The 57671-nt window shown below is 64.5% G+C and carries 44 protein-coding genes, 1 tRNA gene and 3 pseudogenes (2 of these 48 only partly in view); 19 read left to right on the top strand and 29 right to left on the bottom strand.

Annotated elements, in window-relative coordinates; all coding sequences use genetic code 11:
• From ASF43_RS08020 to tnpB, 4 genes are all read left to right on the top strand, one after another.
• Window positions 1-48, top strand: partial view of a 2,4,5-trihydroxytoluene oxygenase gene (locus tag ASF43_RS08020; RefSeq protein WP_056178706.1) — the final stretch only. 918 nt of this gene lie to the left of the window's left edge; the window shows 48 of its 966 coding nt (coding positions 919-966); its start codon lies off the left edge, out of view; the stop codon is at window positions 46-48.
• A gap of 31 nt (window positions 49-79) precedes the next feature.
• On the top strand, window positions 80-928 hold the full coding sequence (locus ASF43_RS08015) for a fumarylacetoacetate hydrolase family protein (RefSeq protein ID WP_056178705.1): 849 nt from the start codon (window positions 80-82) through the stop codon (window positions 926-928).
• Between the two features lie 68 nt (window positions 929-996).
• Window positions 997-1866, top strand: coding sequence for an NAD(P)-dependent oxidoreductase (locus ASF43_RS08010; RefSeq protein WP_156373210.1), 870 nt, complete (start codon window positions 997-999; stop codon window positions 1864-1866).
• A gap of 502 nt (window positions 1867-2368) precedes the next feature.
• Window positions 2369-2614, top strand: coding sequence for an IS66 family insertion sequence element accessory protein TnpB (gene tnpB, locus ASF43_RS08005; RefSeq protein ID WP_056178698.1), 246 nt, complete (start codon window positions 2369-2371; stop codon window positions 2612-2614).
• 285 nt (window positions 2615-2899) lie between these two features.
• Here tnpB and ASF43_RS08000 read toward each other — a convergent pair whose 3' ends face one another.
• The 5 genes from ASF43_RS08000 to ASF43_RS07980 all read right to left on the bottom strand — a co-directional run bounded on the left by ASF43_RS08000 (window position 2900) and on the right by ASF43_RS07980 (window position 9886).
• A complete protein-coding gene (locus tag ASF43_RS08000; RefSeq protein WP_056178695.1) occupies window positions 2900-6307 on the bottom strand; it encodes a CHAT domain-containing protein in 3408 nt (1135 codons plus the stop codon).
• Between the two features lie 33 nt (window positions 6308-6340).
• On the bottom strand, window positions 6341-7111 hold the full coding sequence (locus ASF43_RS07995; RefSeq protein ID WP_156373208.1) for a hypothetical protein: 771 nt from the start codon (window positions 7109-7111) through the stop codon (window positions 6341-6343).
• 94 nt (window positions 7112-7205) lie between these two features.
• Window positions 7206-8603 carry a CHASE2 domain-containing protein gene (locus tag ASF43_RS07990; RefSeq protein WP_056178690.1) on the bottom strand — a complete coding sequence of 466 codons (1398 nt, stop codon included), beginning with the start codon at window positions 8601-8603 and terminating at the stop codon, window positions 7206-7208.
• Window positions 8604-8661: 58 nt separating this feature from the next.
• Entirely contained in the window at window positions 8662-9276 is a 615-nt protein-coding gene (locus ASF43_RS07985) for a hypothetical protein (RefSeq protein ID WP_156373207.1), read from the bottom strand.
• 4 nt (window positions 9277-9280) lie between these two features.
• A complete protein-coding gene (locus ASF43_RS07980) occupies window positions 9281-9886 on the bottom strand; it encodes an RNA polymerase sigma factor (RefSeq protein WP_156373206.1) in 606 nt (201 codons plus the stop codon).
• 344 nt (window positions 9887-10230) lie between these two features.
• On the opposite strand from ASF43_RS07980, the gene ASF43_RS07975 reads away from it, so the two are divergent.
• The 6 genes and pseudogenes from ASF43_RS07975 to ASF43_RS30500 all read left to right on the top strand — a co-directional run bounded on the left by ASF43_RS07975 (window position 10231) and on the right by ASF43_RS30500 (window position 19333).
• The gene (locus tag ASF43_RS07975; RefSeq protein WP_156373205.1) at window positions 10231-13581 is read left to right on the top strand and encodes a ligand-binding sensor domain-containing diguanylate cyclase; all 3351 of its coding nucleotides are present in this window, start codon (window positions 10231-10233) and stop codon (window positions 13579-13581) included.
• A gap of 202 nt (window positions 13582-13783) precedes the next feature.
• A pseudogene (locus ASF43_RS07965) lies at window positions 13784-14965 on the top strand (IS3 family transposase).
• A gap of 113 nt (window positions 14966-15078) precedes the next feature.
• Window positions 15079-15495 (top strand): annotated as a pseudogene (locus ASF43_RS07960) (phage integrase N-terminal SAM-like domain-containing protein); the annotation flags it as partial.
• 71 nt (window positions 15496-15566) lie between these two features.
• A complete protein-coding gene (locus ASF43_RS32015) occupies window positions 15567-15692 on the top strand; it encodes a hypothetical protein (RefSeq protein ID WP_255358099.1) in 126 nt (41 codons plus the stop codon).
• A 423-nt stretch (window positions 15693-16115) separates the two neighbouring features.
• On the top strand, window positions 16116-17936 hold the full coding sequence (locus ASF43_RS30505) for a hypothetical protein (RefSeq protein WP_156373204.1): 1821 nt from the start codon (window positions 16116-16118) through the stop codon (window positions 17934-17936).
• The gene (locus ASF43_RS30500; RefSeq protein WP_156373203.1) at window positions 17933-19333 is read left to right on the top strand and encodes a hypothetical protein; all 1401 of its coding nucleotides are present in this window, start codon (window positions 17933-17935) and stop codon (window positions 19331-19333) included. Before ASF43_RS30505 ends, ASF43_RS30500 begins: the two co-directional genes overlap by 4 nt.
• A gap of 294 nt (window positions 19334-19627) precedes the next feature.
• On the opposite strand, the gene ASF43_RS07955 is transcribed toward ASF43_RS30500, so the two are convergent.
• Window positions 19628-20110 (bottom strand): site-specific integrase, encoded by a 483-nt coding sequence (locus ASF43_RS07955; RefSeq protein WP_082497695.1) that lies wholly within the window; start codon window positions 20108-20110, stop codon window positions 19628-19630.
• 142 nt (window positions 20111-20252) lie between these two features.
• On the opposite strand from ASF43_RS07955, the pseudogene ASF43_RS07950 reads away from it, so the two are divergent.
• Window positions 20253-20519: pseudogene (locus ASF43_RS07950) on the top strand (transposase domain-containing protein); the annotation flags it as partial.
• Window positions 20520-20743: 224 nt separating this feature from the next.
• On the opposite strand, the gene ASF43_RS07945 reads toward ASF43_RS07950, so the two are convergent.
• The 3 genes from ASF43_RS07945 to ASF43_RS07935 all read right to left on the bottom strand — a co-directional run bounded on the left by ASF43_RS07945 (window position 20744) and on the right by ASF43_RS07935 (window position 27273).
• Window positions 20744-22189 (bottom strand): hypothetical protein, encoded by a 1446-nt coding sequence (locus ASF43_RS07945; protein WP_156373201.1) that lies wholly within the window; start codon window positions 22187-22189, stop codon window positions 20744-20746.
• Window positions 22186-25068 carry an N-6 DNA methylase gene (locus ASF43_RS29750; protein ID WP_162241779.1) on the bottom strand — a complete coding sequence of 961 codons (2883 nt, stop codon included), beginning with the start codon at window positions 25066-25068 and terminating at the stop codon, window positions 22186-22188. Before ASF43_RS29750 ends, ASF43_RS07945 begins: the two co-directional genes overlap by 4 nt.
• Before the next feature lie 1077 nt (window positions 25069-26145).
• A complete protein-coding gene (locus ASF43_RS07935) occupies window positions 26146-27273 on the bottom strand; it encodes an IS110 family transposase (protein ID WP_056178669.1) in 1128 nt (375 codons plus the stop codon).
• Window positions 27274-27464: 191 nt separating this feature from the next.
• Here ASF43_RS07935 and ASF43_RS07930 point away from each other — a divergent pair, with 191 nt between their 5' ends.
• Both ASF43_RS07930 and ASF43_RS07925 read left to right on the top strand, forming a co-directional pair.
• Window positions 27465-28340, top strand: coding sequence for a site-specific integrase (locus tag ASF43_RS07930; protein ID WP_056178666.1), 876 nt, complete (start codon window positions 27465-27467; stop codon window positions 28338-28340).
• Window positions 28341-28349: 9 nt separating this feature from the next.
• The gene (locus tag ASF43_RS07925; RefSeq protein ID WP_056178663.1) at window positions 28350-29531 is read left to right on the top strand and encodes an IS91 family transposase; all 1182 of its coding nucleotides are present in this window, start codon (window positions 28350-28352) and stop codon (window positions 29529-29531) included.
• A 443-nt stretch (window positions 29532-29974) separates the two neighbouring features.
• On the opposite strand, the gene ASF43_RS07920 is transcribed toward ASF43_RS07925, so the two are convergent.
• Window positions 29975-30991, bottom strand: coding sequence for an SOS response-associated peptidase family protein (locus tag ASF43_RS07920; RefSeq protein ID WP_082497693.1), 1017 nt, complete (start codon window positions 30989-30991; stop codon window positions 29975-29977).
• 409 nt (window positions 30992-31400) lie between these two features.
• Here ASF43_RS07920 and imuA point away from each other — a divergent pair, with 409 nt between their 5' ends.
• Genes imuA through ASF43_RS07905 form a run of 3 tightly spaced genes read left to right on the top strand, consistent with a single transcriptional unit; the run spans window position 31401 to window position 36554 of the window.
• Window positions 31401-32189, top strand: coding sequence for a translesion DNA synthesis-associated protein ImuA (gene imuA, locus ASF43_RS07915; RefSeq protein ID WP_056178661.1), 789 nt, complete (start codon window positions 31401-31403; stop codon window positions 32187-32189).
• Window positions 32134-33444, top strand: coding sequence for a DNA polymerase Y family protein (locus tag ASF43_RS07910; protein ID WP_056178660.1), 1311 nt, complete (start codon window positions 32134-32136; stop codon window positions 33442-33444). Before imuA ends, ASF43_RS07910 begins: the two co-directional genes overlap by 56 nt.
• A complete protein-coding gene (locus ASF43_RS07905) occupies window positions 33441-36554 on the top strand; it encodes an error-prone DNA polymerase (protein ID WP_056178654.1) in 3114 nt (1037 codons plus the stop codon). The genes ASF43_RS07910 and ASF43_RS07905 overlap by 4 nt, the downstream gene beginning before the upstream one ends.
• 81 nt (window positions 36555-36635) lie before the next feature.
• On the opposite strand, the gene ASF43_RS07900 is transcribed toward ASF43_RS07905, so the two are convergent.
• The 17 genes from ASF43_RS07900 to uvrB form a co-directional block, all read right to left on the bottom strand.
• Window positions 36636-37250 carry a hypothetical protein gene (locus tag ASF43_RS07900; protein ID WP_056178652.1) on the bottom strand — a complete coding sequence of 205 codons (615 nt, stop codon included), beginning with the start codon at window positions 37248-37250 and terminating at the stop codon, window positions 36636-36638.
• 59 nt (window positions 37251-37309) lie between these two features.
• Window positions 37310-37684 (bottom strand): hypothetical protein, encoded by a 375-nt coding sequence (locus ASF43_RS07895; RefSeq protein WP_056178651.1) that lies wholly within the window; start codon window positions 37682-37684, stop codon window positions 37310-37312.
• Complete coding sequence (locus ASF43_RS30495; RefSeq protein WP_156373199.1) at window positions 37681-38001, bottom strand: hypothetical protein; 321 nt, start codon at window positions 37999-38001, stop codon at window positions 37681-37683. The genes ASF43_RS07895 and ASF43_RS30495 overlap by 4 nt, the downstream gene beginning before the upstream one ends.
• A gap of 351 nt (window positions 38002-38352) precedes the next feature.
• Window positions 38353-40485, bottom strand: a complete 2133-nt coding sequence (locus ASF43_RS07890) for an AAA family ATPase (protein WP_056178646.1) — start codon at window positions 40483-40485, stop codon at window positions 38353-38355.
• Window positions 40486-40825: 340 nt separating this feature from the next.
• The gene (locus ASF43_RS29745; protein WP_082497692.1) at window positions 40826-41122 is read right to left on the bottom strand and encodes an AlpA family transcriptional regulator; all 297 of its coding nucleotides are present in this window, start codon (window positions 41120-41122) and stop codon (window positions 40826-40828) included.
• 900 nt (window positions 41123-42022) lie between these two features.
• Window positions 42023-42658, bottom strand: coding sequence for a hypothetical protein (locus ASF43_RS07885; RefSeq protein WP_056178645.1), 636 nt, complete (start codon window positions 42656-42658; stop codon window positions 42023-42025).
• Window positions 42643-43545 (bottom strand): site-specific integrase, encoded by a 903-nt coding sequence (locus ASF43_RS07880; RefSeq protein ID WP_156373198.1) that lies wholly within the window; start codon window positions 43543-43545, stop codon window positions 42643-42645. Before ASF43_RS07880 ends, ASF43_RS07885 begins: the two co-directional genes overlap by 16 nt.
• Window positions 43546-43630: 85 nt before the next feature.
• A tRNA-Val gene (locus tag ASF43_RS07875) sits at window positions 43631-43705 on the bottom strand.
• A 26-nt stretch (window positions 43706-43731) separates the two neighbouring features.
• Window positions 43732-44445 carry a DNA polymerase III subunit epsilon gene (gene dnaQ, locus ASF43_RS07870; protein ID WP_056178639.1) on the bottom strand — a complete coding sequence of 238 codons (714 nt, stop codon included), beginning with the start codon at window positions 44443-44445 and terminating at the stop codon, window positions 43732-43734.
• A 2-nt stretch (window positions 44446-44447) separates the two neighbouring features.
• The gene (fdx, locus tag ASF43_RS07865; RefSeq protein WP_056178638.1) at window positions 44448-44786 is read right to left on the bottom strand and encodes an ISC system 2Fe-2S type ferredoxin; all 339 of its coding nucleotides are present in this window, start codon (window positions 44784-44786) and stop codon (window positions 44448-44450) included.
• On the bottom strand, window positions 44787-46661 hold the full coding sequence (gene hscA / locus ASF43_RS07860; RefSeq protein ID WP_056178635.1) for a Fe-S protein assembly chaperone HscA: 1875 nt from the start codon (window positions 46659-46661) through the stop codon (window positions 44787-44789).
• 4 nt (window positions 46662-46665) lie between these two features.
• The gene (hscB, locus tag ASF43_RS07855; RefSeq protein WP_056178632.1) at window positions 46666-47211 is read right to left on the bottom strand and encodes a Fe-S protein assembly co-chaperone HscB; all 546 of its coding nucleotides are present in this window, start codon (window positions 47209-47211) and stop codon (window positions 46666-46668) included.
• Between the two features lie 91 nt (window positions 47212-47302).
• Window positions 47303-47626, bottom strand: coding sequence for an iron-sulfur cluster assembly protein IscA (iscA, locus tag ASF43_RS07850; protein WP_056178629.1), 324 nt, complete (start codon window positions 47624-47626; stop codon window positions 47303-47305).
• A gap of 1 nt (window position 47627) precedes the next feature.
• Window positions 47628-48041: a Fe-S cluster assembly scaffold IscU gene (gene iscU / locus ASF43_RS07845; protein ID WP_056178802.1), complete on the bottom strand. Its 414-nt coding sequence runs from the start codon at window positions 48039-48041 to the stop codon at window positions 47628-47630.
• A 30-nt stretch (window positions 48042-48071) separates the two neighbouring features.
• On the bottom strand, window positions 48072-49292 hold the full coding sequence (locus ASF43_RS07840) for an IscS subfamily cysteine desulfurase (RefSeq protein ID WP_056178626.1): 1221 nt from the start codon (window positions 49290-49292) through the stop codon (window positions 48072-48074).
• A 40-nt stretch (window positions 49293-49332) separates the two neighbouring features.
• The gene (iscR, locus tag ASF43_RS07835; protein ID WP_056178624.1) at window positions 49333-49869 is read right to left on the bottom strand and encodes a Fe-S cluster assembly transcriptional regulator IscR; all 537 of its coding nucleotides are present in this window, start codon (window positions 49867-49869) and stop codon (window positions 49333-49335) included.
• Between the two features lie 214 nt (window positions 49870-50083).
• Window positions 50084-52177: an excinuclease ABC subunit UvrB gene (gene uvrB, locus ASF43_RS07830; protein ID WP_056178622.1), complete on the bottom strand. Its 2094-nt coding sequence runs from the start codon at window positions 52175-52177 to the stop codon at window positions 50084-50086.
• Window positions 52178-52317: 140 nt separating this feature from the next.
• Here uvrB and ASF43_RS07825 point away from each other — a divergent pair, with 140 nt between their 5' ends.
• Window positions 52318-53514 carry an amino acid aminotransferase gene (locus ASF43_RS07825; protein ID WP_056178619.1) on the top strand — a complete coding sequence of 399 codons (1197 nt, stop codon included), beginning with the start codon at window positions 52318-52320 and terminating at the stop codon, window positions 53512-53514.
• A 16-nt stretch (window positions 53515-53530) separates the two neighbouring features.
• On the opposite strand, the gene ASF43_RS07820 is transcribed toward ASF43_RS07825, so the two are convergent.
• Window positions 53531-54760: a nucleoside recognition domain-containing protein gene (locus ASF43_RS07820; protein ID WP_056178616.1), complete on the bottom strand. Its 1230-nt coding sequence runs from the start codon at window positions 54758-54760 to the stop codon at window positions 53531-53533.
• Window positions 54761-54921: 161 nt separating this feature from the next.
• Here ASF43_RS07820 and ASF43_RS07815 point away from each other — a divergent pair, with 161 nt between their 5' ends.
• Window positions 54922-56301 carry a polyhydroxyalkanoate depolymerase gene (locus ASF43_RS07815; RefSeq protein WP_056178613.1) on the top strand — a complete coding sequence of 460 codons (1380 nt, stop codon included), beginning with the start codon at window positions 54922-54924 and terminating at the stop codon, window positions 56299-56301.
• On the top strand, window positions 56298-56942 hold the full coding sequence (locus ASF43_RS07810; RefSeq protein WP_056178610.1) for an RnfABCDGE type electron transport complex subunit B: 645 nt from the start codon (window positions 56298-56300) through the stop codon (window positions 56940-56942). The genes ASF43_RS07815 and ASF43_RS07810 overlap by 4 nt, the downstream gene beginning before the upstream one ends.
• A gap of 3 nt (window positions 56943-56945) precedes the next feature.
• Here ASF43_RS07810 and ASF43_RS07805 read toward each other — a convergent pair whose 3' ends face one another.
• Window positions 56946-57671 carry the 3' portion of a 2-oxoacid:ferredoxin oxidoreductase subunit beta gene (locus ASF43_RS07805; RefSeq protein ID WP_056178607.1) on the bottom strand. Its footprint extends 330 nt past the window's final position, so 726 of the gene's 1056 nt are visible here — the last part of the coding sequence; its start codon lies off the right edge, out of view; the stop codon is at window positions 56946-56948.

Raw genomic sequence — 57671 nt, 5'->3', positions numbered from 1 at the left:
TTCGTCGCCATGGCGCCGCACCACACGCCGGCCGAACAACGCGACTGACCACCCTCCCCGCCATTCCCAAAGGAACACCATGAAACTCGCAACATTCCTGCTGGACCAGCAACGCCGCGCCGGTGCGCTGACCGACCGGGGCATCGCCGTCTTCGAGGGCGACGCCGACATCGGGACGCTTGTGCGCCGTGGCACCGGCCAGGCCGGATTCCAGGCCCTGCTGGCGTCGAGCCGGCACACCGTCCAGCCGTCGGACGTCGAATTCCTGCCGCCGGCGGTCGAGCCGCCGAAGATCATCTGTGTGGGCCTGAACTACGCGGACCACACCAAGGAAAGCCCGTACGAGCAGCCCAGCTACCCGACCCTGTTCCTGCGCGTCGCCACGGCCACCACGGGGCATGCGGCGGTGATCCGCAGGCCAAGCATCAGCGAGCAGCTGGACTACGAGGCCGAGATGGTGATCGTGCTCGGCCGTGGCGGCCGCCGCATCGCCCGCGAGCAGGCGCTCGACTGCGTGTTCGGCTACGCCGTCGGCAACGAGGTCTCAGTGCGCGACTACCAGTTCAAGTCGCCCCAATGGACGGTCGGCAAGAACTTCGACGGCACCGGCGCCTGGGGGCCCTACCTGGTGACGGCCGATGAACTGCCGCCCGGCGGCGCAGGCCTGCAGATCCAGACGCGGCTGAACGGCCGCACCGTCCAGTCCGCCAACACCCGCGACATGATCTACGACGTGCCGGCCATCATCGCGACCGTCAGCGAGGCGATGACCCTGCAGCCCGGCGATGTGATCTGGACGGGGACGCCGGCCGGCGTTGGCTTGGGCCACAAGCCGCCACTGTGGATGAAGCACGGCGACACCGTCGAGGTCGAGATCGAGCGCATCGGCTTGCTGCGCAACGCCATCGCCGACGAAGCAACTGTTTGAACGGCGCACGGCATTCGGTGGCGCGCCTCGCGCCGGCTTTGACACGATCAAGATCTTCGGAGGAACCCTTGGACTCACCTGCTGAACCGCTGCGCGTTGCCTGGATTGGCGTCGGCGCGATGGGCTTGCCGATGGCGCTGCGGCTGAAGGAGCGCGGCATCGACATGTCCGTGTTCGACCGCAGCCCGCAGCGCATGGAGGACGCGGCCGCGCACGGGCTCGGGGTCGCAGGGTCGGCCGCAGATGCCGTGCGGCACGCCGGCGTTGTGTTCTCCACCGTGCTCGACGACGCTGCGCTGTTGTCGCTCGTCGATGGCCCTGGCGGACTCGCAGCGTCCATGCCGCACGGCAGCCTGCTGGTGGAGATGAGCACGGTGTCGCCTGGCGCGTCGTCGCGCGTGGCCGAGTGCCTGCGTGCAGTGGGCGTCCGCTACCTGCGCGCGCCGGTCTCCGGCTCGGTCGCACTTGCGGAACAAGGCACCCTGAGCGTGTTCGCCTCCGGCGACGCGCATGACTTCGAAGAGGCCCGGCCGCTGCTGGCCGGCCTCTCCAGCAACCAGGTCCACGTGGGACCCGGCGAGGCTGCACGCGTGCTCAAGCTGGCGATCAACATGATGGTCGTCGCCAGCACGTCGCTGATCGGCGAAGCGCTGGCCTTTGCCGAGCGGAACGGCTTGTCGCGCCCGATGGTGGTCGATGCATTGAACGCCAGCATCGTCGGCTCGCGCCACTACCAGTCCCGTGCGGAGAGCTTGAAGACCCGGCGCTATGGATCCAACGGTCCGCTGCGCCTGGTTGCGAAGGATCTTGGCCTGGCCCTGCGGCTTGCCGAAGCGCAGTCACTGACCCTGCCCATCGCGGCACACTGTCAAGCTGCGATCGATCGGCTGATCCAGCAAGGCCATGGAGATACCGAGGTCACGTTGCTGGCAGACTGAGGCACGTGTTCTAGCAAAGGTTTGTTCGTGTTCAAGCTGGCGTCTGGGCAGAGGATCTGTCCGGCCTGAGCTCATCCAGGTGCTGTCAGTCCGCTCGACGTTGAGCGCATGGCTGATAAAGGGCTGGGAATCGGGCAGTCTTGCTGTCGCACAACGCTGCTACCACGGCGGCGACGGACGGCAGCCAGGCCGCACGGTTGACAACGTGCCACTGCATTGTGCGGCCCTCGTGGCAACATCTGAGAATGAACGCTCCTAGCAACGCCAATTCGACAGATCGTCTAGATTCCTCCACAGGGCTGGTCTCATTCGAGGTCGGCGAGCCTTTTGAGCTCGATGGAAAGCGCTTGCGCGCCATCCGGTCCGTGTTCGACGATGGTTTCATCTGTCTTCGTTTTGAAGACGCCGACGTGGTCGACGACCACGACTCAGACCCCACCGATGACTCCTTTTGAGATCGAGCTGCGCGCCTGGCTGCGGCACGCAGCCAATCTTTGGGGCGATGGACTCGATGGCCGCCCATAACGACGGGTACCTGTTCGGCAACGCGCGGGCCACACGCATCAAGATGCTCGTGCACGACGGCTTTGGGGTGTGGTGCGCGACAAGAAGGCTCAACGCAGGCCGCTTCGTTTGGCCCAGCGAGATGGCCGCGCCGGTGGCCCTGAGCCAGGCGCACTTCGATGCGCTCGTGGTCGGCCTGCCCTGGCAACAGTTGCACCAAATGAGCGCGATCACCCGTCTCTGAAGGACCGGCTCACGGGGTTGCTGACAACATCGCAACCCCCAATGGCAAAGCAGCCTTCGCGCACGCAAGATCGATGCATGCAGGACCTCGTTGGCGTCACCTTTGGAGCGCGGTGAATGACATCCCGCGAAAGCCGCCCGCGCCCGGTAAGCGTCCAGCCCGCCCATCTTGAAAGCTTGAAAGCTTGCACAACCGCCAGATTGTTTCGTACGAGATTGCGGAGCTTCTTCGGAACGCTGAAATGCGAGATGTGGTGGTTGGGTGCTGCTGGATTCAGCTGCAGCGCTAAAGCCAGTTGCCGCTGAGCACAAACGGTGCCCAGTAGTAAGGGTGTTGCCAACTGGTGCCGGCGCCCAGCTCAGGGCCGTGCAGCATCTGCAGTTGAGCCTGTCGCAACGCCTGGGCGCGGCTCAGCGGGTTCTGCACGCCGCGTGCGGCGTAGAAGTCGTGCATGAGACGAGCGGTGGAGTCGTCCGCCACCTTCCACAAGGTTGCCAGCACCGACTGCGCCCGCTGACGCAAAACCACCGCGGCTAAGCCTTCCACTTCCGCGCCATTCTCGTTGATGCCGCCGCCGGTGGCGGTGTCGCAGGCCGATAGGGTGAGCTGCTCCACGCGCCCAAAGTCCAGCACCGCTAGTTGACCCAGGCTCAGCGGCTCGCCCTCACCCAACAGTAGCACCGAGCGGCTCTCATCGCCTGGCTTGAAGTCGAAATGGCTGGCGACATGGACCACGTTGCTACGTCCGGTCAACGCCGATTCGAACGCTTGGCGGCTGAACTGGGCGTCGAGCACGATGCTGCCGGGCAGCACGCCGCTGCGGCCGCGCACGGTCTCCGAGCCGCTGCGCACGATGCCGTTGAGCTCCTGCAGAACACCCGGTAAGGCAGGGAAGCCCTGCCGCGCCTGCGTCAAGCCCATCGCGCTCACGTTCCAGGGAGTGGCGCTAGGGGCGGCGCGGGTATCGGCAGCCGAAGCCCACAAAGCCAGCGCATAGTCTTCCACGAGGTAGCGGCCAGCCGGGTTCTGCAAGGCGGCCAGCGGTAGGTAGCGCAGTTCGTCGCTGAACGAGACGACAAGCGTCCTGGCGCCCGCGGCCTGAATGTCGTCCTGCACCGGCTCGATCAGCATCTTCCACAGGGCCTGAGCGGGGGCCTGTGTGTCGGCGCGCGCCAGCACTGCCTTGCGCAGCGCGACTACTTGGTTAGTCAGCGCCTTACGGCCGACGTTGCTGAAACGGCCGAAAGACCCGCGTGCCGTGGACACGATGATGCCCACCCGGTCCTCCGCCACGGAGTAGTGCAAGCCAACGGCGCCGTCGCCGTCCTGTGCCACCTGCGAGCGCAGTCGCGTGACCTGGCTATCGGCCTCTTTAAGTACGGGTCGCCGTGCCGCTTCGGCAAAGGATTGGCCCAATTGGGCTAAGAAGCGCTGGTATTCAGCCCGCGACGTCTCTGCTACCTTCAACAGGCTAAGCTGGCGGACTCTCTCGGCCGCCGTGAGAGGCTGGTCCGATTTGGCGCGCTTGTCCAGCAGCGACAGCTCCGCAGCGTCCCTCACGGCCTGCGCCGCCAGCCGGCGTGACTCGGCCAAAGCCTCCCGTTCACGGCCAACATAGTCCGCCTCGCGTCGGCCCGGCTGTCCACCAGAGCTGCGTGTCAACTCGAAAAGCTCGTTCTCCTTGAGCATGGCCAGCACCTGCTCGGCCTCAGCGATGCGTCCTTCCTCAATGAGCAGGTTAGCTAGGGTCTGGTAGGCGCGCTGGTTGGCCGACAGGAAGTTATCCTGCAAATCGCGCCTCATCCCTTGCAACTGGCCGCGCACGTCTTGAATTAAGTTGACCGCCTGCTTGCCGTACCAAATCGCCAGTGACGTCTGATACTCCTTGTCGCCCTGCCGGCCATGCAACCTCATCAGGCCTTCGTACACCAATCGGAACAACCGTGGGTCCGCGGTCGCGTCGGCAACTAACAGCGCCTCGTGGAAGGCCTCCAACGCCTGCTCCGACCGACCCATGTCTCGGTAGAGACTGCCTAGCTGGCTCAGCTTCACGCCGGTGCTCTGGTGCCCAGACCCAAGGGCCTTCTTTGAAACGGCAAGCGCGCGCTGGAGAAGTGGCAGCGCTGCTTCTAAGCGACCCGTCACTCCATAGAAGAACGCCAGGGACGTCAGAGGGTCAATGACAGCGGGGTGCTCGGAGCCGTGTGCCTTTTCCTGGATGGCCAGCGCACGCTGGATCATTGGCAGGGCCAATTTGGCCCGCCCCCTCTTAAGATGAAGGGTACCCAGGTTGTTCAATCTCAAACCTGTGGTCGGATGATCAGGTCCCAGCTTCAGCTCCGATATGGCAATCGCGCGCATGTACAAGGGCACGGCCCGCTCGTCGCTATCCATTTCGCGGTATAGGTGCGCGAGGTTGTTCAGATAGGTGGCCGTACGCGGGTGATCCGTGCCGTTCACTTTCTCCGAAACCGTCATTGCCCGCAGGTACAGGGGCATCGCCCGCTCGAAGCGCCCCATTTCCTGGTACATCAAGCCGAGGTTATTCATGCGAGTAGCTGTCGACGGGTGCTCTGGGCCGAGCGCATTCACGCTAATGGCGAGGGAGCGCTGATGCAGCTCCAGCGCTTGCCGGTAATGGCCCATGTCTTGGTGTACTCCAGCCAAATTGCCCAACAGGCTAGACATATCAGGGTGACTGGCGCCCAAGGTTTTCTCAGCGATCATGACGGCCCGCTGGTACAGCGCCAGCGCTTGGTCGTGGCGGCCCATGGACCGGTAGTTATTGGCCAGATGGTTTAAGGCTTGCGCAGTGGCAGGATGCTCCGGCCCGCCCGCCTTCTCGGAGATGGCCAGTGCACGAGTGAGCAGGCCAAGCGCCTGCTCGTATTCGCCCATCTGCTGCAGCAGGTTGCCCAGATTGTCCGCGGCCGTGCCCGTGCTGAGATGCTCTGCTCCACGGGTCCTCTCAGTAACGGCCAGCGACCGCTGAAACAACGGCAGCGCGTCCTGGAAGCGGCCCATGTTCGAATACAGCGTGCCCAGCGCGCTCAAGCTGGCCCCCGTCGAATGATGCTCCGAACCTTCCTCCGCTTCTGAAAGTTCAAGCGCACGCTGCAAAAGCGGCAACGCCTGTTTGTAGCGCCCCATCAGGCGGTAGAGGCCGCCTAGGTTGTGCAGGGCCGTGGAGAGAGACAACGCATCTGTTGTACCGGTCCTTTCCGCAATGCCCAGAGCTTTCTCGTACAGCGGCAGCGCGTTGTCGTAGAGCCCTTTCCGTACATAGATCTCGCCAAGGTTGCTGGACCACACCCCCATCGACTGGCTGTCAGCGCCTCCCTCTTTCTCCAATATCCCAATACCGCGTTCATACAGCGGTATGGCCTCTTCGTCTTGGCCCAACTCCAGGTAGACCTCGGCAAGCGTGCTCATACTGCGCGCTGTCAGCGCGTGATCTGGTCCTAGCTGCGCCTCGCGCACTGCCAGCAACTGCTTGGCTTTAAGTAGCGCCTGCGCGTACTCCCCAAAGTCAAGATGGATCGTCAGCTGTCGACTGAGCATGCTCGCCTGCGGCGGATCCACCGGGTTCGGTAGGGCTCGATCCGGGACGGTCAAGACCGCAAGCGCCGACAAGCGCAATGCCCACCTGGCCAAATGCAGCAGCGCCCGGCCGAGTTCGAACCTGTTCTTCATCGTGCCCACCGGCTTTTCACCCTGACAGACTTCTCATTCCACATCGAAGCCCGCCTGGCTCAGCACCTGGGCCGCCTCGTGTTCGCACCGCCGGCTGGCCAGCCACCCAGCCCACATCACTGCCTGCGCTGCGGCATCGCCCCGCGTGGCCAGCTGCACGCGCTCTGCTTCAGCGCCGGCCTGGCGACGCTCGGCTTCGCCCAGGAGCGTAAACTCGCCCGTCAGCGGAAGGTCGCCCGGCGCTGGGTGGATGCGCCAGCTGTACTGCAGGCCCGGCTTGAGCTTTCTGGTGGCTAGCGTGCGGGTGCCCTTGGCGGTCAGCGTGGCGACTAAGGGACCGTCCTCGCCACCCTCCCGGACTTCAATCCCTTGGGTACCGCGCATTGCGGGGTCGGTTTCGAAGGCCGGCGCGAGCGCTACCGGCTGCAGCATCGCTACGGTGCCGGTGGGCAGCGAGCGCGCACTTCGGCCGCGACTGACGGCACTGACACGGCCAGGGCTGCCTTTCAAGATGTCCGCCAACGTGTACCAGGCCCCAGACGCGGTTTCGCTGCGCAGCACGTTGGGTTGCGAAAGCTGCTGGCCGGCCTGGAAGGTCTTGCACGCGCTGCGGCCTCGGGCGCCAACGGTGCACGCTACCACGGTGCCCTTGACGACACGCAGGCCATTGCACGCCTCGATCTGGGGAGCGGGCAATGGCACGACCGCGCCAGTGGCGTCCCTGACTTCACTGACACCCTTGTTGATCAGAGAACAGCCCTGCGCCCACACTGTGGCGCTGCCTGCCAGAGCAGCAGCCGACATAAGCACTTTCCTCATAACGCTACGCATGCTTGCAACCCTCATTCTTGACTTCTCTGGCAACTTAGACGGATGACGGGCCAAAGTGTGAGGCCCGTCAAAGACTGTGCGCGATGATCATCGCGATATTGGCCAGCACCAGGGCAGCGACGACCGCACGGCCTAGCCAGCGGCTAGCATGGGGCGCCCCTCCGCCGTGTGCGTGGGCCCCGCGAGACAACATCAGCTTGGCGCAGACGCCAATCACCACCGGTCCTGGGCTGACCCAAAGATTCCTGGGCAGCAGTATCCCCGCGGATGCCCACACTAGCACCACAGCCAACCCGAACGCGCCCAGCACGATAGCCAGGTACACCGCCCTCGGCAGCAGATAGCCTTTCCAGCTGCCGCCTCTGTGAATCGCAGCATGCCGGCCCCAGGCGGCCGTAAATAAGTAGCCCATCAGGATGCCAAGAGCGATGTCCAGCCCCAATGCTCCAATACCCTGCTCCACCGTGACCGGGTGTATGGCGCTGTAGTACACCGCTGCATGCAGTGTCACCCCTTCCGTAGGCTGTCCGTCGAGTTCCAGCGCGGTACCGAAGCGGTCCCTCACGTCGTAGCTGCCGCCCACGAAGACCACCCGGCCGGCCAGCAACAGTGGTTTGCCGTCAGCGGCTGAAGGCAGTGCCGCCACCGACGTCAACTCGTGTACGTGCTGCTGCAGCCCCGTGAAGAACGCAGCATTCAGGGGGCGGATCTTGGGGAAGCGGGGCGCCGCGGCCGTCAGGTCGCGCGTCGCCTCGCCCGTCGCCAGTTGCACCAGCAACTTCAACTCGGCATCGCTGCGCTGGCAGACGTCGTCCAACGTGTTCGGGCGTGTCGCCGCGATGCCCAGCGACAGGTCGCTGGCGCTGTACTGGAGCACGCGCCCGCCAGTGCTACGTAGCACCGGGCTTGCGAAGACGACCCGGCCGTCGAACTTGGGCTGCGTGGACCGCCACTCGCAGGCCTGGCGCATCCACTGCGCCTTCGTGCCGGCGGCTTGGGGCGTGAAAGCGACTGAAGGCAAGGGCAGCACCAGTCGCACCCCGTCCTCCACCAGCGCCTTCAGCTTGGCATCTAGCTTCTCCTGCCCCGCGGCGTCGCTGCCAGTAGTCGAGAGGTCCAGGTCCAACACCAGCGTCGTCGGCAGGCCGCCAGGCTGCTGGGCAATTGCCGCCACCACCGAGGCGACCTTGGTACGGTCCAGCGGCGACCGCTGGTCGAAGACCCGCTCGTACAGCGGGCCGCCTATCAGCAGCACTTTAGGGGACGTTGCATCGGCGGCCGGCGCCTGGCCGCCACCAGAGTTGTACGCACCCGCGATACGCAGCATCGCAGCGTCCAGCCAATCTAGGACGCCGCTGTGATGCAACAGCCCCACGACAGAGGCCACGGTTAGGGCCACGACAAAATGGTGAATGAAGTCATGGAACCGGTGGGCAAGGTGTGTGACCGCGGCGAGGACGTTCATCAACGTGGATCTGTCAGTCAGATGCCTTCTCCCTGAGAGTTCATTGCCGCGGTAGCCCTCATGGTCGGGTCACCTCGATGCGGTTCGTGCCCGGCCGCAGTTGCTGGGCGATTGCCTCGTCCTTGACCGCCCGCACGGCGGCTGAAAACTTCGCGGCATCGATTTCGAAGTCCAGCGCGACGCGGCTATCGTGGTCGTACAGTACAAGGCCGCCCACCTCCCGATCCAGCGACGCCGCGATGCGCTGCGCCCGCTGCAGCGGCGCCGCGTCGGTCACAGAGATGAGCTGGATCGCGCTGCGGGTGGTCGGCGGCACCTCGTCACGGGGCGCCAGGGAGCCGCCAGCATCCCGCCCCTGGTACAGCGACAGGCCAACGGTCAGCAGCAACGCGCAAAACGCCGGCACCGCCCAACGCACGTGCCGCGAAAACCAAGGCTTCCGTGTTGCTTCGCGCGGCGCGAGGTGGTGGGCCTCACTGAGCCTCGTCCGCAGCCGCTGCACGGCGCGCTCCTCGGCCTGTGGGCCGGCAAGCTGGCCCAGCACGCTATCCTCAGCACGCCGGCCTTCAGCCGCAATCAGGGTGCGCAGACCGCTCAGCGCCGGGTCGCTTGCCGTGCCGTTGGCTAGTTGCTCAAACCAGCCGTCCAGGTCATCGCTGCCATCGGCGGGCACGCCGTTAGCCACGGAGCACCGCTCGCGCCAAGCCTGCGCAAGGCTCCAGGCTCCGGCCCAACGCCTGGCGGCAGCTCTGCAGGTACTTGCGGGTGGCGGTCTCAGTGCGGCCCAGCGCGGCGGCCAGGTCGGCCGACTTCCACCCTCTCACCACCACATGGTGCAGCGCGTCTGCCATGGCGGGATGCTTGCGGGAAAACGAAGCGTAGTGATGCTTAATGCAGGTTTCGAAGTTGCGCCGGTCGATTGCCGCTATGGCATCCGTGCCCGCCTCGTCAGACAGCACCGCGTCCACGGCATCCCATTGCCGCTCGTCCAGCGTCTGCTCGCGCCCCCGGACGCGCAGCAGGTCCACCAGCATATTTCGCGCGATGCTGTGCAACCAGCTCGACACTTTCGCCGCCCCCATGAAAGCATGCGCCGTCTCGCTCACGCGGAGGAACACGTCCTGGACAACGTCTTCCGCGTCCGCTTCACTGGCGCCCCTACGGATCAGGAAGACCAGCAACGCCCTGCGGTGACGAAGCATCAATGCTTCTAGCGCTAGGTTGGCAGACGACCCACCGGCGGCAACGCGCTCAAGGAGATGGCTGTCACTTTCATCGCTCATGGTCAAGTTCACGGCTGTAGGACAGCAACGATGTTAGCAACTCGTCTTGAATATGGCCGACGAGCGATACCGCGCGCTTTTGGGTACATCAAGGATGCAGGGCATTCGCAAGAGCTGACGTTCGCGGACGCCTGCTCATGGCCGATTCCAGCCAGATGCTGGCCGGACCCATGAGCTGGAACGAGCTGAATGCCAGCGTTAGCGCACTTCCGTCAAGCGGCCCAGGCAATCTATGCAGCTACTACCTTCTCAATAGCTCGACTGCGACAAGCTCGCCCGATCGTCGAAGCAAACGGTCGGCATTCTGGACAGCGATGGGTCTTAGCTGAACTAGGATCGCGCCCATGGATCTGCCCAACCGCCTGGCTGTTCGGTCCTCCGGCGACAGCCAACGCTTGCGGCTTTCCATGCCCAGGGGGCACCACTGCACGCTGTGGGTGGCTACCACGCTGTTGTGGGTCACCGCGCCAGCCGGCGCGGGCGAGGCGACGGACCCCACGGCCCCGCACCGCGCGCTGACACCACTGCGCTTCGAAAGCGTCGGCGCCGATGCCATCCCGCGCGATGTCGTGAGCGCCATCGCGCAGGATCGTCACGGTTTCCTGTGGGTCGGCACCGGCGACGGGCTGGTGCGCTACGACGGCTACCGCTTCCGTCCGCTGGAGCGGTCCACGCCGGACGCGACCAGGCGCAGCCTGGGCTGGGTGGCGGTGATGTGCGCCACCGCCGACGGCCGCCTGTGGCTGGCGCCGGAGTCCGGCGGCGTCGCGCTGTACGACCCGCGCACCGAGCAGGTCGTCGACGTGCCCGCATGGCAGGACGGCGAGGCGCGGCCGGGCGTGCTGGCCATGCTCGAGGCCGACGACGGTGGGCTGTGGGTCGGCACCGAGGGACAGGGCCTGCTGCACCTGGACGCGCAAGGCCTGCGCCAGCCGCTGGCGGGTGCCGAGGCCCTGGACAACGCTCACGTGCAGGCGCTCGCGCCTGATGGCCAGGGCGGTCTGTGGATCGGCACCTGGGCCGGGCTCTGGCGCTACACGCCGGGCGCCGGCGGCTTGACGCGCGTGGTGGCCGCCGCTCGCCTGGGCGACGAGGCCATCGACCTGGACCGCCGTGCCGTCCATGCCTTGCTGCGCACGGGCGATGGGCGGCTGTGGATCGGCACCCGCCAGGGCGAGCTGCTGCGCGTTGATGCCTCGGGGGAGTCCCCTGCCCGCCTGGTAGCACGGAACGACGCCTTGCCCGGCGGCACCGGCGCCATCCGTTCCATGGTCGAGGTCGACGGCGAGCTGTGGGTCGCGCGCGATACCGGCATCGACCGCCGCGACCTGGCTGAGGGCGCCCTGAAGGCCCGCCTGCAGCACGACCCGCGGCGCCCGGGTGGCCTGGCCGGCAACGAGATCTTCGCGATGCTGCGCGACCAGGCCGGCGCGGTCTGGGTCGGCGGGCCGGGCGGCGGCCTGCAGCGGCACGACCCGCGCCAGCGCGGCATCTGGGTGCGCGGCGCCGACACGGCGGCCGGCAGCGCGCTGTCCGATCCGGACGTGCGCAGCCTGCTGCGGCTGGCCGATGGCCGGCTCTGGGCCGCGACGCGCCGCGGCGGCGTGGCGATCCTGGACGCGTCCCTGCAGGTGCGCGGCACCGTGCGGTGGCCGCCCGGGGAGGCAGCGCCGCTGGTCGACGCGATGGCGCAGGACGCCCAAGGCGCGGTGTGGGTGGCTGGCAGCACCCAGCTGGTCGCGCTCGATCCGCAAGGCCAGGTCCGGGAACGGCAGGCCCTGCCCTCACCGGTGCGGGCCTTGCTCGCGGGCCGCGACGGCAACCTCTGGATCGCAACGCGCAACGGGCTCTACCGCCGCCCGCCAGCGGCCCGTGCCTCGGGCAGCCCGCTGCTGCGCGTCGCCCTGGCCCCCGAGGCCGCTTGGACGGACGCGAACGGCGAAGCGGCGTCGGCCCCCGGCAGCGAGGCGGCCCGCGTGCTGGGCGGCGATGTCTACGCGCTGGCCGAGGACGAGGACGGCACCCTGTGGGTGGGCACGGCGCAGGGCCTGTACTGGCGCCCGCCTGGCGACGACCGGCTGCGGCCCATGCGCTCGCCGCCAGACGAAGGCCTGGCCAGCCAGGCGGTGATCGGCCTGCTCGTCGACCGGGGGGGACGGCTGTGGGTGGACACCGCCGTCGCCGGGCTGCACCGGCTGCTCGCACGCGATGGCCCGGTGGCCCGCTTCGACCGCATCAGCCTGCGCCTGGGCCAGGCCGGCCGGCCGTTCGGCGCCAACCTGATGCAGGACGGCCAGGGGCGCATCTGGACCCACATGCACCTCTACGACCCCGCCGCCGACCGGATGCAGGCGCTGACGCCGGCCGACGGCGTGCGCTTCGGTACTGGCTGGTTCGGCGCGTACGCGCAGCTGGGCGGCGATCGCCTGCTGTTCGGCGGCACCAAGGGCCTGCTGGTCATCGACGCCCGCCAGGTGGATGCGGCGAGCCACGTGCCGCCGTTGCGGCTGGCGGAGCTGCGCGTGGACGGCCAGCGCACGGCGGCGTGGCGGCCCGGGCAGCCGCTGACCCTGCCGCCCTCGGTGCGCAGCGTGACGGCCGAGGCGGCCGCGCTGCACTACGGCGATCCGCGCCGGGTGCACTACACCTGGCGCCTGCAGGGCTACGAGACGGCCTGGGTCCAGGGTGGCGAAGGCCAGCGCACCGCCAGCTACGGCCACCTGCCGCCCGGCCGGTACACGCTGCAGATGCGCGCGGCCGACCGCGCGGGTCCGTGGCAGTCCGAGGAGTTGAACCTGGCGGTCCATGTGCTGCCCGCGTGGTGGCAGACCTGGTGGAGCCGCCTGCTCGCGGTGGGGCTGGCCGGGTCCGCCATCTGGGCCCTGGTGCAGTGGCGCACGCGGCGCCTGCGCGCCGACCAGGCGCGGCTCGAAGCCCTGGTGCGTGCGCGCACCCGCGAGATCGAGGCCACGGCCCGCGCGCTGGAGCAGTCCAGCCTCACCGATCCGCTGACCGGCCTGCGCAACCGCCGCTACCTGTCGCAGCACCTGGAGCCGGAGGTCAAGCTGGTCGAGCGCCGCATCGCCGACCGCCAGCAGCGCGGGCAGCCGCCGCTGGAGGGTGACGACCTGATCTTTTTCGTGATCGACATCGACCACTTCAAGGAGATCAACGACCGGCACGGCCATGCCGCCGGCGATGCGGTGCTGGTCGATGTGGCCCGGCGCCTGCGTGCGGTGTTCCGCGAGTCCGATCACCTGGTGCGCTGGGGCGGCGAGGAGTTCCTGGTCGTGGCCCGGGGCACATCGCGCCGCGAGGCGGCGGCGCTGGCCGAACGCGTGCGCCAGGAGATCGGCGGGACGCCGTTCGACCTGGGCACCGGCGCCACGCTGCGGCGGACCTGCTCGGTGGGGTTTGCCGCGTTCCCGCTCGCGATGGCGGTGCCGCGGGCGCTGGCCTGGATGGACACCGTCGCCCTGGCCGACCGCGCGCTCTACGTCGCCAAACACAGCGGGCGCAACGGCTGGATCGGGCTGGTGGACTCGCGGGCCCGTGATGCCGGTGCGCTCCAAGCCCAGGCCGGCCGCTCCATCGCCGCCTGGGCAGACGATGGCGACCTGGTGGTCAGCGCATCGATGCCCGCCGAGGCCTGGCGTGCGGCCGCAAGTTTTGCTGGCACGCCCTACTCTTTCTGATTCGTGGAGGAGCACGATGGGAAACTGACTGACCCGTTTGCGCCCGTGCCGACATCGACCCTTCAACCGGGACGTCAGTTGTGCAGCGGCGGACTAAGCCGCTCGCGCGGCAGGCGCTCCGCGCGACGCCTGGGTGTGAGGTTGCCCTCGGATCCTGGAGTGCATAGCCCCAGCCCGGAGAATGCCGGGACGGGAGCATGAATTGAACGAGAAGCAAACGAGAGCGAAGTACACGCTGGAGTTCAAGCAGGAGGCCGTGCGGCAGGTCAAGGCCGGGCGCGCCGCTTCGGCCGTGGCCGCGACGCTGGGCATGCCCAAGGCGAGCCTGACGAACTGGGTGCGGGCCGATGCGAAGGGCCAGTTGGCGCTGACGCCAGAAGGCAAGACCACGACGCCGACGGTCACGCCTGAGCAGGCGGAGATCGCGCGGCTGAAGGCGCAGGTGGCCCGGCTGACGATGGAGCGCGACATCGCAAAAAAAGCCGCGGCGTACTTTGCGCAGGACGTGCTGCAAGGTACGCCTGGATTTTCTCGATGAAGGGGCGCTGGCCGATCACGCTGATGTGCCAGGTGCTGCAGGTCAGCGCCAGCGGATATTTCCGCTGGGATGCTTCCACGCGAGATCCCAAGCACGGCGGATGCCGGCGGCACAGCGACGACGCCTTGCTGGTCCACATCCGAGCCATCCACGAGCAGTTGCGCGGCGAGTACGGCTGGCCGCGCATGCACCGTGAGCTGCTGGCCCGCGGCCTGCGCGTGGGCAAGGAGCGGGTACGCCGGTTGATGCAGCGCCACGGCATTCGGGCCAAGGGCAAACGCAAGTTCGTGGTGACCACCGACAGCGCACACCGTTTGCCAGTGGCCCCGGACCTGGTGCAGCGTCGTTTCACGCCGGCAGCGCCCAACATGGTGTGGAGCGGCGACATCACCTACATCGCCACCGACGAGGGCTGGCTGTACCTGGCCGCCGTACTGGACCTGCACAGCCGCCAGGTGGTGGGCTGGAGCCTGCAGGCGCACATGCAGACCTCGCTGGTCAAGGACGCGCTGCTGATGGCCTGCTTTCGGCGCAGGCCGGCTGCGGGCCTGATCTTTCATAGCGACAGAGGCAGCCAGTATTGCAGCCAGGACTTCCAGGACACCCTGAAGGCCTGGGGCATGCGCAGCTCGATGTCTCGCAAGGGCAACTGCTGGGACAACGCCCCCACCGAAAGCCTGTGGGGACGGCTGAAGACGGCCTGCGTTCACGGCCAGCGGTTTGCCACGCGCCATGGACTGGATCGCCTTCTACAACCACTCGCGGCTACATTCGGCGCTGGGCTACCTCAGCCCGATGCAGTTCGAACAACGCTGGTTGGCGGCGCAGCGCAAATCTGCCGCTTGAAGATCGGGCTACGCACTCCGGTTTTCAGGGGCAACCTCAGTGCTTGATTCCCGCGTTGCTGCCACCGTCGATCTCGAGGCAATCCCGCCTCGCTCATCGACGGAGCTGCAACCATGGACACTATCATTCCTACGGTCACGCCATTGCGCCAGCGCATGCTCGAAGACATGCGCATCCGCAAGCTGGATCCGCGCACGCAGGTGGCCTACATCCGGGCCGTGCGCAAGCTAGCCGCCTACCTGCACCGCTCGCCGGACACGGCCAGCGTGGAAGACCTGCGCAACTTCCAACTCCACCTGGTGGATGCGGGCACTTCGCCCATGACGCTGAACGCCACGCAGACCGGCCTGCGCTTCTTCTTCGACGTCACGCTGCAGCGCGTGGACCTGATGGCCCGCATGCATCCGGTCAAGCTGCCGCACAAGGTGCCCGTTGTGCTCAGCGTGCAGGAGACCACGCGCCTGATCGCCGCTGCTACCAACGTCAAGCACCAGGCCGCGCTGTCGGTGGCCTATGGCTGTTGGCGCCGACGCAAAACTGACCATCTGGGGGTCAAGATTGAATCGGCGCCGACAGGATGAGGAATGAAAAGAAACGACCCATGCGCGACTTGAACCACGACTTCAAGCTGCTGTGTCAACGCAACTGGGACGGTTCGATGACCATGGCGGCCTACAACCTCACGCGCTTGCGCACCTCGACACAGGTGCGTCCGCCATACGTTTGAGCAGCGACAAATGCGTCGAAAACACCAATTTGGGGCTGCAGAAGTACCGTGCTGGCGACTGCCTGACGGCCCAAACCAATTCTCTGGGTCACATGACCACACTGGACCGATCTCCAAGATCCGCAGGCACGGTCATCGACGGTATTTCAACGGCCTGTTAGTGCAGGCGTCGGCGTCCGCGCATGTGATAGACAACGGCATCCCCACCGCCGGCATGCTGGCCCAGGTCGTGCACATCTGCGGTTGGGTCCTTCGAGAGCGTTGCGAGCGCAATCGTGAGGTCGGCGGTCTGCCCGATCCGATGCTGTCCAAGTTCAGCAGTTAGGGTACGTCAACCCTTTTCACCAAGTTGGTATCAATAAGATACTGTATGGACGACCGCTGACATTCGGCGTAAAACCGCTACTCCCACAAGGAGTGACCATGCTAAGACCGAATTTTCTTTGCGTATTAGCGACAACCCTGATCATCTGGGCATCCGGCTGCAAAGCAACGACCGCGCTTGGACAGAACTTGCTTCAGGAGGACCCAATAAGCTGCGCACGCATGGGAGCAAATCTACTAGGTTCACCCCTGTGTCAATATGACTTAGGTGCATATCAAGTTGCGCGCGCTGCTCTTGCGGTAGAGATGCTCTCGGCCGCCATGTCCTCTGCAGGACTTACCGCTAGTACGAAAAGCATTCAGCGCGATCTGTTCCGTGATATTGCGAAATTTGGAATTCACAGTGCAGTAGTTGGACCTGCAATGGGAATGGTCGATCTGAGCTCACTTTCCAACTCACCGTTTGGGGAACGAAGCGAAAAGGTTAAATCTCAGGCGCTGCTGGCAATCGAGTATCTGAGTCCAGGGATGGTCGAAAAGCTAAATCTCGGCACCACAAAAGAGATTCTAGAGTTTGCGGGTGTAACACGTTTGAATGGACCAGCTGATTTCTCCAGCTATATGTCGCAGCTATCTGGGAAATCTATTGGACTTGACGATTTTAGGTTATTCTCGGCACCGTCAGGAAGTCAATCAGTATTCTCGAAGAAACCAATACCTGCCGATGCATTTGGTCCTGGGGTACCGAGAAATGCTGCATCCGATTTCAAGATGCCAGCAGACATTTCGGGGGCTAGCAACAACCCTATTCCTTTGGCAATGGCTTTAGTGGGAACCGCAGCTATCGCTCGAGCACAAGAGACGACATTAATACCTAGCAAAAAATCGCAAGGCGGGGTAGGAGTTTTAGAGAGCACGCCTTTCAGCGGTGCCTTTTGCCCCCTCTGTCAAGTTCCAGTGAGCTTCCAAAGGATGCCAGAGTCGATGTTTCCTGGAGGAGTACCCATTGGATTCGCTGAGCAACAATTACCTCCATCGAAGAACCAAGATTTCCCACTAAATAATGGAATGCAATTGATGCAGGCCGAGCGAGGCGCCAGAAGAACATCGATTTCCAGCCAAGAAAATCTTGCAGCCGCAAAAGCGGTCGCGGCCTCAACCTCCTCGTCAATGTTAGCTGGTAATGATCTAGTCTGCACATCCGGGTGTGCCACGAAGGAAACCATTAGGACAGTTGGAATGTTAGGCTATGACACTAAAGAATTAGCGACTTCAAAGAACTCGCAGGAGTTTAGTGATAATTTGGACCTATTGTTCGATAATTACAGAAATAATATGTCTGGTGAAAAAATGTCGAAATGCGTAGACTCGTGCTTAAAAGACGGTTTCATTGGGGGGAAACCAGAGAAGTCCGAGGATGATGGGCAAGCGGAAGGGACAGGCTCAGGCAACGTACCAGAAGATGACAAAGAAGGCGGTGTTGGAGGAGAAAAACCAGACCAACCAAAACCTGCGGGCGGTGCGGGAACTTCATCTGAGGGCGTGGGGAGCAAGACCGTTTTAGACGGTAACCAAAGCAGTACTGAAGTTTCGACCACGGCTGCGCCAGAAGGCTTAGCTCCTGGCTCTGGACCTCCCCGCCTACCAATAGCTCCCGAATGCGCTAACGCACGTTGCGGATGCGAGGTTTCTTCTTCGGGATTTATTGGCCGCTGTGGGGGTGGCCTAAACGATCCCATGGGGTCGGCAACAAGCTTCGATGCGAACCGCTCTAACTTCTACTTCTCAATAGACCCAAATCTTCCGACGAGCGCGGAACTCTATCATTCGAGTGCATCGACGCCAACTCCAAAACCATTTCAATATCCAGATCAAAGTGTGCCAGCGTATTCTGCAATACCTCCTGGAGTACAGAAATGATCCGCTCGATCTGTGCGAGATTTGAGTATGGCCTGGCAGGACTTTTTTCGCTTATTTTCATGCCATTTTCTGTGAATGCTCAGGTTGATGCGATGGCGAGACTCGCATCTTCCATGCATGAAGCAGCAATTGGAAAGCAAGAAGAAGTTCTTGATGCCGCTTTTAAGAAGCTCGATCTTGGGAAAATATTTGATATTTTCACAGACCAGATAGAGGTCATGACCGAGCTCAGCGCCGACGATCTAAAGATATCAACAATCGAAGTTAAAAAGGTCGATTTCTATCAAGAGCAGTGGATCGATGTAATTTGCAGATCGCTTCTGAGGGAGTCTTCGCCCTTCGGGGACGAACAGTATCCGATAATTATTTTAAGCATTCCGATAGTATTTCAAGAGAAGTTTCAAGAAACATCTTGGAAGAAAATTGTAGAAGAATGCCCAAAGGTTATCTTTGGACCAAGACAACCAATAGTATTTCCTCTCGGCATTTTTTCGTTTGTCGCGCTTCAAGCCAAAGCTGAGATGCTTCCAAACTGGTTACCCCCATCGTATATTACTGCCGCAAGCTTGGTTGGCCAACCCTGCTCGCCCCCATGGAAAATCAACTCAAAGAACATATCCAAAAAGTCGTGTGTTGCACTGAAAGTGCAGCCCAGCCAAGAGGAATTTGAGAAGAAGCTGGATAATTTTGATTCTAACGACTGCCTGATGAGAGACAATGACAGCAATCTAATTCTAGGGACAAATGTCTACGCAACAATTAATCAGTATAAAAAAGAAAACCTTCCAGGCCCTATTTCTGGCAATGATACATTTTCTTATTCAAGTTGCTTTTTGCAGCCAAACCAAATCGTTAATTGGGCGGATATCGACATGGGGATCCGAGATTTAGATGTCGAAATCGCTACTTTAGGTGATACAAAATCTAGCCATCCAAGAAGATTTTCTCGATACCTGTGCTCCATTCTAAGATCTGATCAAATGGTGCAAAATTATGATGAGCAGATCCAACGCTGCAGTCTCGCTTCGCGAGTTTCAATTTATTCCGATATATTATCCATTCCTTACAACGAGAATAGGCTGCTACTAGTGTCGACAGACTACTATGTGCGCAGCATTCGAACTAATACACTTCTACAGAAACTCACCCCACTTTACATGCCACCCCCTCCGCCAGGGCGAACTTGGGATAGCTTTATTCCATCCTATTCCGCGTCACACGCAGTCGCTTCGTCGCCTTTCGGATACGTCGCATGGGTGGTCATGGATCCGAGAGCGTTCGAGAGCGCCAAGGTTAAAGAGTATTTCGAGTATGTCAGGAAAGGCCCGCTAAAGAGCGGCTATCATGGAACGTTGGCTTTTTTTTCGGACATCCATAGGTTGAGATATTACGACTAGGCTTTCGGTATTCTTATGTTTCGCGTTTAATCAAAGGGCTGCCCCCCGGGGATGGAGAAATCAGGTCGGGGCGCCAATCCAACCCACACTGGTTGAGCGAGGCTGCGCAGGCTCACAGCGCAACCGAGACTTTGTCATCGTAGATCTGTTGTCTACAGCTAACCGAGATCTGTATAAACCCGCTCCAGATGTGCTCGACAAGTTTTCCTTAATTGAGCTATTTCTCGCCCGTTGCGGTGTAGGGTACAACTTCCGATCCATCATGCTGCTGGCCACCTTCCATAACAGCAACCACTACGCCTCAGTCGTCCATGATCCTTCGCCGACGAGATGCTCGCTTCGCGCGTAGGCCGCCACAACCTTACTGCGCTCCGCATGGTCCAACTGCGTCTCCAGCGCCGCCGCTGACCAGCCCCGCTCAGACAACAGGCTACGCGCCGAGGCCCGCAGTCCATGGTGGCTTTGCTTTCCTTCGTAGCCCATCCTCTTGAACAACAAGTTCAAGGTGTTTTCGCTCATGATGCTGTCGGCAGCGTGGTTGCTTGGAAACAGCCACTGCACACGCTCCCCATTGAGCGCACGCAGTTCGGCAAGCACCGACAAAGCCTGAGCGGACAGTGGCACCGTGTGGGCTTGCAGGTGCTTGCCCTCCTTCATGTTTGCGGCCGGAATCCGCCACTCCTTGGCCTCAAGGTCGAAGTGTTCCCAGCGCGCCGTGCGCAGCTCAACGGGTCTGGTCCACGTCAGCACTGCAAGGCGGGCCGCCAGCCTGGTCATCGGCTGACAGTTCTCGTAGGTCAGCAGGTTGCGCAGGAACTCGCCGAACTCGCGCCGCGTCGTCAACGCCGGCCGGTGCTTGACCCGCGGAACCTCCAAGGCGCCACGCAGGTCGCCCGCCAGGTTGCGGTCGGCGCGGTCCGTGGCAGACGGCGCCGTGGCGCTGGACAACAACCACCTGGAACGGCAAATCAAGCCGTGGGCGATGGGACGCCGCGCCTGGCAGTTCGTGGGCAGTGAACTTGCAGGTCAACGGGCCGCCATCATCATGAGCTTGGTTCAGTCGGCACGGATCAACGGGCATGATCCCTGGGCCTACCTGCGTGATGTGCTGCAGCGTCTGCCTGCACTGCCCAACTCCCAACTCGCCGAGCTGCTGCCGCATCGCTGGACATCAGTGCAGTCCTGAGCGCTGATCGCCGTCAAGATGGGGCGGCCAGCCGCTCACCCTCGTCGGACTATTACGTTCGATCAGCACGTCAGGCCTGGACAACTTTAGCGACCGCCGCGGCCGCGAAGGGTCCGGTTCCGAACAATCGAAGAAAATCGCAGTCGGTCTACGCCTGACGCGCCTGGCCGGAAAGCGCGGGAGCTGCCGCCGGCCCCCTGTCAGCCGCGCCCACACACCGGAGCTCACGGGCCCGCGTTCGCTGCGAGCTGCGAATACGGCTTGCCGAGTAGGGCCAAGGTCAGCGCCTCCTCCATCCGAGCCCGGAGCTTGCCAATTTCTAACTTCTCGCGGATGTGCCCATCCCGAAGCACGGCGAGTTCCTTCACTGCCTCTGTTTGCTCTTCGACAGTGATGTCCAAGAACGGCAGCTCGCGCAGCTGGACCGGGAAGATGTTGGTGTTGTTGCCCAAACCCTTCTTCTCGCCGTAGACCGCGTGCTGGAAATACTTCGACATGAAGTAGAACCGAGCGAACGATGGGAGGCATCGCTTCTGGTCGAAGCGGACGCGCATGGTGAAGTCGGAGCAGACGCCCTCTACGCCGGCCGGCACTAGCGCGACCTTTCCGATGGTGCCTTCGCCCGAGCGGGCCATCAGCAGGTCGTCGGCCCTGACGGATTTGTTGGCGTTAGAGTAGAAGTAGGCGTCGGCGACGCCGTTGGCTGCCGAGGAATCGAACTCCCACGACTTGATTGTGGCCATCGACAGGTAGAGCCGCTTGCCGTCCTCATCGTAGTCGCTTGGCGAAACGCCCGCGCCCAAGACGATCTCCTCCGAGAGGAAATCGCCCGTGCGCCTGTGCGGCAGGGCCTTAAGCGCCCCCAAGGCGAACTCGACGCTGGGGGCGTGGAATTTGAAGCTGAACCGCAGGTCGGGATTGGCCGCGACCCGTGAAACTTGCAAGCCGCGCTGGCGGCGCTCCATCTCAGCCTCAAGCTTCGAGACGCTCAAACCGAAACGCCGCTCGAAGAAGCTATCGACCAAGTCCAACTCGCTGCCAATCGCCCTCTGCAGGCCCTCGCACTTCGCTGACAACACGTCCAGGACCGAGATCAAAGCGTCCTGCTCGCCCGGCGTGGGCAGAGGGACTTGGAGGCTGAGGATGTCCTCAGGCGCGATGCGGGGATGCTGCTTGCCGGCCATGAATGCCGCAGACATCTTGGAGTAGTGGCTGCTTTGGAGGAGGTAGCCGAGCAGGCGCGGCCGCAGCCGCTCAGGGTCGACCTTCAACGGAACCCATTCGGTTGTGCCCATCCCTTCGGGAAACGCGTTGTGGATAGTCTTCCCAAGATAGGGTCGCAGTTTGGAGGTCAGGACGTCACAGTCCCCAAAGAGCAGGCGGTTAGATCCTATGGACGAGACCTCCACGACGTCGAACACGGCACCCCAAGGCCCCACATTCTCCAAGTCCACCAGCTGGGCCGGCTCCACCAAGTCGCCCTTCTTGACCACCCGCGCCGTTGAGTCGATTGAAAGGTCGCGGATGCTTACGCGGGGGTATGCACTTCCAGGCACGAGGGCAAGCGGCTCGGGGTGGGTCGCAAATCGCCTGAGCATCGGCGCGCTGAGCCTGAGTCCCGAGCTGGCGCACGCGTCCAGATACCTCGCCGAGCTAAAAGCGGCGCTCACTTCCACATCCTCCTCGCCCGTATGGCGTCTAGGATCGTCGCCGGCTGCGAAGGGTCGAGGAGGATCTCGGCGCTGCGCAGGTGCGACATGGCCGGCAGCTCGAAGACGGCGCGCAGCTCGGGGTCCGTCCGATCCCTATGGGCCGCCTTCAACGCGCCAGCGCCGTCATAGCACCTGTTGAGGACCGCCTCGACGCGGGCGCGCTCCAACACAAGCTCCGCGAGCTTGGTTTCGAGGGCCAGCGCCAGGGCGGTGGCCTTCTCGTCGGGGGCGTCGGAGGAGTCGGCCAGCTTCCTGCGAGCTTTGGCCGCGTTGCCGCGCTGCTCGACGTCCTTAATGACTTTCGCGTAGTTTGCGTCAACGGCCCCGGGATCTACGCTTGACGGGGCGACCTCCAGGGAGAACAGCTCGTTGGGCTGGGTGATCTCTCCGCGCTTGGATCGCTTGTAGCCGATGTGCGTGGCCTCGGCCAGGAACATCTCCGTGTTCTGCTCCAAAGAGGGGTCCCCGCTATTCTCGGCTTCGAGTTGCGACTGCACCAGCATCTCCCGCATCACCCAGTTCCAATTCACCCGACCGAAGACTTCCGCTGCGTCCGTGTCAGCCTCAAGCGCTAGGTCGAGCGCGCGCCTCTTGCGCCGCAGCAGCTCGGGGATCGGAAGGGCTTTCTCCTCGGCAGTCAGCGCCTCGCCCAGCAGCTCCGCGACGTCGACGCGGACGCTTGCGTCGTTCGCCGCCTTGACGGATGGAAGGCTTGATCGGGGCGCGCCGTCCAAATGCACTTTGAAGTGATTCTCGACGCGGCGGGAGAGCTTGCCGTAGCGCGAAGACTGCGCGGCCCACAGGTCTCGCCAACGCGCCACTTCGTCCTCAAACTTCTTCTGCGCGAACAATATGCTCGTCTTCGTGCTCGTGTAGGGCGCAAACGCCACCTGCGGCAGGCTCACCACTGCCCGGACATGGAAGAACTGGAAGATGAAGAGCCGTATATATTTGTTCTCGGTTGTGTCGAAGACGCTCTCCGGCAGAACGATCGCCATGCGGCCACCTTCCTTGAGTAACTGCCAATAGCGCTCGATGAAGAGGTTCTCTGAGTTCTTCTTGGTGCCGAACAGGAAGCTGCGGGCCAGCGTCTTCTTGGTGTCGTCATCGAGGTCCACACTAAAAGGCGGATTGCTGACGATCACATGGAATTGGCCGTTAACGTCCTTCTTTCCATACGCGTCGTTGGGCGTGCGCACCGCGAGCGCGTTAGGCGAGCCCGCCGCCGGAGGGTGCTCATAGGCCGAGAAGGGCTTAAGGCCGTCTTTGTGAAAGATGTTGGTGGAGCCGTCTCCGTGCAGGATCATGTTGACCTTGGCCGCGGTCGCGAGGTCAAAGTTGTGCTCGATGCCATAGAGGAACTCGCGCGCCCAGCGATGCGAGCGGTGTTCCGGCATGAACATTGACTCGTATGTGTCCTGCACCTGCCTGGCCCTCTTGAGCTTACCCTTTTGGCGACCTTTGATTTCGGAGGTGACCATTTTCATCGCCTCGATCAGGAAGGTCGCGCTGCCGCATGAGGGGTCGATGATCATGGGCAATTTCTGCTGGTTGTTGACCATTTCGACCGCGAGGTCGTCGAGCCCCACCGCGTAGAGCATGAACCTAACCACGTTCACAGGAGTGAAAAACTGGCCCTTGGACTGCTTGAAGCCGTCGCGCTGAATCTGCTCGAAGAAGTCGCCCAGCAGGTCGCGTCCGTTCAGCGAGTTTTTGCCATCGACGAACGAGTATTTCTCGATCTGCGCAACAGCAAAGGCCAGTTTCGCCAACGGGAACTTCTCACGGTTGACGATCTGCTGCTCGGCGAGGTCCCCTTGCTTCCCTAGTTGCTTGGCCAGCGCTACACGGTAGACGCCGTTGAGCCGCTCGTAAATGGCCTCTGGGCTCTCCACGGAATCGCCGTGCTGAAACACCTGGAAGCGGTAGGACTCGTCGTCCGGCGTGTCGTATTCGTCCTGGATCTTCGCCAGGATGATGTTGACTAGCGAGGTGAATACCTCCGTGTCGCCGGTGCTGCCGCCTCCCCACAGGACGTTGTGCAGGCTCGTGGCCAGAGTCTTCACCTCGCTGGGAGAAAACTCGCTGATCAAGTCGCGCGCTCCCTTACGGACATAGGGAGGCTTCTTGGGCCTGGCGTATTTCTCGCTCAGCGAGTCCGACACCGACGGCATGCCAGCTTGGAACCACGAGTCGTAGGTCGAATATTTTTCATAGTCGATCACGGTGGCCCGGTCTCGTAGGGTTCCGCCAATCTCCTCGACCGTGTAGTAGACAAGGAACTTAGGCTTCTTGCCCGTCTTGCTCTGATGGAGGGCCGCGACCGAGAACAGCTGCCGGTCGATGAGAATCTTGTCCCGCTCGTATTTCTCGGGAGCCTTGACCTCGACGAAGTAAAAGGGGGTCCCGTCCTCTTGCTCAAGAATCGCATCGATGCGGACGGAATTCTCCGAGGTGCCAGCCTTCCCGCGCCCCGCGAGGTATGTGGTTTCAAGCTTGATGCAGGACGGCTTGTAGCCGAGCTTGTGGGCGAGCCGGTTCACCATCCACGCGCGCGCAAGCTCCTCATCGCCGAGAACCTCGATCTCGCGGCCCTTCTCGATGGCGTCCGAGTAGCGAACGCTGGACTTTGCCAGATTCACCGACACGCACGGAGCAACCGAAGCTGCGATGTCGTCGGCTGCGAGTTCCTTCCAAGTCTTCAGCGGGTTGCCGGCTGAACGGTCCTCGGCGAGGTGAGCGACTATCCCCTTGATCTCCTCGCTGCTGGGAACCTCTGCGACCTGGTCGCCCTCCGATGCGGCCGCGGTGCCGGACGCCGGGCTGGCGGCCTTCATGGAGGCGCTCGTGTCATTCTTGCTGCTTCGTGCCATTTGTGTGGTTAGGTCGGCGTCCTGCGCCTCTTTGCGTTTGGATGGAGAGAAGGGCCTATGCCAAGCGCGTATTGAACGCGTCGTGTCCCTCGCCCGTGCATTTCTGGACTTCTTTGAATCGCTTCACTGCCTTTGCTCGTTGCCGTTTCCGCAACGTTCATCCATCCCTTCCCCGAGGGCTACGTGTCCAGACGGACGATCTGCCGGGATTCTCGCCCAAGCGCGAGGCGGGTTCGCTCCGTTGGCTTCCCTATCGCGAAAGAGATCCATCGACCTACTAATGTTGTGCGCGAAGTTGATCCGCCCGCCGCATGTGAGACTACCCGCTCCTTGACGAACCCACCGCCCCATGGGACTGATCGCAGGACTGCTCGGCCAATGGCTACCGGCGAGGCACGGCTTTTGGAGGGTCACATCGCCAGGTTCGACGCTGAAGCGATGAACCAGAAGGTGGCCGCACCACGAGGAGCTCAGCGTCCCGACGGCCCTGGTCATGGCGCATCCGGGCGTTCACCAGCGGCGGCGCGCGTCAAAGTAGTTGTCGCCTCAGCAAAGGTGCAAGCCACCAAGCTGTTCAGCACCTTCGTCTCCGTTGCCAGCCGTATTGGTCTGCGGACGACAGCTTCTGGAGCCGGCGGTCGTTCAGCTTACAGAGTCGACCGTCCGCAACCAGTCTAAGGACTAAACCGCTCGCTACAAGGACTTCCTCCGTCGTCAAGCTGCTTACTGGCCGTTTTTCCTGATCGACGGTTGTTGGACTACTCGTCCGTGGCCGTGCGGCAAGTGAAGGTGCGGGGCGACAGAGAACAGACTGCACATCTACAAACGGCCTTGTTGCGCTCGCGGCGCGGGCCCAGATACGAACCGCTCAGCCGGGCTCCATTCGCGGTACGGGGTTGGGCTCGATTGCTGCCCCGCACGGTTTACCGAGTTCGCCAGCTGCCGGTCTGACCTGTCAAATGCATCTTCGGTTGCACGTCTTGGCTGGATGAAGTAGCCGCGTTGAAACTTGTTGCGGAATTGACCCGATGGCTGCCGCTTTCAGGCTGCGCTGAGAGCGCAGATCGGCTGGGCGTCTACGGTCGCTGCCCCGGTCTGCTGCTTGGCCCGTGGCTTGATGCTGACGTTCTCGGAGTCGAAGCCCTTTTCGCGGGTCATGACCGCCCACAGGATGCGCGCGTTCTTGTTGGCCATTGCGACACAAGCCTTCTGCCAGCCGACCCGGGCCGTCAGCTGCGCCAACCACTGCGAGATCGGATCATCGCGTTTGTCGGCGCCCATGACTGCCGCCTTGGCTCCCTGGATCAGGAGCGTTCGCACATAGTCGTCGCCGCGTTTCGTGATGCGTCCCAGGCGGATCGCGCCGCCGCTTGACGACTGGCGTGGCACTACCCCCAGCCAGGCGCCGAACTGATGGCCACTCTTGAACTGCGTGAAGTCGCCCACGCCGGCTGTCAGCGCTGACGCGCCGAGTTCGCCGTTGCCAATGACCTTGGCTGCGCGCTTTGCCGCCGGGCTGGACCGCACGTGCTGGCCGACTTGGCGGTCGCACCATCGCATGTGGTCATCTAGTTCGCGCCAATGCTCGAAGGCGCGCTGCAGCACCAGACGCGCTGTCGTGCTGAGCTCGCTGCTGGCGTCTTCGATGATGTCGGTCAGGACGGCACGCAAGACCTTGGGGCTTTTGCCAAACACCAGACCGAACTCGCTCAGGACACCGCGGATCTGGTTAATGCAGGCCGTTCTCTCTTCCTTCAACCCCTCCCGCACCCGGTGCAGGCTCATCACGCCTTGCTGCTCGCAAGTCTTCACCGGAACGAAGCGCATGCTCGGTCGCGATGCCGCCTCGCAAATTGCCGCAGCATCGGTTGCGTCGTTCTTGCCGCCTTTGCCTTCCATGCGATACGGGGTGACGAAGTGGGCCGCGATCAGCCGCGGTTCCAACCCCTGCGCGCGCAGCTTGCGCGCCCAGTGATGGGCGTTTGAGCAAGCCTCCATCGCCACCACACAACCGGCGGGCAACTGCGTGCACCAGGCAAAGAACAGTTCGCGCTTGATCGCCCGGACTGCCACGCGCTGGCCCGCTGCATCCACCGCGTGAACTTGAATCACTTGCTTGGCCAGGTCAACGCCGACGCGCGCAATCCGTGCTCCTGTGATGTCGTCCATGGGATTCTCCTTTGCGGTTTCAGTTGAGGGTTGCGACGCAATCATGGTGCGCCGACACCAGCACGGGAAGTGGGAAGTCCCTTCGTATTCGCGGTAGGCGCTCCGCGCGACGCGTGGCCGCTTGATTCCCGCGTTGCTGCCACCGTCGATGTCGAGGCAATCCCGCATCGCTCATCGACGGAGCTGCAACCATGGACACGATCATTCCGGCGGTCACGCCGCTGCGCCAGCGCATGCTCGAAGACATGCGCATCCGCAAGCTGGATCCGCGCACGCAGGTGGCCTACATCCGGGCCGTGCGCAAGCTGGCGGCCTATCTGCACCGCTCGCCGGACACGGCCAGCGTGGAGGACTTGCGCAACTTCCAGCTCCATCTGGTCGACGCGGGCACCTCGCCCATGACGCTGAACGCCACGCAGACCGGCCTGCGTTTCTTCTTCGACGTCACGCTGCAGCGCGTGGACCTGATGGCCCGCATGCATCCGGTCAAGCTGCCGCACAAGGTGCCCGTGGTGCTCAGCGTGCAGGAGACCACACGCCTGATCGCCGCTGCTACCAACGTCAAGCACCAGGCCGCGCTGGCGGTGGCCTATGGCGCAGGCCTGCGCGCCAGCGAGGTCGTGCACCTGAAGGTCACCGACGTGGATGGCGAGCGCATGACGCTGCGGGTGGAGCAAGGCAAGGGCCGCAAGGACCGCTACGCCATGCTCAGCCCGGTGTTGCTGCAGCGCCTGCGCACCTGGTGGCGCGTTGCCAATGCCCAGGGCCGCATGCGGCCCGGTGGTTGGCTGTTCCCGGGCATGGACCCCACCGATCCGCTGACGCCGCGCCAGCTCAACCGCGCCATACACGCCGCCGCCGATGCTGCCGGCATCGACAAGCGCGTCTCCACACACACGCTGCGCCACGGGTTCGCAACCCACCTGCTGGAGCGCAAAGTGGACATCCGCGTGATCCAGGTGCTGCTGGGCCACAGGCGGCTTGAGACGGCAGCGATTTACACCCACGTGGCCACCGATCTGCTGCGCGAGGTGATCGGCCCACTGGAGCCGCTGCCGCCGTCCTGAGGTGCAGCCGTGGGACGGCCAGCCCTGGAGGTGGCCGATGTCTTCCACCAGCACGGTCCGGCCTGGCGTGCCGCCCAGCGCGGCCACCTGAGCCTGGGCCAGCTCAAGGTCATGTCGGCCATCGAACTGTGCCGCAGCGCGGCGCTGGGAGGACACGTGCTGCGCTGCGAAGGCTGCGGTACCGACCAAGTCTCGTACAACTCCTGCCGCAACCGGCACTGCCCCAAGTGCCAGAGCGCGGCGGCACAGCGCTGGCTCGATGCGCGCCAGGCCGATCTGCTGCCGGTGGAGTATTACCACGTGGTGTTCACGTTGCCGGCGCCCGTGGCGGACATCGCGTACCAGAACAAGGCCGTGCTCTATGGCCTGCTGTTCGACCTGGCCGCCGAGGTGCTGCTGACCATCGCCGCCGATCCGAAGCACCTGGGCGCCAGGATCGGGGCGACGCTGGTGCTGCACACCTGGGGCTCGGCGCTGACGCACCATCCGCACGTACACGGCATCGTGCCCGGCGGTGGGCTGGCCCCCGATGGCAAGACCTGGGTGGCGTGCCGGCCTGGCTTCTTCCTGCCGGTGCGGGTGCTGTCGCGCCTGTTCCGACGGCGCTTCCTTGAAGAGCTGTGGCGGCTGCACGCGGGCGGCAAGCTGCAGTTCTTCGGCGAGCAGGCCACCCTTGCCGACGCACCGGCCTTCAAGCGCTGGCTGGCACCGCTGCGCCGAGTCGAATGGGTGGTCTACGCCAAGCGTCCCTTCGCCGGGCCGCAGTCCGTGCTGGCCTACCTGTCGCGCTACACGCATCGGGTGGCGATCTCCAACAGCCGGCTGCTGGCGATGGACGAGCGCGGCGTGACGTTCCGCTGGAAGGATTACCGCACCAAGGGCCGCACGCGCCACAAGGCCATGACGCTGGATCCGGCGGAGTTCATGCGCCGCTTCCTGCTGCACGTGCTGCCCACCGGCCTGCATCGCATCCGGCACTACGGCCTGCTGGCCAACGGCTGCCGCACGGCCAGCCTTGCGTTGGCGCGCGAGCTGCTACAGGTCGTGCCAGAGCCGGTCGCGCTGGACAGCGACGCTGGCGCGTCGGACCGGCCGCAGCCCGCCACCTTCGTCTGCTGGCACTGCGGCAAACCGATGGGCATCGTGCAGGTCTTCATGCGCGGCTCGGCCATCCGCGCACCGCCGCCATGACCAGCGACAGCACGCACGGATCGCAACACGCGCTGATCGGCCAGTGGCCTGCACCGGCTGGGCCATCGTGCGCGTGGCAGCTGCGCCACCATCGTGGACCACTGTTGGCCGGCTGCAGCTGGCTCATCCGATCAGGCGGCGCCGTCATGGGCGGCGCCATGCGGCATGCGCAGACCCGCAGCCTGGCCGCCAGGACCAGTACCGCGTTGCTCAAATCCCCATAGCCCGCTGCGGCAAACGGCCGCAGCGATGCAATCCGCGGTTTCCTCCCTCGAGGCTTGTGCGACACCTGCCCTCAGGTCGTGGCTCATCCACGACCTGCGGCTTGCCGGGCAGGTATCTCACAACCCTAAACAGGAGCTGCGATTCACTGCCCCGTGTCGCTCGACGAATTCTGGCCTTCACCCGACCGATCGCAGAGCATTGTCTGAGCGCTGAGCGCATCAACGTGTGCGCCGGCGCTCCCGATGCGGAAGCTGACGGCTACGCGGCATCTGTCCTCCGAGACGATGCGACACCGCATACCCGTAGTGCGGCAATACACGGCGGTCGAGGATCGCGTCCTGCGCCGCGAGGTCGCCTCGCGATGGCCGCAGCCATTCATCCAGGTCCTCGGGCTGGATCGGGCAGATGCACCGGTCATGCCCCACGGCCGCCACCTCCGGCGGTGGGTCCTCCGTGATGAGGGCAAAGGACAGCAGGTGCGGCTGGCCCGGCCGCGACCACCGCGACCAGATGCACGCCGCCAACAGATCCTGCGGCTGGTCTGGCCGGAACTCCACCTGCACCGTGCCGGGCGCCTCGGCGGGCGGCCGGTTCTCGACGCGATGCCGCGGCACATGCTCGTAGAACGCGCTGAGGATGACCACCCCATGGTGGCTGCCGTACAGGTCGCGCCAGAAGCCCTTCAAGCTGTCCCGTCGCGCGTTGTAGCAGCCAGGGTACTCGGCGTCGAAGCTCTCCGGCATGTTCCAGGGCCGGCAGTGGTAGCGCATGGGTTTGAACACCCGTTGGCCGTTCTCCCACACCATGACCGGCACGAAGCTCCCCGGAAAGATGCGCGAATCGAGGGCCTCGAGCTCGGCCCGCTGGAAATGGTCGATGCGCTCCTGGAACGCCGCGATCTTCTTCAGTGCGATCCGTTTGCTCTCGGTCGCCGTCACCGTGATCTTCTTGGAAAGCTTCAGTTCCGCCGCGGCGAGCCGCTCGCGCTGCGCGGCTTGCTTCAACCGCAGATCCTCGATGAGCGCGGCAGCGTGCTGCGCGGTCATGGACTTGATCTCCCGACCTTCGTCGGTCTCCGGCGATGCAAAGGCCGACTCCACGGCGCGCGGGACCCGGATCCTGGGGTCGGCCAGCCGGCGCCAAAACAGGTCAAAAAAATCTTTGATGCTGAGGACCGCGCCGTACTCGCGCACGAAGCGCTGGTAGTCGGCTTTGATCTGAGCGCTGTAGCACATCGTCGTCGCACCCTTTCATCGATCACCCAAACACACATGGCCAAGCCACCGGCCCGCCATCTGCGCATCCGCCGCACAGGTGCCTGCCACCCGACAGACCGGCCCGAGACGCTGCCCGATTCTTGAGCATCGCGTCGCAGCCCACGCCCAGCGCCGATCCCGCGAGATGCTCATCGAGTTGTCCACAGAGTTGCCCACGGCGGCGAGGGACAACCCCATGGCATCGTCTTGCAGCGAAAGCGATCACATCGACAGCGACCACGCGCCGACTGCGATGGGACCTTATACACACGGCGTCGGCCGCGCCACCTGTACCCCCGGGTACCGGGCAGCACGCCTTCGTTGAGGGCGCGCTGGCAGACAGTGGCCAAACTTCGTGATACTGTATCGACATCCAGTATTCAACGCCATGTCAGCCCTCCCCGCTCACCAGCCACTGCCCGCCGCCAACGAGGATCGGCTGCAGCTCGCACCGCACATCGCGGAGGCGGTCTGGCGCGGGAACGAGCTGGGCCACCAGGTCGCCGCCGAGGCCCTGTCGTCGGGCTGGGAGGCACTGGACGCCGAGCTGCCCGGCGGCGGCTGGCCCCGCCGTGCCGTGACCGAAATCCTCGCCGCCCAGCCCTCGGTCGTCGAATGGCGGCTCCTGTCGCCCGGCTTGCGCCAGGTCGTGCAGTCCGGTGGCCAGATCGTGGTCATCGGCCCACCGCGACACCCGCACCTGCCCGGCCTGCAGCACATGGGCCTGAGCGAACGGCAGTTCGTCTGGATCCAGGCCGACGCGCCCGCCGAACGGCTGTGGACGACCGAGCAGCTGATCAAGTCCAACGCGGCCGGGGCCGTCATCGCCTGGCTGCCCAAGGTCCGGGCCGACCAGCTGCGCCGCCTGCAGGTCTGTGCGCTGGCCTGCGACGGGCTGGTGTTCCTGTGCCGTCCCGAAGCCGCCCGCCACGAGGCGTCGGCCGCCCCGCTGCGCGTGCAGGCTGCGGCCGGCGAGGACTGGGACCTGTCCGTGCACCTCCTCAAGCGCCGCGGCCCGCCCCATGAGCAGGCCCTGCAGCTGCCATCGATCCCTGGAGGCCTGGCCTCCGTGCTGACGCCGCGCATGCGGCGTTCCGCACCTGTTCTTCGCGAGGCACCCCATGCTGTGGGCCGCCCTGTTGTTGCGGTCCGCCCCGAACACGCCGCCGTCGGATGAGCACCTGCGCGGACTGTCGACCTGGGCCCTGCAGTTCTCACCGCGGGTGGCCATCGTCGAAGACGCCGTGGTGCTCGAGGTCGACGGAAGCGTGCGCCTGTTCGGTGGCCGCCGGGCGCTGCGCGACCGCATCGTGGCGCAGGCGTCCGAACTCGACGTCGCCCAGGTGGCCTGGGCGCTCACGAGCCTCGCGGCCCTGGCCTTTGCCCGCGCCGGCCAGGAGAACGGCGTGCGCGGTGCCATGTCGGCGCTGCTGGACGCGCTCCCCATGGACGTGCTGGCGGCCGTGCGCCCACACCTGACGACGCTGACGCAGCTGGGCTGCCGCACGCTCGGCGACGTGCGCGCGCTGCCGCGAGGCGGCCTCAGCCGGCGTTTCGACAAGCCGCTGCTGGTCGCCCTGGACCAGACCTATGGCCTGCGGCCGGAGGCCCATGCCTGGGTGGCGCTGCCCGAGACCTTCCGCGCGCGCCTGGAGCTGATGTCGCGCGTGGACACGGCCCCTGCCTTGCTGTTCGGGGCGCGCCGGCTGGTCATGCAACTGTGCGGCTGGCTGGCCGCCCGGCATGCCGGCACGACCGCGTTCGTGCTGCGCTGGGTGCACGACGCCATGCGCCCGAAGGACGCGGGCGACGGCGGCGAGCTGACGGTCCGCACGGCGGTGCCCATGCGCGACGTCGAGCACCTGTGCCGCCTGCTGGCAGAGCACCTGGCCAAGACCCAGCTGGCCGCCCCGGCCGGCGACATCGAGCTCGAAGCCCTGGACGTGCAGCCGCTGGAGGAGCTCAGCAAGTCGCTGCTGCCGGACCCGGCCCAGTCTGGCGAGTCGCTGACCCTGGTGCTCGAGCGTGTTGCCGCTCGCCTCGGTCCCGAGAAGGTGCTGCGTCCGGGGCTGGTCGAGGACCACCGCATGGAGTGGCAGACCCAGTGGCAGCCGGCCCCGCAGCCCCTCCCGAAGAAGCGCGCCCGCCGCAGCCGCTTCCCCCAGCCAAGCTTCATCCTGCCCACGCCCCTGCGCCTGGCGATGCGCGGCGACCTGCCGATGTACCAGGGCGTGCTGCAGATGCGGGCCGGACCGCACCGCGTCGAGGGCGGCTGGTGGCACCGCGTCCAGGTCCAGAACGCGGAGACCACCGCGGTCGTCGTGCGCGACTACTGGGTGGCGCAGAGTCCGCACGCGGGGCTGCTATGGGTGTTCCATGAACGGCTCGGCGGCGACGACACGGCCTGGTACCTGCACGGCGCGTTCGCATGAGCGCCGACCCGCGCGCCGGCATCCCCGGCTACGCCGAGCTGCGCTGCCTGTCGAACTTCAGTTTTCTCAAGGGCGCCAGCTGGCCCGAAGAGCTGGTCGAACGGGCGAAGAAGTTGGGCTACAGCGCGCTGGCCGTATGCGACGAGTGCTCGATGGCCGGCGCCGTGCGCGCGCACGTCGAGGGCAAGGAACAGGGGCTGCACGTCATCCACGGCAGCCAGTTCGCGGTCGATTGCGACGCGCCCTTCGTGTTCGTCGTGCTGGCCTGCGATCTGGAGGGCTACGGCAACCTCTGCGAGTTCATCACCGGCCTGCGCAGGTGCGCGGACAAGGGTAGCTACCACCTGCGATTGGACGCGATCGACCCCGACGCGCTGCAGCACTGTGTCATTCTGGTCTCACCGGACCGCGAGTCCTCCGATGCGCAGCTCGAGACCATTGCACGCTGGCTGCTGACCAGTTTCACGGGACGGTGCTGGCTGGCCGTGGAGATGCAGCAGGTGCTGGACGACCAGATGTGGTTGCACCGCCTGCGCGAGGTCAGCCTGCTGACCGCCATCCCGCTGGTGGCCAGCGGCGACGTGCGCATGCATGTGCGCTCGCGCAAACCGCTGCACGACGTCATGACGGCCACGCGCGTCGGCCGGCCGCTGAACGACTGCGGGCTCGACCTGGAGATCAACTCCGAGCAGCACATGCGCTCGCGCGTGCAGCTGGCCCAGCGCTTCGCCGCCGACCTGCTGGCCGAGACGTTGAACGTCGCGGCGCGCTGCACGTTCTCCTTGGACGAGTTGCGCTACCAGTACCCCGACGAGGTCGTGCCGGACGGCCAGACGCCCACCAGCTACCTGCGCCAGCTGACGTACGAAGGGGCCGGACGCCGCTGGCCCGAGGGCGTGCCGGCCAAGGTGCAGGCGCAGATCGAGCACGAGCTCGGGCTCATCGCGGACCTGGGCTACGAGCACTACTTCCTGACGGTGGCGGACATCGTGCGCTTCGCACAGTCGCAACACATCCTGTGTCAGGGCCGCGGCAGCGCGGCCAACAGCGTGGTCTGCTACTGCATCGGCGTGACCGAGGTCGACCCGAACCGCATGAGCGTGCTGTTCGAACGCTTCATCTCCAAGGAACGCAACGAACCGCCGGACATCGACGTGGACTTCGAGCACCAGCGCCGCGAGGAGGTCATCCAGTACCTGTACCGCAAGTACGGCCGCGACCGGGCCGCCCTGACCGCGGTGGTCATCAAGTACCGGTCGAAGTCGGCGTTCAAGGATGTCGGCAAGGCCTTGGGGATCGCGCTGCCGCAGCTGGAGGCCCTGGCGAACAACCTGGCCTGGTGGGACGGCAGCGAGGTGATGCAGCAGCGCGTGGCCGAGGCCGGGTTGGACCCACAGGCCCTGGTCGTGCAGCAGCTCATGAGCCTCACGGCGCAGCTAATCGGCATGCCACGGCACATGAGCCAGCACCCCGGCGGGTTCGTGCTGACCAAAGGCCCGTTGAAGCGCATGGTCCCGATTGAGAACGCGGCCATGGAAGACCGCACGATCTGCGAATGGGACAAGGACGACCTGGATGCGTTGGGCCTGCTCAAGGTGGACGTGCTGGCCCTGGGCATGCTGTCGGCGATCCGTCGTTCGCTGGCGTTCATCAGTGAGCGCAAAGGGTATGCGTTCTCCATGCAGGACATCCCGTCCGAGGACCCGGTCACCTACGACATGATCTCGCGCGCCGACACCGTGGGCGTGTTCCAGATCGAGAGCCGCGCGCAGATGTCCATGCTGCCGCGGCTCAAGCCCGCGTGCTTCTACGACCTGGTCATCGAGGTCGCGATCGTGCGGCCCGGACCCATCCAAGGGCAGATGGTCCATCCCTACCTGAACCGGCGGCAGGGCAAGGAGCCAGTGGTGTATCCGAGCGCGGCGCTGGAGGAGGCATTGGGCCGCACGCTGGGCGTGCCGATCTTCCAGGAGCAGGTCATGCAGGTCGCGATCCTGGCGGCGGGATTCACGGCCGGCGAGGCCGACCAGCTGCGGCGGTCGATGGCGGCCTGGAAGCGCAAGGGCGGCCTGCAGCAGTATTACGACAAGATCGTCACGGGCATGACCTCGCGTGGGTACGAGGAAGCCTTCGCGAAGCAGATCTTCGAGCAGATCAAAGGGTTCAGCGAGTACGGGTTTCCGGAGAGCCACGCGGCGAGCTTCGCGCTGCTGGTCTACGCGTCCTGCTGGATCAAGTGCCATCATCCGGCGGAGTTTCTGGCCGCGCTGCTGAACTCACAGCCGTTGGGGTTCTACTCGCCGTCGCAGCTGGTCCACGATGCACAGCGTCACGGGGTGCAGGTGCGGGCGGTGGACGTCATGGCCAGCGACTGGGATTGCACGCTAGAGGACCTGCCGCGGCCGCCTGCGGTGCGTCTGGGGCTGCGCATGGTCGTGGGTTTGCGGGAGACCTCGGCCAACCGCCTGGTGATCGCGCGCCAGGCGGCGCCGTTCGACGACGCCGACGACCTGGCACGGCGGGCGGAGCTGGAGCAGCACGAGATGCAGCTGCTGGCCGGTGCCGACGCGCTGATGAGCCTCGCGGGCCACCGCCGCCAGCAGGTCTGGCAAGCCTCGGCGCTCAGGCGCCCACCTCAACTGATGCGTGAGGCCGCGGTGGACGAGGACTTCCTGGAACTGGCCCCCGCGCGCGAGGGCGAAGAGGTCGTACACGACTACCACACGATCGGGCTCACGCTGCGCAGCCACCCGATGGCTCTGCTGCGCCCAGCTCTGCGCAAGCGCCGGCTAGCGTCTGCCGCGGACCTGGCGCGCGTGCCCGACGGGCGCATGGTGCGCTATGCCGGCATCGTGACGATCCGCCAGCAGCCGGAGACAGCCAAGGGCACCGTGTTCATCTCGCTCGAAGACGAAACGGGCAGTGTGCAAGTCATCGTGTGGCGGAGCCTCAAAGAGCAGCAGCGTGCTGAGGTGCTGCGCTCGCGGCTGTTAGCGGTGCACGGGCAGTGGCAGCGCCGAGAGGGCGTGACGAACCTGATCGCGCGGAAGCTGGCGGACCTGACCCCGTTGCTGGGACGGCTGGCGACCGGGAGCCGGGATTTTCGGTAGCAGGTAAGGGCGCGTGAACCGGCGTCAATGCCAGACATTTGTCGGAGGCGTGCAGCGCGGATCACGCTGATGCAACACCCCTTAAAGTTCATCCTCGTCCTCAGAATATTCATTGATTCCAGCGCCCTCCGCACACCGCAGAATGCCGAGGTTCGCGGGCTCGGCACCCATCGGCCCGCGTCGATGGTCCAGCGCACGATGCGCACGCCGCGCCCAGTCGCTGACCGCCCCAACTAACTTGTCTGTCAGAACTTCAATCTCCGCGCATCGCATCGCGAAGACAGCATGTCGCATGTACCGTGGTCGCCCTCCGATCGGGTCCAGAGGGCCGAGCGACCATCCCAGTCTGCGCCGCAGCTTGACTATGCGCTTGATCAGCCCTGTCCGCTCGTTTTCATGCTGCACGAAGTAGCGCAGCTTCAGGCATTTGCGGCAGGCGAGCCTCGTGCCGTCGACATACAGCGCCTGACGACGGCCCTGACACTCGGGGCAGAGCAACCAACGCCGATGGCCACCCAGGTGCAGCGGCTGCCACGACAGACTGACAGACCAAGCAAGCGCTCCATGCACCACGCGCACGAATTCGTTGACCTGCCGACCCAGGCCGTCGTACTCGCACTGAATGGTAGGGCCGTGCCGCTGCAACGCGGAGCCGCTCGCAGCGTGCGTCAGCACGGCGGCCGGAAGATCCTCCATTGCCCTCGCCCCCCCGCGGCTGCCGCGCCATCCACCAAATACCGTTCCCATCGTATTGCCTAAATGCCTTGGTCCAATGCGCCCGGCAGGCCGCGGTGCACAACGGCTTCGAGGACCCGCTCAACACCTGGGCAGTTCTGAGCATCGGTCATCAGGACGTTGACCATCTTTGCTGCGCTGTCGCGAGGCCAAGATGGAATTCTGGCTAGCGTGCCATTTGGGCGCTGGAAAACGATCACGTGGCTGGCCTCGGCGAACTGTGGCTCAAACCGCGAAATCGGACGCATGCGGATCGAGCGCAATGGGTGTAGCGCGAACCAGATGCCGTCCGGGATGCTGCCACCTTCCAACAGTGCGGTCGGGGCATAGACCGCGCGCGTGGACCCATCCGGCAAGCCCGGCTCGGCGCCCTGCCCCACATCGGCCGCGTTCATCGCGGTCTCCAGCGTCGATTCAGCGTCGACACCTCGGGCATGACGCGACCCAGGGTTGCGGCGAGTCCTTTTTCCACCAAGGGAGCGACGGGCGCGTTGGACATCATCGACTCGACGTATGCGGCCGGTCCCTGCGGCGTGAGTGGCACCCGCATTCGGTCTCCGGGGCTGAGCTTGACGACCAGCACGTGCGTAGACGCCGCGAACTCGGCGGGCAAGCGCAGGCGCAAACGCAGCGTTCGCTTGGGACGCGCTTCGAACCAATCGCGGTCGACGGCGCTGGCGCAGGGGTCTTTGGGAAGTGTTGCAGTGCTCATTGTTGTGATGCTGATGGTTGAAGGAAAGCTAGCGCTGAGGTCGCGGGACACGACAGGGACAACGGGACACCCCTTAAGGGTGGTGTCCCGGGTGTCCCACTGATGTCCTGGGCGTGTCCTGGATTTGTCCGAAGGCCCGCGCAGTGTCGAAATCGGATCCGATGGAGTTCAACCGCTGTCGAACATCGAGACCATCGCGAGACAATTGCGGGACAACGGCCACCTTCGTCGCAGACGGTGCCAGTCTCGACTTTGTCCCACGCCGCAAACCGAGTGCGATCGCGTTCATCGGAGTTCAGAAATCGCTTGCCCGCAAATCGGTCGAAGCGGCTCATACTTCTTGAGTTTTCTTCAGCTCGGGTCATCGCGGTCTTCGACGTCCCATGGAGAGCTGACGGGGTGCTTGGGCCTCAGCAAGTACTGGGCGATCAACGCATCGTTGGTGTCTGGCAACGAGTAGTCCTGTCCGTCGACCTGGAGATGCCCGCCCTCGACGAGGTCCTTCAGCGCTCGGGAGAACGCTTTCCTGCGCGCAGCGGGGTTGTCCGCGTGGTGGGTCCTGACGAAGTGGTCTCGCCAGTCGTCTACGTGTACTGCCACGCGCCCGCCCGATCTCTGCCCTCGCTCCACCGCAACGACGATGAATGCCTCGAGGCCGAACCTGAGCTTCGGAGGCAAGCGCTTCGGCAAACGCTCGTCCCCGCTCTCGCGATCGTGCTCGTCGCTCAGCAGGAGGACGGCGCTTTCCATCGGGCGCCCCTCGGCGTCCAGCCAGTCGAGCACAACGCGTTTCAGCCGCATCGCGATTGGTGCGTGCAGCTCAGACTCCTTGGACTTGACATGGGTCAGGCAAACCTGGCCGGGGCCTTCCATGCCCACCATGAACTCGGAATCGACCGCGCCGTGCAAGGCAGAGGAGCCCCGCATGCGACCTTTGTCGGCGACGCCGGAATGGTGGACGATGAGCACCGTGCAGCCCAGCGCCCGCTGCATCTGGGTCATGCGCTGTACGAACAGGCTCATGTCAGCGGTCGAGTTCTCGTCGCCCCCGCCCATGTTCCGCGCCAGCGTGTCCACCACGATCAGTGAGGCAGCCCCGACCACTGCCATACGTTCGGCGACGGCCTTCTCGACCGCTTGCGCACTTTCCAAGTCCATGATGGCCGCCGGCGCCTCTGAGATGTACAAGGGAGCACCGTTCAGGCCGATCTTCGTCTCCAGCGTCCAGGCCCTCAGGCGACGTGTGATGCCCGCATGGCCTTCACCGGCGATGTAGAACACCGCGCCCTGCCGCGTCTTTCTGCCCCAGCAGGGTTGGCCGGTCGCAATACACGCGGACAACGCCAGCGCCGCGAAGCTCTTGCCCGCGCCGGGCGCGCCGAAGATCGCACAGGTCGCCTCGCTTTCGATCAAGCCATCCAGCAGATAAGCGACCGGCTTGTAGTTGGCAAGCAGAGTGGCCGCGTCGACGAACTTGAACGCCTTTGGTGCCCAGGCATGCGGACTGGTGTCCGGCAACGCGGCGATGAGCTGGGCCGCATTCGACCTGGGATTGACCCAACCACGGCGCTGGGCCTCCGCGAAGACTGCCTCGTAGCTGGTGCGGGAGGGCTGGGCAGAGTCCCAAGTCTCCTGCGCGTCTGCTGCGTCGTACTTCTTGGACCGTTGTGACCATTCATGGAACAGGCTTAGACCAGCAGAACCGATGGTTTTCAGCGCCATCATCATGCCGATCCACATCGCGCGATCGTCCGAAGGAATGATGGTGAGCGCACTGCGCAAGTCGACGACAGTTCTCGGATCCACATCCTCCACGGTGGGCAGCTCAGCCCGTTCCGCCTCGTGCCCCCCTGCCTCGTTCGAGAGCTCAGCAGTCGGCGTTCCGCCAGCGGCACGGTGTACGGGCACCAAGGAGACGCAGACGAAGTCGGCGAGGTCCGAGATGTCGCCGCGTCCAACGCCCTCCCCTGTCACCGTAAAAAATCGGCCGCAGGAGTACGCTTCAATGCCCGATGCATTGCTCGCGAGTGGAGCGAACTGGCGTCCGTAGCCAATGGCATGCGCGCCCTTGCCGCTGGGGCTGATTTCCGTGTAGCCGGGGAGCGCGTCGACGATGTGCGCCATCTGCTCGCCATGGCTTGCCACATCGTCGAGGTCTATGCCTTGCCAGAATTTGCCTCGCTCGTCTGGCCCCAGTGCAAAACCCAAGCCTGCGCCTTCGTGGTGGACCAGTCCGACCAATGCCTGCTCGAAGTCCGACAGTTGTGCGCGATCGTCGCTACTGTCCAGCTCGATGCCGAAACCACGGCGCTTGCCGCTGGCGTAGCAGGGAATCTTGCGCGCCTTTTTGCCCTCCCCCCGTGGCTCTGATCGCCAAAACAGCCATCGCCGGGCTTGGCGAAGCGACGCTGGAATGTCGCAGTACCGCTCCTTCAGCGCGTCAACGCGCTGTTGGAACGACTGCATCGCGTCCTCGCTGGTCATTTCTTGCAGCCCATGCTGTTGAAGCTGAAGCCCTGATCGGTCTTGCCCCTGCCGACCGCCCCTCGGCTGAACATCTGCACACGGCCGAAGCGAGCGAAGAGAGCGACAAGGCTATCGAAAGGGCATTCGAAGAGATGGCCATCACTTGAAAGACACGTCGCTATGCCGTCATCTGCTGCAGCGCGATGGACGCCGCACCAAACAACTACTGCGCGCGCCTTCGTGCCTGCGCAGCCAGGATCAACCTGGCGAGACGACTCCTTCGCAGACTGACCGTGGACCGCATGCGGCGCCATGCTGGCTTCGGATTCGATCCAGTTGGGGCTGTACCCTTGGGCCATCATCCTGATACCTCGGTGGGCTTGGCCAGCAAGGCAAGCACCTCAGACGAGCGCCAGGCAACTGCGTGCAGTCCAATCTTGACGGGCTGCGGGTAGCGTCCGGCCTTCACGCCCTCCAGCCACGTCGTGCGCGACACGGGTATCAGCGCCGCGATCGCTTGGCGAGGCCGGCACCCGCGTTGGCCATTGGCAGCGTTGTGGCGTGCCTGTTCCGGGGAGATCGCCCGCTGCCCAATGATCTGCGGAAGGCGCAGCAAGTGGTCGTTGGTAGATGTTTCAGGCCTCACTTGATGCATCCCGTGGTTGCCGCACGCATATTGAAGGATTTGCCGGATCGATACGACCCTGCGCAGCTTCGCCGGGACTGTTGCGACTGCCCCAAAGCGACTCGAGAGCGCCGCATGGAGTAGATCGTCAGCAATGAGCGGCTGGACTCGCCGACGCTCACGCGGCCGTCCAGAATCGCCACGGAGGGTCGAGCAGCGAGCTGCAACGGCGCGGGCAGTCGCGCCAGTTGCAGTGGAGGCGCGGCCGCGTTAAGGCGCTGTTCACGCACGAGGCTCTGGTGATCTGCTGCCCGCACCAGCACCGGCCCAGGCGCGTGGCCGAGGGCGTTAGCAACCAGCCCCCCGACGGAGCATCCATGCGTCCGGCCGAAGCCGTTGCAGGGGCAGTGCACCTCTTCGCTGTTGACGGCCTGGACAGTGCGACCGTCGAATGTCACGCGTCCGGTCACGACTTGGCCTCCCCGCTTGACTTGGATTGCAGCGGACCCAGTAGTGCAGAGCCCCACGCGACGGCGTGTGGGCCGACCTTGGCAGGCTGGGAATACCCCGCTGCACCCGTAGGGGCCGCCGGCTCTGCACGCGTCACGGGGGCGCCGGTCGAGCAGTTGAACGCAGCGGCAGAGAATCCTGTCCTGCGCGCAATCCAATGCCGACCGCGAGCCTTGCGGATGACGTCGGCATCTTGCAGCGCCTGACGGTGCACGCGCAAGAAGTTGTGGAACTGCCAAGTTCCCGGGTTGTGGCCCAGCTCGGGATGATTGCGAATGAATGCTGCCCAGGCGTCATGCGCTGGTGCCCATTCGGATGGTGATGTCGAAATTTGAGACTCCTGTTGGTTCACGCTTGCGGCGTGGCAGCAGTCTCTGCGCATCAACTCAATTCGATCTCACAATTGTGGATTGCGCTGGTCTACGTTGATTCTTCAATGACATCTTCGCCATCGTAGAGACGGTTTCGCAACGTCACAGTACCCAAGCCTCTGAAATGCTTAAACTCTTCTGCGATGCGTGTGACCAGCGCCGCGCGGTTTTCGAATTCCGGATGCGCCTTGAAGTTGTACTTTCCTTCGATCATCGTCAGCAAAGCGCCGATGATGTGAAGATTGGTCTTGTCGATCCGAGCGGTGTCCTGCGTACGCGGCTGCTTCTTGCGGGCGACTGTCAACGTGCCGCCGACATCGGGTTTCATCTTTAGAAGCTTGCCCTTGGGCCAGCCGAGGCGGCTCCAGACAGAAAACTCCCTGAAGTCCGCGGCAGGAGATTGGGTCAGATCGTCATCGTCGACTTGCCATCGCGCTTGCCATAAGGCGTGGTCCGCCAACACTTCGAGCGCCTCTTTGGCTTCGAAGCTTTCCTTCGAGAACGGACCTTGGCGCCCGAACCGGTCGTAGCCATCGATCCCGTCCTCCTCGATCGCCGTCGCGAGCTGCGCTGGCGTCTTTCCCAACTGCAACACCAGCACATCCAGCCTGCAGAACCAGTCATCTGGCAGTTCGTCGAACGGAACTGGTTTGCTGTTGAAGACGTTCTCTATGTCGATGCCCATGCTGTTTCCTGCGCCTTGCGCAATGCTTCTGTTTCCAAGTGTCCGTAGCGCCGCGCCAGTACCGCGGGATCGTGCCCGAGTACCTGTGCCGCCACACCGAGCGTCACGCCCGCGCGCAGCAGCGATGCGGCCGCGGCGTGGCGAATGTCGTGCATGCGCAGCGTGGGCATCTTGGCCTCTGCGGCCAGCGTTTCCCACGCCTTCCTGAAACTGATCGGCTGCCCCGGCACACGGCCCTGGAACATCAGTTCATCGGCCTTGCGTGTCGGGAAGACGCGCTGGATCAGTGCCGCCGTCTCTTCGCTGAAGAAAAGGACCCGCGGTGTGCCGTTCTTCGTGATCGGCGCCAACACCTCCCGCCGCTCCAGGTCCACGTCACGCCAGCGCCGTTCAAGCAGCTCGGACTTGCGCGCGCCGGTGTCGATCAGCAGCGCGACGTAGACGCCGAAGGAGCGGTCCCGAAATGCGAGCGCACGGGCGCGCAAAGCGTCAACTTGTTCTCGCTCGATATGCACTCGCCGGATCGGCTCGTCATAGCGGCGCACGCCGAGCGTGGGGCTGCGGTAACCGCGCGGTGAGAGTCGCTTTTCTTTGGCCCAGCGGTACACGCTGCCGAGCGCCGACAAGTCGCGGTTGACGGCGGACGTCTTGTAGCCGTGGTCCAGCATGGCCTGCGCGGCCGTCTCCAGCTGCTCGCTGGTCACTGTCCAGGCTGAGAAATGGCCCATGGCCGCGACCCACTTGCGCAGTCGCGTGTCGCTGCCGTCGCACTTGGCGACGCAAAAAGCATTCACGAGTTCCGCGAGGGTCAGTTCACTGGCGGGTTGTTCGACGCTCGCCGCGAGCGCTGCGGCCAGGTCGATCTTCTGACGAGAGGTTGTGCGCACTACGATTTCCCAAAAGATCACTGCCGTGATCGGTTGTCAAAATCGCCGCAAGCGTGCGTTATTCCTCTTATAGATCAACGATCTATGGTGGGCGGTGCAGGCTTCGAACCTGCGACCCCTGCCGTGTGAAGGCAGTGCTCTACCCCTGAGCTAACCGCCCTGAATCTTGTTCAGGAAAGCCTGTGATTATGCCACAGAAATTTCCGCCATCCGCCAGATCGTCTTGCCGCCACTCGATTTGTCGAGCTGGGCCAACACAGCCTCGTGCTGCACCAATTCATCGGCAGCTGCCGTGAGGATGATCAGCTCGAAGGTTCGCAGGTCCACACTCGGCACGTCGGCCACGGCGATCTCGGTCGGCTCCACGTCGATCAGCAGCGCGTCCTGGCCACGCGTCATGTTGATGTAGACGTCTGCCAGCAGTTCGGCGTCCAGCAGCGCGCCGTGCAGCGTGCGCCCTGAGTTGTCGACTTCCAGGCGGCTGCACAGCGCATCGAGCGAGTTGCGCTTGCCCGGGAACATCTCCTTGGCCATGGCCAGCGAGTCGGTCACGCCGGCCACGACGCCACTGATCGGGCCCCGGCCCAGCAGCTCGAGCTCGCGGTTCAGGAAGCCAACGTCGAAGGGCGCGTTGTGGATGATGATCTCGGCGCCCTGCAGGTACTCCAGCAGCTCGTCGACCACGGCGGCGAACTTGGGCTTGTCGCGCAGGAACTCGTTGCTGATGCCATGGACCTTGAGCGCATCCTCGTGGCTGTCGCGCTCGGGGTTCAGGTAGAAGTGCTTGTTGTTGCCCGTGAGCTTGCGCTGCAGCAGCTCCACGCAACCGATTTCGATGATGCGGTCGCCGTTGGCCGCGGACAGGCCCGTGGTTTCGGTGTCCAGGACGATCTGCCGCATGGTCAGTGGTTCTCCTTGGCATGGTTGATCGAGTACTTGGGGATCTCGACCGTCACGTCCTGCTGCGCCAGCAGAGCCTGGCAGGACAGGCGCGACTGCGGCTCCAGGCCCCAGGCGCGGTCCAGCAGGTCTTCCTCGGCTTCTTCCAGTTCATTGAGCGACGCGAAGCCCTGGCGCACGACCACGTGGCAGGTCGTGCAGGCGCAGCTCATGTCGCAGGCGTGTTCGATCGCGATGCCGTTGTCCAGCATGGCCTCGCAGATGGAGGTGCCCGTGGCGGCGCGCAGCTCTGCGCCTGCCGGGCAGTATTCGGGATGGGGCAATACCTTGATGACGGGCATTCAAACGGCCTCGATGTTCTTGCCGGACAGTGCCTGGCGGATGCCCTGGTTCATGCGCAGGGCAGCGAAAGCCTCCGTGCCCTTGGCCAGTTGCTCGGTGGTCTGGGTCATGGCCTGCGTGTCGTCGGCCTGGCGCGCCTGTTGCGCGGCAGCGATCAATGCGTCCAGCGCGGCACGCTCGTCCGTGGACAGCAGCGCACCATCGGCCTGCAGCGCACTGCGCGTGGCCAGCACCATGCGGTCCAGCTCGACGCGGGCCTCGGCCTGCGCGCGGGCCTGCATGTCCTGGCCCGCGGTCGAAAAACTCTCCTGCAGCATGCGTGCGATCTCATCGTCGCTGAGGCCATAGGATGGCTTGACGTCCACGCGTGCCTCCACACCGCTGCCCTGCTCGCGCGCGCTGACAGTCAGCAGGCCGTCGGCATCGACGGTGAAGGTGACACGAATGCGCGCGGCGCCGGCCGCCATGGGCGGAATGCCGCGCAGCTCGAAACGCGCGAGGCTGCGGCAGTCGGCCACCAGATCCCGCTCGCCCTGCACCACGTGCAGCGCCAGCGCTGTCTGGCCGTCCTGGTAGGTCGTGAAGTCCTGCGCCATGGCCGTCGGGATGGTCTGATTGCGCGGCACGATGCGTTCGACCAGCCCGCCCATGGTCTCGATGCCGAGCGACAGCGGGATCACGTCGAGCAGCAACAGGTCGGCCGCGCCGCTGTTGCCGGCCAGCTGGTCGGCCTGGATTGCGGCGCCCAGGGCCACGACCTCGTCCGGGTTCAGGTTCGTCAACGGCTCCTTGCCGAAGAACGACTGCACGGCCTGCCGGATCTGCGGCATGCGCGTGGCGCCGCCGACCAGCACCGTGCCCTGCACTTCGCCAGCCGACAGACGCGCATCGCGCAAGGCCTTGCGTACAGCCACCATCGTGCGTGCGGTCAACGCAGCTGTGCAGTCGTCGAACACGGCGCGCGTGACCTCGACCGACAGCTCCTGCGCCGCAAGCGCCACGCGCAACGTGGTCGTAGGCTCGGCCGACAAGGCCTCCTTGGCCGCGCGCGCGGCACGGTAAAGCGCCACGCGATCGGCGGCGCTCTCGGCGCGCAGGCCGGTCTTGTGCAGCGCCCAGTCGGCCAGCGCGCGGTCATAGTCGTCGCCGCCGAGGGCGGAATCGCCGCCGGCCGCGATGACCTCGAACACGCCCTGGCTCAGGCGAAGGATGGAAATGTCGAAGGTGCCGCCGCCCAGGTCGTAGACGGCGTAGATGCCTTCGCTCGCGTTGTCCAGGCCGTAGGCGATGGCAGCCGCGGTGGGCTCGTTGATCAGTCGCAGCACGTTGATGCCGGCCAGTTGCGCAGCGTCCTTGGTGGCCTGGCGCTGGGCATCGTCGAAGTAGGCGGGCACGGTGATCACGGCGCCGTGCAGGTCGTCGTCAAAGCTGTCCTCGGCGCGAAAGCGCAAGGTTGCCAGGATTTCGGCACTCACTTCCACCGGTGTCTTGGGGCCGGCGGCCGTCTCGATGCGGACCATGCCCGAGGTGGCGTCCGCATCCGCCAAACGATATGGCAGGTGCGCGCGGTCGACGTCGGCCGGCCCGCGGCCCATCAGGCGCTTGACCGAGGCGATGGTGTTCTCCGGGTCACTCGTCATCGCATCCAGCGCGTCGTGCCCGATCTGGCGGCCAGAACCGCCCGCCGCCTGGGCCAGGTAACGCACGACCGACGGAAGAATCACGCGACCTTGCGCATCGGGCAGGCACTCGGCCACGCCGTTGCGCACGGCTGCGACCAGGGAATGCGTGGTGCCCAAATCGATGCCGACGGCAATGCGGCGCTGGTGGGGATCGGGCGAAAAACCCGGCTCGGAAATCTGCAATAAAGCCATGTCGTCATTGTCCTTCGGAAGGCAAGGCCCCCGCGCTGGAGCAGGCATCGCGCCTGTCGTCCACGGCATCGAACAGGCGCTCGATGAACATCAGCGCGCGAACCTGCTCGGCCGCGCCGGCGTAGTCTGCTGCCTCATCGAGCAGTCGCGCGCAACGCTGCAGCAGGTTTTCGCGCTCGGCCGTCAGCTCCTGTGCCAGCACATCGCAGTCGGCCACGCTCTGGGCCTCCTCCAGTCGCTCATGCCACGCCATCTGGCGCATCAGGAACGCGGGCGGCATCTTGGTATTGCCGTGCTTGTCGATGGCTACGCCGTGCAGTTCGCACAGGTAGGCCGCGCGCCGCAAAGGGTCGCGCAGCCGTTGCCAAGCCTCGTTGATGCGCACCGACCATTGCATGGCGACGCGCTGCGCAGAGGAGCCCTGCGCGGCAAAGCGGTCCGGGTGGGCCTCGCGCTGCAAGGCCTTCCAACGTTCCTGCAATGCCGCCATGTCCTGCGCGAAGCGGGGCTGCACGTCGAACAGCTCGAAATCGTTGGACTGAAGATTCATCGTGAGAGGCACGCAACGCGTTGCGACATGAAAAAACCGCCATCCCGCACTGCGTGCGGCGCCATGGCGGTGTGGCCGGAAGGACAAACGCTCAGACGCGGAAGCTTTCCCCGCAGCCGCACTTGTCGCGCTCGTTCGGATTCTCGAAGCGGAAACCTTCGTTCAGACCTTCGCGCACGAAATCAAGTTTGGTGCCGTCGATATAAGCCAGGCTCTTGGGATCCACCAGCACCTTCACACCGTGGTCTTCAAAGACCACGTCTTCCGGCGCCGGCTCGTCCACGTATTCCAACTTGTAGGCCAAGCCCGAACAGCCCGTGGTCTTGACGCCCAGCCGCACGCCCAAGCCCTTGCCGCGCTTGGCGATGTAGCGGCTGACATGGCGCGCAGCGGCCTCGGTCAGCGTCACACCCATATCAGTGGACCTGCGTCTGCGCGGCCTCGGCCACGCCATGCTTCTTGCGGTAGTCGTCGACCGCCGCCTTAATAGCGTCTTCAGCCAGGATGGAGCAGTGGATCTTGACCGGCGGCAATGCCAATTCTTCAGCGATCTGACTGTTCTTCAGCGAAGCCGCTTCATCCAGCGTCTTGCCCTTGACCCACTCGGTCACGAGCGACGACGAGGCAATGGCCGAACCACAACCATAGGTCTTGAAGCGTGCGTCTTCGATCACACCGGTCTGGGGATTCACCTTGATCTGCAACTTCATCACGTCACCGCAGGCAGGTGCGCCCACCATGCCGGTGCCGACGGACTCATCGCCCTTTTCAAAGGAACCCACGTTGCGCGGGTTCTCGTAATGGTCAACAACTTTTTCAGAATAAGCCATGATTTCCAACTCCTGTCTGGTCGGCCGGCGTCAATGCGCCGTCCATTGAATCGAAGCGATGTCCACGCCATCCTGGTACATCTCCCACAGGGGACTGAGCGCGCGCAACTTATCGACGTTCTGGCGGATGGTCTGCACCGCGTAGTCGATGTCGGCCTCGGTCGTCCAGCGACCGATGGTCATGCGCAGGCTGCTGTGAGCCAGTTCGTCGCTGCGGCCCAGCGCGCGCAACACATAGCTGGGCTCCAGGCTGGCAGACGTGCAGGCCGAGCCGCTGGAGACTGCAAGGCCCTTGATGCCCATGATCAGCGACTCGCCTTCAACGAAGTTAAAGCTCATGTTCAGGTTGTGCGGCACACGGCGGTCGGCATGGCCATTGACGAACACCTGCTCGATGTCACTCAGCCCTGCCAGCATACGGTCATGCAATGCCCGGATGCGCTTGTTCTCTTCGGCCATCTCGGCCTTGGCGATGCGGTAGGCCTCGCCCATGCCGACGATCTGGTGCGTGGGCAGCGTGCCCGAGCGCATGCCGCGCTCGTGGCCACCACCATGCATCTGTGCCTCGATGCGGATGCGCGGCTTGCGGCGCACGTACAACGCACCGATGCCCTTGGGGCCATAAGTCTTGTGCGAGGTCAGGCTCATCAGGTCGACCTTCAGGGTGCCCAGATCGATGTCAACCCGGCCCGTGGCCTGTGCCGCGTCCACATGGAACACGACGCCCTTGGCACGGCAGATCTCGCCAATGGCGGCAATGTCCTGGATCACGCCAATCTCGTTGTTCACGAACATCACGCTGGCCAGGATGGTGTCGGGCCGGATCGCCTGCTCGAAAACCGCCAGGTCCAGCAGGCCGTCTTCCTGGACATCCAGGTACGTGACTTCGAAGCCCTGGCGCTCCAGTTCGCGGCAAGTGTCCAGCACAGCCTTGTGCTCGGTCTTGACCGTGATGAGGTGGCGACCCTTGCCTTTGTAGAAATTGGCAGCGCCCTTGAGCGCAAGGTTGTTGGACTCGGTGGCGCCCGACGTCCAGACGATCTCGCGCGGATCGGCACCGATCAATGTTGCAACGTGTTCGCGCGCCTTCTCAACGGCTGCTTCGGCCTCCCAACCCCAGGCATGGCTGCGCGATGCAGGGTTGCCGAAATGCTCCCGCAGCCATGGAATCATGGCGTCCACTACCCGCTCGTCGCAGGGATTGGTCGCGCTGTAGTCCATGTAAATCGGGAAGTGGGGCGTGCTTGACATTGGCTAGCTTTCAGTCGGCTGGCTGCGAAGGAGATGGGGCTCAGGACTTGGCAAACGCGTTGCCGAGCGCGAAGACCGAGTTGGGCGCGTTGATGCGGATGGGCTTGACCACAGGCGCTGGGGAAATGGCGCGCTTGATCATGGGCTTCGTCTCGACCTGCACGCCCTTGGCCAGCTGCTCGTCCACCAGTTTTTGCAGCGTGACGGAGTCGAGAAACTCGACCATGCGCGCATTCAAAGCAGCCCACAGCTCGTGGGTCATGCAGCGGCCGGCCTCACCAAGGCAGTTCTCCTTGCCTGCGCAATTCGTGGCGTCGATGGGCTCATCCACCGAGACGATGATGTCGGCAACCGTGATGTCAGCGGCCTTGCGGCCCAGCGTGTACCCGCCGCCGGGGCCACGCGTCGATTCGACCAGGTCGTGGCGGCGCAGCTTGCCGAACAACTGCTCGAGATAGGACAGCGAAATCTGCTGACGTTGGCTGATGGCTGCCAGCGTCACAGGACCGTTGTTCTGGCGCAGGGCCAGATCGATCATGGCGGTTACCGCAAAGCGGCCTTTGGTCGTGAGACGCATCGCAAGCTCCTTTGTGCTTTGATCTACCGTTGAAGCCGCATCCGGGCTGATTGCCCTATACGGCGCGCTTTTACCTGCTGGTGCCTGTCTGTGGCATGCGGCTAGAGCCCTCAACTGATGGACTTCTTGATGCGCTTGTTTGTTCCCGAGGAATTGACTCAAGTATAGCAGAAAACCCTATCGATTCACTCGGGTAAAGCCACCCTCAGCCGGACTACACCGGGGGAACGTGGTCGCCGCCGGCCGCGCCGAAGGCCTGGGCCTTGAGCTGCGTCAATTGGTCACGCACGCGAGCCGCCTTTTCGAACTCCAGGTTGCGCGCGTGTTCCAGCATGAGCTTTTCCAGACGCTTGATTTCGCGCGCCACGTCCCGCTCGCTCATGTCCTCGACCTTGGCGCGCTGCATGGCAGCCTGCTCCAGGCGCTCGGCCTCCTTGCCGCTCTTTTCGCTGTAGACGCCGTCGATCAGGTCGCGCACCTGCTTGACGATGCTGCGCGGCGTGATGCCCTGCGCCAGGTTGTGTGCCACCTGCTTGGTGCGGCGCCGCTCGGTCTCGGCGATGGCGCGCTGCATGGAGTCCGTGATGCGGTCGGCGTACAGGATGGCCCGACCCTGCAGGTTGCGCGCGGCGCGGCCGATGGTCTGGATCAGCGAGCGCTCAGAGCGCAGGAAGCCTTCCTTGTCCGCATCCAGGATGGCCACCAGCGACACCTCGGGAATGTCCAGCCCTTCGCGTAGCAGGTTGATCCCCACCAGCACGTCGAAGCTGCCCAGCCGCAGGTCGCGCAGGATCTCCACACGTTCCACGGTGTCGATGTCCGAGTGCAGGTAACGCACCTTGACGCCGTTGTCGGCCAGGTAGTCCGTCAACTGCTCGGCCATGCGCTTGGTCAGCGTGGTGATCAGCACGCGCTCGTTGCGCTCCACGCGCAGGCGGATCTCCTGCAACACGTCGTCGACCTGATGCACGGCCGGGCGCACCTCGACCTCGGGGTCGACCAGGCCCGTCGGCCGCACGACCTGCTCGACGACCTGGCCGGCATGCGCCTTTTCCCAGTCGGCCGGCGTGGCCGACACGAAGATCGCCTGCCGCATGCGGCGCTCGAACTCCTCGAACTTGAGCGGCCGGTTGTCCAGCGCGCTGGGCAGGCGAAAGCCGTACTCCACGAGCGTCGTCTTGCGCGATCGGTCGCCGTTGTACATGGCGCCCAACTGGCCGATCAGCACGTGGCTTTCGTCCAGGAACATCACGGCGTCCTTGGGCATGTAATCGGTCAGCGTGGACGGCGGGCTGCCCGGCGCGGCGCCCGACAGGTGCCGCGTGTAGTTCTCGATGCCCTTGCAGTGGCCGACCTCGCTGAGCATCTCCAGGTCGAAGCGCGTGCGCTGCTCCAGCCGCTGCGCCTCGACCAGCTTGCCCATGCCGACCAACTCCTTGAGCCGCTCGGCCAGCTCGATCTTGATGGTCTCGACAGCGGACAGCACCTTGTCCCGCGGCGTGACGTAGTGGCTGCTGGGGTAGACCGTGAAGCGCGGGATCTTCTGCTTGATGCGCCCGGTCAGCGGGTCGAACAGCAGCAGCGCCTCGATCTCGTCGTCGAACAGCTCGATGCGGATCGCCACCTCGGAATGCTCGGCCGGGAACACGTCGATCGTGTCGCCGCGCACGCGGAACTTGCCGCGCGAGAACTCCTGGTCGTTGCGCTGGTACTGCATGCGGATCAGCTGCGCGATCACGTCGCGCTGGCCCAGCTTGTCACCAGTGCGCAGCGTCATGATCATGCGGTGGTAGCTCTCGGGCTCGCCGATGCCGTAGATCGCCGACACCGTGGCCACGATCAGCACGTCGCGCCGCTCCAAGATGCTCTTGGTACACGACAGGCGCATCTGCTCGATGTGCTCGTTGATCGCCGAGTCCTTCTCGATGAACAGGTCGCGCTGGGGCACATAGGCCTCAGGTTGGTAGTAGTCGTAGTAGCTGACGAAGTACTCGACCGCGTTGTTCGGGAAGAACTCGCGGAACTCGCTGTACAGCTGCGCGGCCAGCGTCTTGTTGGGCGCGAACACGATGGCCGGCCTGCCCAGGCGGGCCACGACATTGGCCATGGTGAACGTCTTGCCCGATCCCGTCACGCCGAGCAGGGTCTGGTAGACCTCGCCGTCGCGCACACCTTCGACCAACTGGCGGATCGCCTCGGGTTGGTCACCCGCAGGCGGGTAGGGCATGAACAGCTCAAACGGCGAGTCAGGAAAGCGGATGAATTCGCCCTTCTTCTCTTCCGGTGGCGAGGCCAGTACTTCTGACATGGGAATCCGATCGTGTGACAGTAGTGCTTAAAATTTGGTGCATGGCCGTGGCCGGCCCCCGCGAAATCAACTGGGGGCAACCCGATAGGCTAGCGCAGCCCGGCTTTCCCTGCTAGCGACAACCCTCTTCAGGAACCCTCATGTCTTTGTTCACCGCCGTCGAGATGGCACCGCGCGACCCGATCCTGGGCCTCAACGAGCAGTTCGCCGCCGACACCAACCCCAACAAGGTCAACCTTGGCGTGGGCGTGTATTACGACGACAACGGCAAGCTGCCCTTGCTGAAATGCGTGCAACAGGCTGAAAAGGCCATGATGGAGGCGCCCAAGGCCCGCGGCTACCTGCCGATCGACGGTATCGCCGCCTATGACAGCGCAGTGAAGAACCTGGTATTTGGGGCCGACAGCGAGCCTGTCAAGAGCGGCCGCGTGGCAACCATCCAGGCCATCGGTGGCACGGGCGGCCTGAAGATCGGCGCGGACTTCATCAAGCACCTGAAGCCCGGTGCCAAGGTGCTGATCAGCGACCCGAGCTGGGAGAACCACCGCGCGCTGTTCACGCAGGCCGGCTTTGTCGTGGAAACCTACGCCTACTACGACCCGGCGCGCCGAGGCGTGAACTTCGACGGCATGCTGGCCGACCTGAAGGCCGCGGCGCCCGGCACAGTGATCGTGCTGCATGCCTGCTGCCACAACCCGACGGGGTACGAACTGACGTCCGCGCAGTGGGACCAGGTCATCGCCGTGCTCAAGAGCGGCGAGCTCGTGCCCTTCCTGGACATGGCCTACCAGGGTTTCGGCGAAGGCATCCAGGAAGACGGCGCCGCCGTCGCCAAGTGTGTGGCTGCCGGCCTGTCGTTCTTCGTGTCGACCTCGTTCAGCAAGAGCTTCAGCCTGTACGGCGAACGCGTCGGCGCGCTGTCGGTGCTATGCCAGGACAAGGAAGAAGCCAGCCGCGTGCTGAGCCAGCTCAAGATCATGATCCGCACCAACTACAGCAACCCGCCGATCCACGGCGGCACCGTGGTGGCGGCCGTGCTGAATACGCCGGAACTGCGCGCGCTGTGGGAAGAGGAACTGGCCGCCATGCGCGTGCGCATCAAGCAGATGCGCGGCACCCTCGTCGACAAGCTCAAGAGCGCGGGCGTCGAGCAAGACATGAGCTTCATCACGACGCAGGTCGGCATGTTCAGCTACTCGGGCCTGTCCAAGGACCAGATGGTGCGCCTGCGCAACGAGTTCGGCGTCTACGGCACCGACACCGGCCGCATGTGCGTGGCTGCGTTGAACAGCAAGAACATCGACTACGTCTGCGCCGCGATCGCCAAGGTCATCTGATGCAGCCGCTGCCGGTTCAGCCGAAGAACCAGTAGCACACGCCGATGGAGGCCAGGATGCCGGCCACATCGGCGATCACTGCACACGCCACCGTGTGCCGGGCACGCTGAATGCCCACAGCTCCGAAGTACACCGCCAGCACGTAGAACGTCGTCTCGGTGCTGCCTTGCACCGTCGCGGCCAGCAGGGCCGCAAAGCTGTCCACGCCTTCCGTCTTCATGGTCTCGATGAGCAGCGCCCGCGCCGCGCTGCCGGAGAACGGCTTGACGAGCGCTGTGGGCATGGCGTCGACGAAGCGCGTGTCCCAACCGGCCAGCCCGACCAGCCAGCGCAGGCCGTCCAGCACCAGCTCCAAGGCTCCCGAGGCGCGCAGCACGCCAACGGCGCACAGCATCGCCACCAGGTAGGGCAGCAAGCTCTTGGCAACGTCGAAGCCCTCTTTCGCGCCCTCGACAAAGGATTCGTAGACCGGCACGCGGCGCAGCGCGCCCGCCACGACGAACAGGATCACCAGGCCGAACATGGTCAGGTTGCCGAGCAGCGACGACAGCGCCGCAAGCGCCGTAGCCGACAAGCCGGCCAGGAGCGCAATGAAGCCGCCCATCAGCAGCGCGCCGGGCACCAGGTAGGCCAGCACCACCGGGTCCCACAACCGCAGGCGCTGGGCGTAGGCCACCGCAAGCAGGGCCGCCAGCGTGCCGGCGGCGTTGGCCAGAAGAATGGGCAGGAACACCATGGTCGGATCTGGCGCGCCCTGCTGCGCGCGGTACATGAAGATGCTGACCGGCAGCAAGGTCAGTGCCGAGGCGTTGAGCACCAGGAACAGGATCTGCGCATTGCTCGCCACCGTGGTACTGGGGTTGAGCTCCTGCAACGAGCGCATGGCCTTCAGTCCGATGGGTGTGGCGGCGTTGTCCAGCCCGAGCGCATTGGCGGCGAAGTTCAGTGTGATCAACCCGAGCGCCGGGTGGCCGGGCGGCACTTGGGGCATCAGTCGGCACAGCAGCGGGCCCAGCAACCGCGCCAGCCAGGCTACGAGCCCGGCCTGCTCGGCAATGCGCAAGAAGCCGAGCCACAAAGTCAACGTGCCGAATAACAACACCATGACCTCGACAGCCAGCCTGGCCATTGCGAACAAGGCCTCGACCATGGCCGCGAACACGGCCGCCTCCCCGCCGACCAGCCAACGCCACAAGGCACAAGCCGCCGACGTCAGGAAGAAGCCCAGCCACAGGCCGTTCAGCATGAAGGTGCAATTCGCATGGGCGCGCAGTGTAGGACCAATGCCGACGCCAAAACGGTGCGATACCGCGCACCGCATTGGTGTTACTTCGTATGCAAAGAGGGGCCGCAACTGGTATATTGCTGCACTGCAACATAACTATCCACTCCAGGCCCATAGACGCGATGCTGTACCAAATCTACGAAACCCAGCGCTCTCTGATGGAGCCGTTTGCCGAGTTCGCCAACGCTGCCTCGAAGCTGTTCGGCAACACGAATTCTCCACTGGGGCAGAACCCCTTCGCACAACGCGTGGCCGCCGGCTACGACCTGCTGTACCGGCTCGGCAAGGACTACGAAAAGCCGGTCTTCGGCCTGCGCACCGTCAAGGTGGGCGAGGTGGAGATCGCCATCCACGAGCGCGTGGAGATCGACAAGCCCTTCTGCGAACTGCGCCGCTTCAAACGCTTCACCGACGACGCCGCCACGCTTGCCAAGCTCAAGGGCCAGCCGGCCGTGCTGATCGTGGCGCCGCTGTCCGGCCACTACGCGACATTGCTGCGCGACACCGTCAAGACCATGCTCAGCGACCATAAGGTCTACATCACCGACTGGAAGAACGCGCGCCTGGTGCCCCAGTCCCAAGGTGAGTTCCATTTGGACGATTACGTCAACTACGTGCAGGACTTCATCCGCCATCTCCAGAAGGTCTATGGCGACTGCCATGTGATGAGCGTGTGCCAGCCCACCGTCCCGGTGCTGGCCGCCGTCTCGCTGATGGCCTCGCGCGGCGAGCGCCTTCCCTTGTCCATGACCATGATGGGCGGCCCGATCGACGCGACCAAGTCGCCCACGGCCGTCAACAACCTGGCCATGAACAAGAGCTACGAGTGGTTCGAGAACAACGTGATCTATCCGGTGCCCCAGAGCTTCCCGGGCGCTGGACGCCGCGTCTACCCTGGCTTCCTGCAGCACGCCGGCTTCGTGGCCATGAACCCGGACCACCACGCCAAGAGCCACTACGACTACTTCGAACACCTGCTGCAGGGTGACGACGTGAGCGCAGAGACGCACCGCAAGTTCTACGACGAGTACAACGCCGTGCTCGACATGGACGCGGATTACTACCTCGAAACCATCGCCACCGTGTTCCAGGATTTCAAGCTGGTGCGCGGCACCTGGCAGGTCAAGAACCCCCAGGGCGCTCTGGAACTCGTGCAGCCGCAGGACATCACGGGCTGCGCGCTGCTGACGGTGGAAGGCGAGCTCGATGACATCTCCGGCTCTGGCCAGACCGCCGCGGCGCATGACCTGTGCACCGGCATCCCCAAGGCGCACAGCGAGCACTACGAAGCCAAGGGCGCAGGCCACTACGGCATCTTCAGCGGCCGTCGTTGGCGCGACATGGTCTACCCCAAGGTGCGCGACTTCATCCTGGCGCACAACAAGCCCAAGAACACGGCGAAGGCCCTGACCGCCCCCTCATCCAAGGCGGCCGCCGCACCGGTGAAGGCTCCGCGCGCCAAGGCGGCCAGCAGCGCCAAGAAGGCCGTCACCCGCGCGTGAGCGTGGCCGACCGCTCGCAGGCACTGTCAGAGCGCATCCACGCGGCGCTGCCGCAGACGCAGTGCACGCGCTGCGGCTACCCGGACTGCGCAGGCTATGCCCAAGCCATTGCCGCGGGCGACGCGCCCATCAACCGCTGCCCCCCTGGGGGTCATGAAGGTATTGCGCGGCTGGAGCGGTTGACCGGCCTGCCCCCTCTCCCCCTCGACGCGGCGTTCGGCGTGGAAGCACCGCGCCAGATGGCCTTCATCGACGAGCACTGGTGCATCGGCTGCACTCTGTGCATCAAGGCCTGCCCGGTGGACGCGATCATCGGCTCCAACAAGCTCATGCACACCGTGGTCGAGGCGCATTGCACCGGCTGCGAACTCTGCATCCCGGTCTGCCCGGTCGATTGCATCCAGCTGGAGCCTGCCAGCGGCACGTTGAGCGGCTGGGCCGCCTGGTCCAGCACGCAGGCCGATGCGGCGCGCAAGCGTTATGCGCTGCACCAGCAGCGGCTGAACAACGAAGCTGCTCCGCAGCCGCCAAGCGCACCAGAACCAGAAGCTCCCGCACTGGCCGACGATCCTGCCGCCGCCCGCCGGGCCGCGGTGCAGGCCGCGATGGCCCGCGCCCGCGCGCGACGCACCGAAGGCTGAGCCTCAGCGCAGGGTGGCGTTCAGCCGCTCCAGTGCCGCGGCGCCGGGGCACAAGTCCTTCGGCCCCAGGCTGTTCAAAGGGGCTCGGCTGGTCTGCAGTGCCGCGTGCAGATCCTCGGCACCATCGTTCGCGTACAGCAACCCGGTCAGCAGTTCGCCACGCGCCTGTTGCGCGACGACCTGGTGCAGGGCCTCGGCGCGGTCGGTAGGGTCGTAGCCTTCGCGCAGCTTGCGCAGCCGCAGCACCGAGCCATCAGGCTGCGCCAGGGTCACGAGTTCGCCAGGTGCCGGCGAAGCCTCGACCTCATCGGCCAGCGCGATGAAGTCGATGCGGTTCACCGCCTCGTTGTGCGCGCGCACATGGTCGTAGCTCTTGGTGCTGCCCGCATGGTTGTTGAAGGCCACGCACGGGCTGACCACGTCGATGAAGGCCGCGCCCTGGTGGCCGATGGCGCCGCGGATCAGCGGCACGAGCTGCGCCTTGTCGCCCGAGAAACCGCGCGCCACGTAGGTGGCGCCCAACTGCAGCGCCAGCCCGACCAAGTCGATCGGGTTGTCGTGGTTGACCACGCCCTTCTTGCTCTTGGACCCCTGGTCGGCGGTGGCCGAGAACTGCCCCTTGGTCAGGCCGTAGACGCCGTTGTTCTCGACGATGTAGACCATGTTCACGCCGCGCCGCATGGCGTGGGCGAACTGGCCCAGGCCGATCGACGCCGAATCGCCGTCACC

It is taken from the genome of Pseudorhodoferax sp. Leaf267 (assembly GCF_001422405.1).
Classification (GTDB): Bacteria; Pseudomonadota; Gammaproteobacteria; order Burkholderiales; family Burkholderiaceae_C; genus Pseudorhodoferax.
The sequence above is the reverse complement of the archived record's forward strand: the minus strand, read 5'-3'. Positions and strand labels throughout refer to the sequence as shown.

Bases quoted from the DNA above. Each gene is read 5' to 3' on its own strand.
- ASF43_RS07820 (WP_056178616.1), bottom strand. From the start codon at position 54,760: ATGCTGAACGGCCTGTGGCTGGGCTTCTTCCTGACGTCGGCGGCTTGT.
- ASF43_RS07840 (WP_056178626.1), bottom strand. From the start codon at position 49,292: ATGTCAAGCACGCCCCACTTCCCGATTTACATGGACTACAGCGCGACC.
- ASF43_RS07995 (WP_156373208.1), bottom strand. From the start codon at position 7,111: ATGTCGGCTGCTGCTCTGGCAGGCAGCGCCACAGTGTGGGCGCAGGGC.
- ASF43_RS29750 (WP_162241779.1), bottom strand. From the start codon at position 25,068: ATGAAGGCCGCCAGCCCGGCGTCCGGCACCGCGGCCGCATCGGAGGGC.
- ASF43_RS07955 (WP_082497695.1), bottom strand. From the start codon at position 20,110: ATGACCAGGCTGGCGGCCCGCCTTGCAGTGCTGACGTGGACCAGACCC.
- hscA (WP_056178635.1), bottom strand. From the start codon at position 46,661: ATGGCTTTATTGCAGATTTCCGAGCCGGGTTTTTCGCCCGATCCCCAC.
- ASF43_RS07905 (WP_056178654.1), top strand. From the start codon at position 33,441: ATGAGCGCCGACCCGCGCGCCGGCATCCCCGGCTACGCCGAGCTGCGC.
- dnaQ (WP_056178639.1), bottom strand. From the start codon at position 44,445: ATGCGGCAGATCGTCCTGGACACCGAAACCACGGGCCTGTCCGCGGCC.
- ASF43_RS07910 (WP_056178660.1), top strand. From the start codon at position 32,134: ATGCTGTGGGCCGCCCTGTTGTTGCGGTCCGCCCCGAACACGCCGCCG.
- ASF43_RS07895 (WP_056178651.1), bottom strand. From the start codon at position 37,684: ATGAACGCGGCCGATGTGGGGCAGGGCGCCGAGCCGGGCTTGCCGGAT.
- ASF43_RS07935 (WP_056178669.1), bottom strand. From the start codon at position 27,273: ATGGACGACATCACAGGAGCACGGATTGCGCGCGTCGGCGTTGACCTG.
- ASF43_RS07825 (WP_056178619.1), top strand. From the start codon at position 52,318: ATGTCTTTGTTCACCGCCGTCGAGATGGCACCGCGCGACCCGATCCTG.
- ASF43_RS08015 (WP_056178705.1), top strand. From the start codon at position 80: ATGAAACTCGCAACATTCCTGCTGGACCAGCAACGCCGCGCCGGTGCG.
- ASF43_RS30495 (WP_156373199.1), bottom strand. From the start codon at position 38,001: ATGAGCACTGCAACACTTCCCAAAGACCCCTGCGCCAGCGCCGTCGAC.
- fdx (WP_056178638.1), bottom strand. From the start codon at position 44,786: ATGCCCGTCATCAAGGTATTGCCCCATCCCGAATACTGCCCGGCAGGC.
- ASF43_RS07990 (WP_056178690.1), bottom strand. From the start codon at position 8,603: ATGAACGTCCTCGCCGCGGTCACACACCTTGCCCACCGGTTCCATGAC.
- ASF43_RS07900 (WP_056178652.1), bottom strand. From the start codon at position 37,250: ATGGAGGATCTTCCGGCCGCCGTGCTGACGCACGCTGCGAGCGGCTCC.
- ASF43_RS29745 (WP_082497692.1), bottom strand. From the start codon at position 41,122: ATGCATCAAGTGAGGCCTGAAACATCTACCAACGACCACTTGCTGCGC.
- imuA (WP_056178661.1), top strand. From the start codon at position 31,401: ATGTCAGCCCTCCCCGCTCACCAGCCACTGCCCGCCGCCAACGAGGAT.
- ASF43_RS08000 (WP_056178695.1), bottom strand. From the start codon at position 6,307: ATGAAGAACAGGTTCGAACTCGGCCGGGCGCTGCTGCATTTGGCCAGG.
- ASF43_RS07980 (WP_156373206.1), bottom strand. From the start codon at position 9,886: ATGAGCGATGAAAGTGACAGCCATCTCCTTGAGCGCGTTGCCGCCGGT.
- uvrB (WP_056178622.1), bottom strand. From the start codon at position 52,177: ATGTCAGAAGTACTGGCCTCGCCACCGGAAGAGAAGAAGGGCGAATTC.
- iscU (WP_056178802.1), bottom strand. From the start codon at position 48,041: ATGGCTTATTCTGAAAAAGTTGTTGACCATTACGAGAACCCGCGCAAC.
- iscR (WP_056178624.1), bottom strand. From the start codon at position 49,869: ATGCGTCTCACGACCAAAGGCCGCTTTGCGGTAACCGCCATGATCGAT.
- ASF43_RS30505 (WP_156373204.1), top strand. From the start codon at position 16,116: ATGCTAAGACCGAATTTTCTTTGCGTATTAGCGACAACCCTGATCATC.
- hscB (WP_056178632.1), bottom strand. From the start codon at position 47,211: ATGAATCTTCAGTCCAACGATTTCGAGCTGTTCGACGTGCAGCCCCGC.
- ASF43_RS07815 (WP_056178613.1), top strand. From the start codon at position 54,922: ATGCTGTACCAAATCTACGAAACCCAGCGCTCTCTGATGGAGCCGTTT.
- ASF43_RS32015 (WP_255358099.1), top strand. From the start codon at position 15,567: ATGCGCGACTTGAACCACGACTTCAAGCTGCTGTGTCAACGCAACTGG.
- ASF43_RS07890 (WP_056178646.1), bottom strand. From the start codon at position 40,485: ATGACCAGCGAGGACGCGATGCAGTCGTTCCAACAGCGCGTTGACGCG.
- iscA (WP_056178629.1), bottom strand. From the start codon at position 47,626: ATGGGTGTGACGCTGACCGAGGCCGCTGCGCGCCATGTCAGCCGCTAC.
- ASF43_RS30500 (WP_156373203.1), top strand. From the start codon at position 17,933: ATGATCCGCTCGATCTGTGCGAGATTTGAGTATGGCCTGGCAGGACTT.
- ASF43_RS07885 (WP_056178645.1), bottom strand. From the start codon at position 42,658: ATGGGCATCGACATAGAGAACGTCTTCAACAGCAAACCAGTTCCGTTC.
- ASF43_RS07930 (WP_056178666.1), top strand. From the start codon at position 27,465: ATGGACACGATCATTCCGGCGGTCACGCCGCTGCGCCAGCGCATGCTC.
- ASF43_RS07975 (WP_156373205.1), top strand. From the start codon at position 10,231: ATGGATCTGCCCAACCGCCTGGCTGTTCGGTCCTCCGGCGACAGCCAA.
- ASF43_RS07920 (WP_082497693.1), bottom strand. From the start codon at position 30,991: ATGTGCTACAGCGCTCAGATCAAAGCCGACTACCAGCGCTTCGTGCGC.
- tnpB (WP_056178698.1), top strand. From the start codon at position 2,369: ATGGACTCGATGGCCGCCCATAACGACGGGTACCTGTTCGGCAACGCG.